Annotated in this window: 42 protein-coding genes, 1 rRNA gene and 1 riboswitch (1 of these 44 only partly in view); of the genes, 23 read left to right on the top strand and 20 right to left on the bottom strand. The window is 69.6% G+C overall.

From position 1 onward, the window contains the following. Positions 1-278 precede the first annotated feature (278 nt). From rrf to RF637_RS09285, 3 genes are all read left to right on the top strand, one after another. A 5S ribosomal RNA gene (gene rrf, locus RF637_RS09295) occupies positions 279-395 on the top strand. 95 nt (positions 396-490) lie between these two features. Then, on the top strand, positions 491-1,699 hold the full coding sequence (locus RF637_RS09290) for an FAD/NAD(P)-binding oxidoreductase (RefSeq protein ID WP_368844683.1): 1,209 nt from the start codon (positions 491-493) through the stop codon (positions 1,697-1,699). A 52-nt stretch (positions 1,700-1,751) separates the two neighbouring features. Beyond that, a complete protein-coding gene (locus tag RF637_RS09285) occupies positions 1,752-1,991 on the top strand; it encodes a VOC family protein (protein WP_368844682.1) in 240 nt (79 codons plus the stop codon). A 236-nt stretch (positions 1,992-2,227) separates the two neighbouring features. Here RF637_RS09285 and RF637_RS09280 read toward each other — a convergent pair whose 3' ends face one another. The 4 genes from RF637_RS09280 to RF637_RS09265 form a co-directional block, all read right to left on the bottom strand. Then, a complete protein-coding gene (locus RF637_RS09280; RefSeq protein ID WP_144931685.1) occupies positions 2,228-3,418 on the bottom strand; it encodes a cystathionine gamma-synthase in 1,191 nt (396 codons plus the stop codon). 31 nt (positions 3,419-3,449) lie between these two features. Continuing rightward, the gene (locus tag RF637_RS09275; protein ID WP_144998587.1) at positions 3,450-4,757 is read right to left on the bottom strand and encodes an aminotransferase class I/II-fold pyridoxal phosphate-dependent enzyme; all 1,308 of its coding nucleotides are present in this window, start codon (positions 4,755-4,757) and stop codon (positions 3,450-3,452) included. Positions 4,758-4,831: 74 nt separating this feature from the next. After that, on the bottom strand, positions 4,832-7,321 hold the full coding sequence (metE, locus tag RF637_RS09270) for a 5-methyltetrahydropteroyltriglutamate--homocysteine S-methyltransferase (protein ID WP_368844681.1): 2,490 nt from the start codon (positions 7,319-7,321) through the stop codon (positions 4,832-4,834). A 196-nt stretch (positions 7,322-7,517) separates the two neighbouring features. After that, positions 7,518-8,507, bottom strand: coding sequence for a methylenetetrahydrofolate reductase (locus RF637_RS09265; RefSeq protein WP_144931679.1), 990 nt, complete (start codon positions 8,505-8,507; stop codon positions 7,518-7,520). A gap of 44 nt (positions 8,508-8,551) precedes the next feature. Beyond that, positions 8,552-8,668, bottom strand: a riboswitch (SAM riboswitch). Positions 8,669-8,717: 49 nt separating this feature from the next. Here RF637_RS09265 and RF637_RS09260 point away from each other — a divergent pair. Beyond that, positions 8,718-8,987, top strand: coding sequence for a hypothetical protein (locus RF637_RS09260; RefSeq protein ID WP_121544252.1), 270 nt, complete (start codon positions 8,718-8,720; stop codon positions 8,985-8,987). A 123-nt stretch (positions 8,988-9,110) separates the two neighbouring features. Here the strand turns inward: RF637_RS09260 and RF637_RS09255 are convergent, their stop codons facing one another. Further along, complete coding sequence (locus tag RF637_RS09255) at positions 9,111-9,899, bottom strand: thermonuclease family protein (protein ID WP_206479149.1); 789 nt, start codon at positions 9,897-9,899, stop codon at positions 9,111-9,113. A gap of 48 nt (positions 9,900-9,947) precedes the next feature. Between RF637_RS09255 and RF637_RS09250 the strand changes: the two genes are divergently transcribed. From RF637_RS09250 to RF637_RS09195, 12 genes are all read left to right on the top strand, one after another. Further along, complete coding sequence (locus RF637_RS09250) at positions 9,948-10,817, top strand: fructosamine kinase family protein (RefSeq protein ID WP_085106589.1); 870 nt, start codon at positions 9,948-9,950, stop codon at positions 10,815-10,817. Between the two features lie 172 nt (positions 10,818-10,989). Further along, positions 10,990-11,496 carry a MarR family winged helix-turn-helix transcriptional regulator gene (locus RF637_RS09245; protein ID WP_144998581.1) on the top strand — a complete coding sequence of 169 codons (507 nt, stop codon included), beginning with the start codon at positions 10,990-10,992 and terminating at the stop codon, positions 11,494-11,496. Next, positions 11,493-12,779, top strand: a complete 1,287-nt coding sequence (locus tag RF637_RS09240) for a polyprenyl synthetase family protein (RefSeq protein ID WP_260850650.1) — start codon at positions 11,493-11,495, stop codon at positions 12,777-12,779. The genes RF637_RS09245 and RF637_RS09240 overlap by 4 nt, the downstream gene beginning before the upstream one ends. Positions 12,780-12,790: 11 nt before the next feature. Beyond that, a complete protein-coding gene (locus RF637_RS09235) occupies positions 12,791-13,690 on the top strand; it encodes a phytoene/squalene synthase family protein (RefSeq protein ID WP_098053666.1) in 900 nt (299 codons plus the stop codon). After that, positions 13,687-15,315 carry a phytoene desaturase family protein gene (crtI, locus tag RF637_RS09230; RefSeq protein WP_368844680.1) on the top strand — a complete coding sequence of 543 codons (1,629 nt, stop codon included), beginning with the start codon at positions 13,687-13,689 and terminating at the stop codon, positions 15,313-15,315. Before RF637_RS09235 ends, crtI begins: the two co-directional genes overlap by 4 nt. Beyond that, positions 15,315-15,680 carry a lycopene cyclase domain-containing protein gene (locus RF637_RS09225; RefSeq protein ID WP_085106586.1) on the top strand — a complete coding sequence of 122 codons (366 nt, stop codon included), beginning with the start codon at positions 15,315-15,317 and terminating at the stop codon, positions 15,678-15,680. The genes crtI and RF637_RS09225 overlap by 1 nt, the downstream gene beginning before the upstream one ends. After that, positions 15,677-16,096, top strand: a complete 420-nt coding sequence (locus RF637_RS09220; protein ID WP_085106585.1) for a lycopene cyclase domain-containing protein — start codon at positions 15,677-15,679, stop codon at positions 16,094-16,096. Before RF637_RS09225 ends, RF637_RS09220 begins: the two co-directional genes overlap by 4 nt. Then, positions 16,086-16,961, top strand: a complete 876-nt coding sequence (locus RF637_RS09215; protein WP_085106584.1) for a prenyltransferase — start codon at positions 16,086-16,088, stop codon at positions 16,959-16,961. The genes RF637_RS09220 and RF637_RS09215 overlap by 11 nt, the downstream gene beginning before the upstream one ends. A gap of 149 nt (positions 16,962-17,110) precedes the next feature. Further along, the gene (locus RF637_RS09210) at positions 17,111-17,473 is read left to right on the top strand and encodes a GntR family transcriptional regulator (RefSeq protein ID WP_064845642.1); all 363 of its coding nucleotides are present in this window, start codon (positions 17,111-17,113) and stop codon (positions 17,471-17,473) included. Further along, positions 17,470-18,405 (top strand): ATP-binding cassette domain-containing protein, encoded by a 936-nt coding sequence (locus tag RF637_RS09205; RefSeq protein WP_368844679.1) that lies wholly within the window; start codon positions 17,470-17,472, stop codon positions 18,403-18,405. The genes RF637_RS09210 and RF637_RS09205 overlap by 4 nt, the downstream gene beginning before the upstream one ends. After that, positions 18,405-19,118, top strand: coding sequence for a hypothetical protein (locus tag RF637_RS09200; protein WP_144998578.1), 714 nt, complete (start codon positions 18,405-18,407; stop codon positions 19,116-19,118). Before RF637_RS09205 ends, RF637_RS09200 begins: the two co-directional genes overlap by 1 nt. Before the next feature lie 140 nt (positions 19,119-19,258). Next, positions 19,259-20,074 carry an alpha/beta fold hydrolase gene (locus tag RF637_RS09195; protein ID WP_144931673.1) on the top strand — a complete coding sequence of 272 codons (816 nt, stop codon included), beginning with the start codon at positions 19,259-19,261 and terminating at the stop codon, positions 20,072-20,074. 125 nt (positions 20,075-20,199) lie between these two features. Here RF637_RS09195 and RF637_RS09190 read toward each other — a convergent pair whose 3' ends face one another. Then, a complete protein-coding gene (locus RF637_RS09190) occupies positions 20,200-21,177 on the bottom strand; it encodes an LLM class flavin-dependent oxidoreductase (RefSeq protein ID WP_085106581.1) in 978 nt (325 codons plus the stop codon). 281 nt (positions 21,178-21,458) lie between these two features. On the opposite strand from RF637_RS09190, the gene RF637_RS09185 reads away from it, so the two are divergent. From RF637_RS09185 to RF637_RS09170, 4 genes are all read left to right on the top strand, one after another. Beyond that, a complete protein-coding gene (locus tag RF637_RS09185; protein ID WP_368844678.1) occupies positions 21,459-22,169 on the top strand; it encodes an alpha-ketoglutarate-dependent dioxygenase AlkB in 711 nt (236 codons plus the stop codon). A 141-nt stretch (positions 22,170-22,310) separates the two neighbouring features. Continuing rightward, the gene (locus RF637_RS09180; protein ID WP_368844677.1) at positions 22,311-22,838 is read left to right on the top strand and encodes a flavin reductase family protein; all 528 of its coding nucleotides are present in this window, start codon (positions 22,311-22,313) and stop codon (positions 22,836-22,838) included. 222 nt (positions 22,839-23,060) lie between these two features. Further along, positions 23,061-23,720, top strand: a complete 660-nt coding sequence (locus RF637_RS09175) for a flavin reductase family protein (protein WP_183085804.1) — start codon at positions 23,061-23,063, stop codon at positions 23,718-23,720. A gap of 152 nt (positions 23,721-23,872) precedes the next feature. Then, the gene (locus tag RF637_RS09170; protein WP_144998566.1) at positions 23,873-24,427 is read left to right on the top strand and encodes a YceI family protein; all 555 of its coding nucleotides are present in this window, start codon (positions 23,873-23,875) and stop codon (positions 24,425-24,427) included. A gap of 111 nt (positions 24,428-24,538) precedes the next feature. Here the strand turns inward: RF637_RS09170 and RF637_RS09165 are convergent, their stop codons facing one another. Beyond that, positions 24,539-24,790, bottom strand: coding sequence for a hypothetical protein (locus tag RF637_RS09165; protein ID WP_368844676.1), 252 nt, complete (start codon positions 24,788-24,790; stop codon positions 24,539-24,541). Positions 24,791-24,830: 40 nt separating this feature from the next. After that, positions 24,831-25,586 carry a cell division protein CrgA gene (locus RF637_RS09160; RefSeq protein WP_368835763.1) on the bottom strand — a complete coding sequence of 252 codons (756 nt, stop codon included), beginning with the start codon at positions 25,584-25,586 and terminating at the stop codon, positions 24,831-24,833. A 189-nt stretch (positions 25,587-25,775) separates the two neighbouring features. On the opposite strand from RF637_RS09160, the gene RF637_RS09155 reads away from it, so the two are divergent. Next, positions 25,776-26,417, top strand: coding sequence for an aminodeoxychorismate/anthranilate synthase component II (locus tag RF637_RS09155; RefSeq protein ID WP_368835764.1), 642 nt, complete (start codon positions 25,776-25,778; stop codon positions 26,415-26,417). 91 nt (positions 26,418-26,508) lie between these two features. On the opposite strand, the gene pknB is transcribed toward RF637_RS09155, so the two are convergent. The 7 genes from pknB to RF637_RS09120 are packed head-to-tail and all read right to left on the bottom strand — an operon-like array spanning position 26,509 to position 36,396. Continuing rightward, positions 26,509-28,479, bottom strand: coding sequence for a Stk1 family PASTA domain-containing Ser/Thr kinase (gene pknB / locus RF637_RS09150; RefSeq protein WP_368844675.1), 1,971 nt, complete (start codon positions 28,477-28,479; stop codon positions 26,509-26,511). A 5-nt stretch (positions 28,480-28,484) separates the two neighbouring features. After that, a complete protein-coding gene (locus RF637_RS09145) occupies positions 28,485-30,287 on the bottom strand; it encodes a protein kinase (RefSeq protein WP_368844674.1) in 1,803 nt (600 codons plus the stop codon). Next, positions 30,284-31,726: a penicillin-binding protein 2 gene (locus RF637_RS09140; protein ID WP_085106574.1), complete on the bottom strand. Its 1,443-nt coding sequence runs from the start codon at positions 31,724-31,726 to the stop codon at positions 30,284-30,286. Before RF637_RS09140 ends, RF637_RS09145 begins: the two co-directional genes overlap by 4 nt. Next, on the bottom strand, positions 31,723-33,453 hold the full coding sequence (locus RF637_RS09135; RefSeq protein ID WP_368844673.1) for an FtsW/RodA/SpoVE family cell cycle protein: 1,731 nt from the start codon (positions 33,451-33,453) through the stop codon (positions 31,723-31,725). The genes RF637_RS09140 and RF637_RS09135 overlap by 4 nt, the downstream gene beginning before the upstream one ends. Next, entirely contained in the window at positions 33,450-35,024 is a 1,575-nt protein-coding gene (locus RF637_RS09130) for a PP2C family serine/threonine-protein phosphatase (protein ID WP_368844672.1), read from the bottom strand. Before RF637_RS09130 ends, RF637_RS09135 begins: the two co-directional genes overlap by 4 nt. A gap of 3 nt (positions 35,025-35,027) precedes the next feature. Continuing rightward, positions 35,028-35,549, bottom strand: a complete 522-nt coding sequence (locus tag RF637_RS09125; protein ID WP_131333633.1) for an FHA domain-containing protein — start codon at positions 35,547-35,549, stop codon at positions 35,028-35,030. Between the two features lies 1 nt (position 35,550). Beyond that, the gene (locus tag RF637_RS09120; RefSeq protein WP_167318918.1) at positions 35,551-36,396 is read right to left on the bottom strand and encodes a DUF3662 and FHA domain-containing protein; all 846 of its coding nucleotides are present in this window, start codon (positions 36,394-36,396) and stop codon (positions 35,551-35,553) included. 281 nt (positions 36,397-36,677) lie between these two features. Here RF637_RS09120 and RF637_RS09115 point away from each other — a divergent pair, with 281 nt between their 5' ends. Beyond that, complete coding sequence (locus RF637_RS09115) at positions 36,678-37,409, top strand: hypothetical protein (protein WP_368835770.1); 732 nt, start codon at positions 36,678-36,680, stop codon at positions 37,407-37,409. Positions 37,410-37,576: 167 nt separating this feature from the next. On the opposite strand, the gene RF637_RS09110 is transcribed toward RF637_RS09115, so the two are convergent. Then, a complete protein-coding gene (locus RF637_RS09110; RefSeq protein ID WP_368844671.1) occupies positions 37,577-39,625 on the bottom strand; it encodes an FAD-dependent oxidoreductase in 2,049 nt (682 codons plus the stop codon). Positions 39,626-39,677: 52 nt separating this feature from the next. After that, entirely contained in the window at positions 39,678-39,938 is a 261-nt protein-coding gene (locus tag RF637_RS09105; RefSeq protein WP_121544250.1) for a hypothetical protein, read from the bottom strand. Between the two features lie 501 nt (positions 39,939-40,439). On the opposite strand from RF637_RS09105, the gene RF637_RS09100 reads away from it, so the two are divergent. Further along, positions 40,440-41,024, top strand: coding sequence for a Dps family protein (locus RF637_RS09100; RefSeq protein WP_368844670.1), 585 nt, complete (start codon positions 40,440-40,442; stop codon positions 41,022-41,024). Positions 41,025-41,199: 175 nt separating this feature from the next. On the opposite strand, the gene RF637_RS09095 is transcribed toward RF637_RS09100, so the two are convergent. The 3 genes from RF637_RS09095 to RF637_RS09085 form a co-directional block, all read right to left on the bottom strand. Beyond that, positions 41,200-42,828 (bottom strand): DASS family sodium-coupled anion symporter, encoded by a 1,629-nt coding sequence (locus RF637_RS09095; protein WP_368844669.1) that lies wholly within the window; start codon positions 42,826-42,828, stop codon positions 41,200-41,202. Between the two features lie 58 nt (positions 42,829-42,886). Continuing rightward, the gene (serA, locus tag RF637_RS09090; RefSeq protein ID WP_368835774.1) at positions 42,887-44,083 is read right to left on the bottom strand and encodes a phosphoglycerate dehydrogenase; all 1,197 of its coding nucleotides are present in this window, start codon (positions 44,081-44,083) and stop codon (positions 42,887-42,889) included. Positions 44,084-44,210: 127 nt separating this feature from the next. Further along, a protein-coding gene (locus RF637_RS09085; protein ID WP_167318914.1) for a glycosyltransferase crosses the window boundary here: on the bottom strand, positions 44,211-44,838 show its 3' portion. 488 nt of this gene lie beyond the right edge of the window; the window shows 628 of its 1,116 coding nt (coding positions 489-1,116); its start codon lies off the right edge, out of view — the gene reads right to left on this strand; the stop codon is at positions 44,211-44,213.

The raw sequence follows: 44,838 nt of genomic DNA, 5'->3' as shown, positions 1-44,838 counted from the left end.
GCCAGATGTGGAAGCGTTGCAAGACGTGGAGCTGACTGGTACTAATACACCGAAGACTTCTACACACACAGTTTTCATTCGAAGAATGTGATGTTCGCGTCCACCATGTGGTTGACCACCAACAACCCCCCACCCCCCAGCCTGTGGGCTGATGGGTGGGCTGGGGGTAGTGGTTGGTAATATAATAAAGCTTGGTCCACGAAACACGGGACCCCATGGTTTCATCACCCCACGCATGGTTGCTGGTAGTCACCGTGCACGGGGTTGGTGGCAGGGTTTCCGGTGGTTATAGCGTGGGGGAAACGCCCGGTCCCATCCCGAACCCGGTAGCTAAGACCCACAGCGCTGATGGTACTGCACTCGGAAGGGTGTGGGAGAGTAAGACACCGCCGGGATTAACATGAAAGAAAGAAGTGGTCGAGGCCGCACCCCCTTAGGGGGCGCGGCCTCCCACCATTTAACACACCGGAACGCTGTAGTGTCTGGGGCTATGGCCGTTGAAGCAGCTGTGAAGCCTCCGAACCGAGCGCGCGTCGTCGTGGTGGGCGGTGGCAATGGCGGGATCGCCCTGGCCTCGCGCCTGAATCGCAAGGGCGAGAGCGACGTCGTGATCGTTGAGCCCCGCTCGGAGCATTTCTACCGCCCGCTGTTGTCCTACGTGGGAGCCGGCCTGGCGACCCTGGGCGATGCACGGCGGGAGCAAAGCAAAGTCATGCCGGAGGGATCCACCTGGGTGCGCGACGTCGTGACACGGGTCCATCCCGAACTCTCCACGGTGACCCTGGGCAGCGGCGCGACGATCGGCTACGACCAGCTCGTGCTTGCCGCTGGCTCGCGTCCCGACTGGGACTTCATCCCGGGATCGGCTGAGGCCGTCCTGTCCGAGAACGCGTCCACTAACTATCTGTTCGATCTCGCCCCGAAGACGTGGCGACTCGTGGACGCCGCCACCTCGGGGACCGCTGTGTTCACGATGCCCGACACCACGTGCCCATGTGCGGGGGCCGCCCAGAAGATTCTCTACATGGCGTGCGATCTGTGGCGCAGCCGCGGTGTCCTGGACGACATGCGGGTGGTCCTCACCGTCCCGGAAGACACGATCTTCGGCGTCCCCGTCGTGGACGATGAACTACAACGGGCGATCGACGATTACGGGATCGAGCTACGCACGCGCACCCGTGTCCGGTCGGTGGACTTGAGGACGAGCGCGATCACGATCGAATCCGACGGTGCCACGGAGGACATCTCGTACGACTTCCTGCACCTCACGCCCCCGCACATCGCCCCGGACTGGGTGGTGGATTGCGGCCTTTCCACCGAGGGAGCGCGCGGGTTCGTGGACGTGGATCCCGGGACGCTGCGTCATCGTCAGTACGAGAACGTCTGGGCACTCGGGGACATCGCGGCCACCCCGGGCTCCAGTTCCGGTGGTGCGCTGCGGAAGCAGACACCGGTCGTCGCGCAGAACGTCCTGTCCGCGATGCGCGGGCAGCCCGCCACTGCCCGGTACTCCGGGTACACCGTGAGTCCGTTCACCGTCTCCCGCCGCACGCTGGTGCTGGCGGAGTTCACCGCGGACGGCACCCCCAAGCCCAGCAGCAAGGTGTTCGACCCGCGGAAGGAACGCAGGTCCACGTTCCTCTTCGACCGCTGGGGCCTTCCTTGGATCTACTGGCACCGCATCCTGCGGGGTAAGTGACGCTTCGCGCTCCCCCGCCCGGAGCGACCCCGCACCGATCACCGACCCCGAGGTGGGATCCCATGCAGAAAAGATCATCCCGCATGTGTGGTGCCAGGGCGCCGCGGAGGAAGCAGTCGCGTTCTACCGGAACGCCCTGCCGGACTGCACGCTCGCCGGTTCGTCCCGGCATCCGTCGGAGGGGGTGCCCGATTTCCAGCAGACGTTCGCCGGCGAACTGCTCACCGCGGACCTGCGGATCGGGGACTACCACGTGGTCCTCATCAACGCGGGTAACGCATGCTGGAGATGAAAAAGCTGAGTATCGCGGGGCTGCGCGGGGACTGACTCCGAGGATCCCGCGCGTCTGCCTCTGGGGCGGCCTGCGCAGGTCGTTTCGGTCAGTTGCACCGGGCAGGTGGCCGACGGCTGCATTCTCGGGGGCCACCTGCCCGGGCCAAGATCGACGGTCCCCTGTCCCGTGCCAAGATCGACGGGCACCTGTCCCGGGTCCGGGTCGACGCGTCCCTCTTCCGGGTCAGGACCGGTTCACCTGGCTGCGCCGAGCGCCCGGTCCAGGTCCGCCAGGTGATCCTCGATGTCCTCGATCCCCACAGACAGGCGCACCAGATCCTCGGGAACCTCGTACGGGGTGCCCACCCGGGAACCGTGGGTCATGCTATGGGGCACGCACGCGAGGGACTCTACACCCCCCAGGCTCACCGAGAGGTTGTAGATCTCGGTTTCGCGCACGAACGCGTGGGCGGCCTCGATGCCCCCGGCGGGCCGGAACGAGATGATGCCGCCGAATCCGCCGGTGAGGGTTTGTGCAGCCAGCTCGTGCTGCGGGTGTTCCTCGAGACCGGGGTAGTTGACCTCCAGGACGTCGGAGCGTGAGCGCAGGAAGCGGGCTACCTCCAGCGCATTCGAGCAGTGCCGTTCCATGCGCAGCGGGAGGGTCTTCAACCCCCGGGCCGCGAGGAACGAGTCGAACGGGCCGGCCACCGCGCCCCCGGCGAACTGCTGGAACCCGATGAGCTCGGACAGCGGCTGACCCCGCCACTCGGTGTCACCCACGACCACGGCACCGCCGAGCACGTCCGAGTGCCCGCCGATGTACTTGGTCGTGGAATGCACGACCACGTGGGCGCCGAGGACGAGCGGGTTCTGCAGGGCGGGGGACGCGAAGGTGTTGTCCACGACGAGGAGGGCGTCGGCGTCGTCGGCGACCTGCGCCCACGCGGCGATGTCCGCGACGCGCAACAACGGGTTGGACGGCGTCTCGAGCCACAGGACCTTGGTGCGTCCGGGGAGGACGGTCTCCGCGGCGTCGGACGCGGAGGCGGACGGCACGAAGCCGTGCTCGATACCCCACTTGGACAGCACCTGGTCCACGAGGCGGAACGTGCCGCCGTAGACGTCCGAGGCGAGCACGATGTGATCCCCCGGGGCAAGGACCGCGCGCAACAAGGCGTCCTCCGCGGCCATCCCGGAGGCGAACGCGAAGGCCCGGGTGCCCTGCTCGAGGGAGGCGAGCTGTTCCTCGAAACCGTTGCGTGTGGGATTGGAACCGCGGCTGTATTCGTGGCCCCCGGTGCGGAACTGGTTCACGCCGTCCTGGACGAACGTGGAGGTCTGGTAAATGGGCGGGACCACGGCGCCGGTGGTCGGGTCGGGCTGTTGGCCGTCGTGGATGGCGCGCGTGGCGAGTCCGGGCAGGCGGGTGTCGGTGCGGATCATGGGGTGGTCTCCTTCGGGGGGTGCGGGCAGCTCAGTGGGCCGCGGTGGTCGATGCTGAGCGGGGCTGCGGTGCGTGCGCGGGGGCGATGACCGACAGGGCTTGGAAGAGATCGGCCGTGAGATCGGCTTCGTCCTCGAGCCCCACGCTCACGCGCAGGGTCCGTTCGGTGATCCCGCTCGCGCGGAACTGCTCGGGCGTGAGGCGGCAGTGGGTCATGCTCGCGGGGTGCGCCACGAGGGTGCGGACGTCACCGATGTTGGCCGCGAGTTTGATTAGACGCAACGAGTTCACGGCATGCTCGACCTGTTCCGGGGTTCCCTTGAGGTCGATCGAGAACACGCCGCCCATCCCGCGGTAGCCTCCGGTCTCCCGCAGCTGTTGCTGTCGCGGATCCCCGAAGCGGGGGTGGTGGACACGCTCCACCGCGGGATGCTCGGCCAGGGTGAGGGCGAGTCGCTCCGCCGTGGCGGACTGGCGTTCCACGCGCACACCCAGGGTCGTGATGCCCTGCAGGATCTCGTGGGCCGTGGTCGCGCCCATGCACGGGCCCAGGTCGTTGAGGTACTTGCACCGGGCCACACCCAGCAGCGCACGCCGGGCGCCGAAGACCTCCACGGGGGAACGGTCCCCCCAGCGGTGGTGCTTGCGGGTCAGCCACGGCCACCGTTCGGGGTCCTCGGTGGGGTCGAAGGACCCGGTGTCCACGAGCACACCGCCCAGGGGCCCGCCGTGTCCCGAGAGGTACTTGGTGGCCGAGTGCACCACGAGGTCCGCACCGTGGCGCCCGGGAGTGTAGAGGTGCGGCGTGGCCACGGTGTTGTCCACGATCACGACCACACCGTTGCGGTGCGCGATCTCCGCGATCGCCTCGAGTTCAGGCAGTTCCGTGAGCGGATTGGCCACGGATTCGAGGAAGAACACGCGCGTGCCGGGGCGCAGGGCATCCTCCCACTGCTGCGGTTCGCGGGGATCCGCGAACGTGACCTCCAGGCCCGTGTCCGCGAGGGTGTCCGTGAGCAGGTCCACCGTCCCGCCGTAGATCCGCGAGGAGACGACGACGTGCGCGTCCTTCGCGGGCCCGGTCAGCGTGAGCAAAGCGAGGCTCACCGCGGCTTGTCCCGACGACGTCGCGACCGCGCATTCCCCTCCCTCCAGCCGCGCGACCTCGGCCTCGAGCGCCGCGACGTTCGGATTACCCGTGCGGGCGTACGTGAAACCGCTCGCGCGCTGGGCGAAGACCTCGCGGGCGTCGGCCAGGGTCTCGAACGCGTACGCGGCACTGTGGTGGATGGGCCGGACGATGGGCGTGCCCAGCGGAGCGGGGGTGGCTGCGGTCATGGTCTTCTTCCTTCCTCGGTCCACCCGGTGGCCGCGCGGCGGCGGCCACCGGGTGGACGTTTCCTACGGGTGAATCAGCGCTGCGCCGGAGTATCCGCGGCAGGGGTCGACGACGCGGCGACAGTGACGCTCCCGGACACGGTCGTCGCGTCGTTCGGGTCCACGTTCGCCGGTGCACCTGCGGGCGCGCTGGCCGTCCGAGCGGCGTCGTCGGCGGAGAGTTCCGCGCGCACGGTGACCGTCGCGGCGACCAGCCGGTCCAGTGCGGCCTCGGTCTCGGGCCAGCCGCGGGTCTTCAACCCGCAGTCGGGGTTAACCCACACGCGCTCGGCGCCGATCTCGTGCGCCGCGTGGCGGATGCGCCCCGCGAGCTCCTCGAACGTGGGGACCCGGGGCGAGTGGATGTCCCACACGCCGGGACCCACGTCCCGAGGGAAGTCGGATGCCGCGAGCCCGGTCACGATGCCCGAACCGGAGCGGGACGCCTCGAGCGTGGTGACGTCCGCGTCCAGGGCGTCGATCGCGTCCAGGACGGTCTCGAACTCCGAATAGCACAGGTGGGTGTGGATCTGGGTGTCCGTGGCCGCCCCGCCCGTGGCCAGGCGGAACGCCCCCACGGACCACTCGAGGTACGCCGGGCGCTCGGCCGCCCGCAGCGGCAGCAGCTCGCGCAGCGCGGGCTCGTCCACCTGGATCACGGGCGTTCCCGCGCGCTCGAGATCCGCGATCTCGTCCCGCAGGGCGAGTGCGACCTGGTCGGCGACCTCGGCGGCCGGAGCGTCGTCGCGCACGAAGGACCACGCGAGGATCGTGACCGGCCCGGTCAACATGCCCTTGACGGGGCGCTCGGTCAGGGACGCCGCGTACGAGGTCCAGTCCACCGTGATCGGCGCGGGGCGCGAGACGTCCCCGAACAGGATCGACGGGCGCGTGCAGCGCGATCCATAGGACTGCACCCAGCCGTGCTGCGTGGTCACGAAACCGTCCAGGCCCTCCGCGAAGTACTGCACCATGTCGTTGCGCTCGGGTTCGCCGTGCACCAGGACGTCGAGCCCCAGTTCCTCCTGGACGCGCACCGTGTGGGCGATCTCCGCGCGGATCGCGTCCGTGTACTCGGCCTCCGTGATCCGCCCCGCGCGGTGGTCCGCCCGGGTCTTGCGGATCTGCGGCGTCTGCGGGAAGGATCCGATGGTCGTGGTGGGCAGCACGGGCAAGCGCAGACGTTCGCGCTGGGCAGCGCGGCGCTGTTCGGCGTCCGCGCGCTGGCGGTCCGCGTCCTGCACCGCGGCGGTGCGCTCGCGGATCTCGGCCTTGTGAGTTGCCGGGTGCTCGGCGCGGGCCGCGCGGATCGTGGCGTCCTCGTCCAGGGTGTCCCGGATGGCATCCCAGCCGTGCTCGACGCCGCGCGCGAGCCCGACCACCTCGGTCACCTTCTGGTCCGCGAACGCGACCCAGCTGGTGACGTCCGGATCCAGTGCGGTCTCGCGGGCGACGTCGTGCGGGACGTGCAGCAGCGGCGTCGCGGTGCCCACGGCCACCGGCCCGCGGGCCGCGGCGCGCAGCCGGTCCAGGGTCTCGACGGCGCGCGCGAGGTCGGTGCGCCACACGGTGCGTCCGCCCACGACGCCGCCCACGACGGGGCGTTCGCCCCATGCCTCGAGTGCCTTCTTGCCGGGGACGTCCCCGCGGTCGAGGTCGATGGCCAGGGCGTCGACGTTCGTGTGGGCCAGGGCGAGCTGGGCGTCCTCGCCAGCATCGCCGTAGCCCACGGTCACGAGGATCGCGGGGCGCTGTTGCTCGTTCGAAAGTTGGGTGTAGGCGCTCTCGAGGGCGGCCACGAGTTCGGTGCGTTCCACGCTCCACCCGTCCGCGGCGAGGGCCGGCTCGTCGAGTTGCACCCATTCGACGCCGGCCTCAGCCAGGGCTCGCAGGATCGCGGCGTATTCGGCCACGACGTCGTCGAGGCGCTGCAGGGGGTGACTTGCGACGGCATCGGTGGTCTCGGGGCGTGAGAGCAAGAGCAGGCTCACGGGGCCCACGAGGACCGGGCGGGTGGTGATCCCGGTGGTCCCGAGGGTCGTCCGGTAGCGGGACACGAGGCTCTCGGGGTTCGCACGCAACGGGGTGTCCGGGCCGATCTCGGGTACGTAGTAGTGGTAGTTGGTGTCGAACCACTTGGTCATCTCGAGCGGCTCCAACCGATCGGTGCCGCGGGACAACGCCGTGATCAGCTCGATCCCGCGGGGCGTGTCCGGGGCGGCGGGCTCGTAGCCGTCCGCGATAAACCGCGCGGGAACCGCGCCCAGCGCCAGGGACGTGTCCAGGACGTGGTCCACCGCGAACCCCTCGGACGGCACCGCGTGATCCGTGGTGAGGCCGAGTTCGGACAATCGCGTGGCGGTGCGCTCACGCAACCGGGCGAGGGTGTCCAGCACGGTGGTGGCGGGGTGCTGTTGCGGGTCCTTCCAGTAGGACTCGAGTGCGCGCTTGAGCTCGCGGTCGGGGCCGATGCGGGGGTAGCCCAGGATCGTGGCGGCGGGGAACGGGACGGGCTGGGTGCTCATGGGAACTCCTCGGAGCTGGTGTGGGGTATGGCGGTTAGGGGTGTGATGAACCGCGGCAACGGGTGTGCTCCGGCGCGGCGGGGTAAGGGGAACGTCACCGTGGGTGGTGCCGCTACGAACGGTTTTCGGCCTGCCCGGATGTGGCGGTCGAAGCCAACACGAGCGGTTCACGGGTCGGTCGGGGCTGGTGCGGCGGTCAGGCCGCGGGGCTGCGGCCTCGGTATTCACGAGCGGCATCCCGGACCCGCAGGTGCTCCAGGATGGTCAGCGCCGCCTCGGGGCGGTTGAACGTGTAGAGGTGGAAACCGGCGCAGCCCAGATCCATGAGATCGTCGATCAGGGACAGGGTGGCCGCGACCCCGCGGTGGCGCAGTTCTTCGGGAGTGTCGGCGCGCAGGAACCGGGTGAGGCGTTCCGGGACCCGGACCCCGGTGATCTCGGTCATGCGCTGCAACCGTTGCGGGTTGCTCAGCGGCATGAGCCCGGCGACCACGGGGATGTGGATGCCCTCCGAGCGCGCGCGTTCCAGGAACGTGGCGTAGTCCTCGGGTTCGTAGAGCACCTGCGTGATCGCGTAGTCCGCGCCGGCCTCCTGCTTGTCCCACAGGGACGCGAGATCCGCCTCGAAGTCGCGGCCTCGCGCGGGGGACGGGTAACACGCCACCGACACGGACAGCGGCCGCTGACCCGGGCGGAACCCGGTGCCGAAGCGACGTCGTTCGACGTCCCGGATCAGCTCCACCAGTTGGGAGGCCCGGCCCAGGCCACCCGCGGGGGTCCGCCATTCCCCGGTACCCAGGGGCGGGTCGCCGCGCAGCGCGAGGAGGTCGCGAACGCCGTCGTCCAGCAACTGGTCCACGGCGCGCTCGAGACCCGCGCGGTCCGTGCCACCGCACGTGAAGTGCGCCATGACCGGGGTCTTGGTCGCGCGGCGCAGGTGGCGCAGCGCCTCGCGGGAGACACCGTGATGGCCGGCGTGACCGTGGGTGACGGAGAAGAAATCCGGCCCGGCCTGGGCCATGGCGTCGATGTTGCGCCACACAGTGTCCGGGTCCGCGGTGGGCCGCGGCGGGAACACTTCGAACGAGACGAGCGTGGAGCGGCGCGGGCGCCGGACCAGCCAGGACGTCCCCGTGGGCGGGCCAGTCACGGGCGCGGGTTCTGACGCTGCGAGGGGTGCGGGCATATAAAAAATCCTCCGGCGTTAGGACGCCGGAGGATGAGCTCCGAGCGCCGTACTTGCCGACCACGCGGTTGCGCGGCGGCCGGATCCTCATCTGGGGCACCCCACTACAGCTGGAGGGTTGCCGCCCGGTTAGCCAGAGCTTCGCACCGGGACTCATGATCCTTTGTTACGAGCGAGCGTAGCACAGCCTCGTGACGAGGCCCACGAACGATGACGGAACCGCCGGCCTCCCGCCGCGCTCGTCTTCCCAAGCGGGCTGAATGGACCGCACGGGGGCACCTGGGCCCTGCCGTGGTCATCCTGCCCCACGACGTGCAGGACATGAAGATGCCCGAGTTGGGACCCGAGAACTGGGTCTCGCGCTCGATAGCCGCGGCGCCGGCCGCGGGCGGGTCCGCGTCCTCTCAGGCACCCGCTCCGACGACGACGCCGTCCCCCTTGCGCAGCGCGACCGCCAACCCCGGTCGTCACGAACCCTGAGTTCGGGCCGCCGTGCATCCGGCGGCTCGCCGGTGCACCCGCGTGACGAAAGCGCGGCGAAAAGCAGGGACGCCCACCCGGTCAACCGACCGGGTGGGCGTGCCTTGGCGTGTCATCAGCAACTCAGCATGGGTGCCAGACCTTTCCTCCCGGTTCGTAGCACCGGGGGCCGGTGTAACCGGGATAACCGCCATCACTCTCGGGAGCCGGGGGCACGTGGGGTGCCGCCGGCAGCTGCGGGGCAGCAGGTACCCGGGGCGCGGCCGGTAGCTGAGGTGCCGCGGGCTGCGCGGGGGCGGGGTTGTAGTTGTAGTTCGGTTGCGGAGCGGGATTGGGTTGGGGTGCCGGATCGCCCACGGCGACCTCGTCCTCCACGACCGCGGGAGGCGCCTCGAGCGTCGGCGTGGGAGTGGGCGTGGAGGACGAGGTGGGACTCGGCGTCGCGCTCGGGCTCGCGGTGCTCGGAGTTGTGGTGCCGGGGGATGCGGATTCCCCCGGCGGCGCGCAGTCCTGCTTCGGGTCGAAGAAACCGACCTGCATGGCCTGGGCCACGTTGTACGCGCTGTCCATCTCTCGCCGGTACGTGCTGTTGGCGCCCACGGTCATGGGCGTTGCCAGGCCCGCCTTGACGAGTGCCTGGTTGACGTTCAACCCGTCGTCGTCGCGGGTCACTCGGGCGAGGGTGCGGCCGTAGCGGTCCGTGCGTTCCACGTCGTAGTCCAGGTGGATCGTGGATCCCTTGGGCAGTAGGTCCTCAAGCTTGGCCGTGGCCTCGTCCGCGAGGCACTCGCCGGGCTGACCGTCCCGCGCGACCTCCGGGGTATTGATGTTCAGCAGCCGCACCCGTGTGGACTTTCCCGCGATCGTGGCGTCCAGGGTGTCCCCGTCCACCACGCGTTCCACTGTGGCCACTGAGTCGTCCGGGGTGGTGCGCAGTGCGGCATGGTGTAGACAAGACGCATGGCCACCATCGATGAGCTTCCCGGTGAGATTGTCGCGGACCTGCGCGTGAGCGATGCCCGTCCCCTGAGCGGCGGGGACACCGCCCGCGCCTACTGGCTCGAGACCCCGGACGGGCCCCTGTTCGCCAAGACCATGCCGGGTGCCCCGGCGGGTGTGTTGGCGTTGGAGGCGGCGGGACTCGAGGCGCTGCGCGCCGTCGCCCCCGCCGAGGTGCGGGTGCCCAGGGTGCATCACGTGGGCGATGAGGCCCTGGTGCTCGAGTGGATCGACGAGGGTCCCGGACGGCAGGACCGTGCCACGGAACGCAGCATGGGTGCTGGTCTCGCGGCCATCCACCGCGCGCGAGCCCCGCACGTCGGGTGGCTCTCGGCGGAGCTGCCGGAACGCATCGGCTCGTTCCCGGTGGATCTCACGCCCACGGACGACTGGGCCGACTTCCTGTTACACCGCCGCATCGAGCCGTTGCTGCGCGCGGCGATCGACGCGGGACACCTGGACCCCGCGGCGTCGGACCTGCTGGCGCGCTTGGCGCCGCGAGCGGACGAACTCGCGGGCCCTCCCGAACCCCCGAGCCTGCTGCACGGTGACCTGTGGGCAGGCAACCGCGTGGTGGATCGCAACGGGACGAACTGGCTCATCGATCCGTCCTCGTTCTACGGACACCGCGAGTACGACCTGGCCATGATGCAGCTCTTCGGCGGTTTCGGGCGGGAATGCTTCGCGGCGTACGACGACGCCTACCCCCTCGCGGACGGCTGGCACGACCGGGTGCCGTGGTACCAGTTGCCGCCGCTGCTGGTGCATGCGATCAGGTTCGACGGTGGTTACGGCGGGGCGGTCCTACGGGCCCTGCGCAGTCTGATGTGACACTACGGGGCGCGTCCATCACCCGCTGAGGACAGGGCGTTCTCGGCCGATGACTGCTACAAGGCAGGTGCGGACAACGTTTTCCACCCGCGTGACATGGTTGGACACGTCCCCCGCACGTGCAGCATGATGTTTACTAGATTGTCTAGTTATCCACAACGCGAGGGACGCGATGGAGAGCAGTGCAACGTGGTACGGGCCGGTGAGCCCGCAGTCGCGTGCGCTGCGCCGGGTGGTCGTGCTCAACGCGGAGATCGCGTACGAGATCCGCCGCATCTTGGGGCTCAAGGGAACCGATTACGCGGCCATGGTCATGCTCATAGTCCATTCCATGGGGCCCACGGAACTGGCTCACGCGCTGCACATCACGACGGCCTCCGCGACCGCGGTGGTGGACCGACTGGTGCGCGCGGGTCACGTGGTCCGGGAGCCCGTGGAGGGGGATCGACGCCGGATGACTGTGCGCGCGGTGACCTCGTCCAGGGAGCGGACCCGGGAGCACGTCGTGCCGGTAATCGGGATGGTCGAGGACGAGCTCGACGCCCTGGACGAGCCCGGGCGTGAGGCCGTCCTCCGGTTCCTGAGAGGTACCGAGTCCCGTCTGGAGGAGTACTTGGAAGACTTGCGCGGGCGCGCGGACCAGGCGTCCCAGGACGATCCCGGGGCGGGTGGGTCATGACCGAACGCGTACGCACCGCCCGGTCCCGTGAATCCCACCGAGCGGCTCCCGGGATCCCGTCCGTTACCGATCCTGGGGCCTCCCCGAGTGTCGCCCCCGCCGACGACGCCGCCTGGCGCCGTTTCCGCACCGCCGTGGGGGAAGAGCTGGACGCGTTCTTCGCGGCCCCCGCGAATCGAGTTCCCACGAGCCCGGGTTTCGGGGTGCTGTGGGAGCGGGTGCGCGAGCACATGGTGGGCGGCAAGCTCATCCGGCCGCGACTGACGTGGATCGCGTGGTCCTCCTTCGCCGGGGGCGCGGGGGATGGATCGAGCGCGCCTGACCCGCTCGTCGCGCCGGACGCCGGGGATGCCGAGGAGACGCCGGGTGTGCGCGATGCGGCCGGAGACGGGAACCACACGGCGGGCGACCGGGAGACAGAGGTGCCGGACCCCGAGTGCGTGCGCCTGGCGGCGTCGTTCGAGATGCTGCACGCGGCCCTGCTGGTCCACGACGACGTGGTGGACCGCGACTGGCTGCGCCGGGGCATGCCCACGGTGGGAGAGCTGTTCCGCCGTGACGCGGCCCGCGCCGGCGCACCCGAGCACGAAGCGGAACACGCGGGGGCCTCGGCGGCGATCCTCGCGGGGGACCTGTTGTTGGCGGGGGCACTGCGGCTCGCGACCACGTGCGCATCGGACCTCGCGCGGTGTCGCGCCGTGGCGGACGTGGTGTTCGACGCCGTGACCGCCTCCGCGGCCGGGGAGCTGGATGACGTGCTGTTGTCCCTGCATCGCTTCGGCGCCGAGCACCCCGGGGTGCAGGACATCCTGGACATGGAGCGGCTCAAGACCGCCACGTATTCGTTCGAGGCCCCGCTGCGGGCCGGCGCACTGCTCGCGGGTGCTCCCGCGGACGTCGCGGAGCGGCTGGCCCAGGCCGGCGCCATGCTGGGCGTGGGGTACCAGGTGGTGGACGACGTCCTGGGGACGTTCGGTGACCCGGGACTGACCGGCAAATCGGTGGACGCGGATCTACGTTCGGGCAAGGCCACCGTGCTCACCGCCCACGGGATGGGGGTACCCACGGTCCGCCGGGTCCTCAGGGACCTCGCGGCGGAACGCACCACGGTGCATCACGCGCGGGAAGCGCTCACGGCCTCCGGCGCCAAGGACGTGGCCGTGGAACTGGCCACGGATCTCGTGGACCGCGCCCGGACCACCCTGGACGAACTGCCCCTGCCCGCGGCGCAGCGCGATCAGCTCGTCGCGCTGTGCCACCACGTCCTGAACAGACACTCGTAGTGAGGACCCCCATGCCGGATTCGGACGCGCCGCCCCTCTCGTCGCTTCGCCTGTATACCGCCACGGCCCTCGCGGCCTCCGGGTCGGTCATCGGCCGGTACTCTACATCCTTCTCGCTGGCGTGCCGCACTCTGCCGCCCGCCGTGCGCCGGGACATCGCGGGGATCTACGCGCTTGTACGCGTCGCGGATGAGGTCGTGGACGGCACCGCGGGCGCCGCGGGCCTCGAAGCCGCCCGCGTGCGCACCGCCCTGGACGGGTACGAAGCGGCTGTGAACTCGGCCCTGGCCACGGGATTCGCCACGGACCTGGTGATCCACGGCTTCGCGGACGTCGCCCGCCGTCACGGTTTCGGGCGGGAGCTGACCGAACCGTTCTTCGCGTCCATGCGCGCCGACCTGGACGTGGCCGAGCACGACGGCGCGTCGCTCGAGTCGTACATCTACGGTTCCGCGGAGGTCGTGGGACTCATGTGCCTCGAGGTGTTCATGGACATGCCCGGCACACGGGCGGACACCCCTGAGCAGCGGGACATGCTGCGGGCCACGGCCCGTCGGCTGGGAGCGGCCTTCCAGAAGGTGAATTTCCTGCGTGACCTCGGGGCGGACCACGACCAGCTCGGTCGCACGTATTTCCCGGGCGCGGACCCCGCCCACTTGGACGAGACCCAGAAGGCGCAGCTGCTCGCGGACCTCAATGCGGATCTCGACGCCGCGATGCCCGGGATCCTGGCCCTGGACCGGCGCGCTCGCCGGGCAGTCCTGATTGCGCACGGACTGTTCGCGGAACTGTCCCGGCGGATCGAACGCGTCCCCGCGCGGGAACTGACCAGACAACGCATCAGCGTGCCCACCGCGGTGAAACTGCGGATCGCGGCGCGCTCCCTCTCGGATTCGGTGGTGACACGATGACACGGACGGTGGTGATCGGCGGCGGTTTCGCGGGCCTGGCCACGGCGGGGCTGCTCGCCCAGGACGGGCACCGCGTGACCCTTCTGGAACAACAGGACATCCTGGGTGGGCGCTCCGGGCGGTGGTCCGCGGAGGGCTTCTCGTTCGACACCGGCCCCAGCTGGTACCTCATGCCGGAGGTCATCGACCGGTGGTTCCGGCTCATGGGCTCCAGCGCCGCAGCAGAACTGGACCTGCGCACCCTGAGCCCGGGCTACCGCACGTTCTTCGAGGAGCACCTGGACGAGCCACCGACGGACGTGGTCAGCGGGCACGCGGAGGAACTGTTCGAGCAACTGGACCCGGGATCCTCCCGTGCGCTGCGCATGTACCTGGACTCCGGCGCGGAGGTCTACGAGCTCGCCAAGAAGTACTTTCTCTACACGGATTTCGCGCACCCCCGTGAGCTCATGACCCCGCAGGTGCTCAAGAACCTCCCGCGGCTCGGCACACTGCTGACCCGGTCCATGAAGGGCTACATCGACCAGCGGTTCACCGATCCGCGGGAACGCCAGATCCTGGGGTACCCCGCGGTGTTCCTGGGCGCCTCGCCCTCGAGTGCTCCGGCCATGTACCACCTCATGAGTCACCTCGATCTCACGGACGGAGTGCAGTACCCCGTGGGTGGGTTCAGCGCGCTCGTGGACGCGATGGCCGAGCTGGTGCGCGCGGCCGGGGTCGAGATCGTGACCGGGGCGACCGTCACGGGGATCGACGTCGAGCGGGCACCGCGCTCCGTGCGTTCCCAGGTGGCTGCCGCCCGTTCACGACGTCGCTCGGCCGGCTCCGTGCGCGGCGTACGTTACCGTGCGACGTCATCGGCCTCGAATGCGCCGCGGACGGCGGCCGACGGTGCGGAGACCACCGTGCCCGCCGATCTCGTGGTGGGTGCCACGGACCTGCACCACATCCAGACCAGGTTGCTGCCCGAACGGTACCGGGCCCCGGAATCGCGGTGGAAGCGCCGGGACCCGGGGCCGTCCGGGGTGCTCGTGTGCCTGGGCGTGCGGGGGAAATTGCCGCAATTGGCCCACCACAACCTGCTGTTCACGGCGGACTGGGACGACAACTTCGCGCGCATCGGTACCGGGCGGGAGCTCGCGGAGAAGACCTCGATCTACGTGTCCATGACGTCGGCCACGGACCCCGCCACTGCGCCCGAGGGGGACGAGAACCTCTTCATCCTGGTGCCCGCACCGGCCGTCCCCGAGTGGGGTCGCGGCGGGATCAGCACGCCGGAACGCCACGAACCGGGTTCGGAACAGGTCGAGCGGGTCGCGGACGCGGCCGTGGCGCAACTGGCCCGCTGGGCGAAGATCCCGGATCTCGAGTCCCGGGTCGTGGTGCGGCGCACGTACGGGCCGGGGGACTTCGTCGCCCAGTTCAACGCGTGGCGCGGTTCCCTCCTGGGCCCCGGTCACACGCTCGGCCAGTCCGCGATGCTGCGCCCCGGTGTGACCGATCCCGGGATCCGGGGCCTGTTCTACGCGGGGTCCTCGGTGCGCCCGGGGATCGGCGTGCCCATGTGCTTGATCTCATCCCAGGTGGTGTGGGACGCCATCCGCGAGGACAGCGGGGTGTCCTGATGTATTTGCTCATGCTGCTCGTGTTCCTGGGGTGCTACGCGCTGATCGACCGGCGGTGGAACCTCTACTTCTGGTCGGGGCACAAACTGCGGGCGTGGCTCGTGCTCGTCGTGGGGGTCCTGTTCTTCCTCGCGTGGGACGTTGTGGGGATCGTCAACGGGCTGTTCTGGCACGGCGAGAACTCGCTGACCCTGGGGATCTTGGTGGCCCCCGAACTGCCCCTCGAAGAGGTCTTCTTCCTGGCATTCCTGTGCTACCAGACCATGATCTACGTGCTCGGGGCACCCGTGCTGTGGCGGTGGCTGCGCGACCGGCGGGGCACCGCGGCGGCGTCGTCCGAACTGCGAGGAGGTCACGGAGCGTGACGTACTGGAGCGTGAACTTCATCTTCTTGGGCATCTCGGCGGTGGTGCTGCTCGTGGCCGTGCTCGTGCGGCGGCCGCGGGGGCTGTTCTGGGGATCCCTGGTGGCGTCCTTCGTGCTGCTCGGGGTGCTCACCGCGATCTTCGACAACCTCATGATCGCCGCCGGGATCATGACCTACACGGAGCACAACATCTCCGGCGTGCAGATCGGACTGGCCCCGCTCGAGGACTTCGCGTACCCGTTCGCGGGGGTGCTCCTGCTGCCGGCGCTGTGGTTGTTGCTCGGTGGTGCCCGCCAAGAACGCGGTGCCCGTGAAGAACGTCGTGCCGGCGACGGACGCGGGTCGCACGACGGACGCGGCGCTCGCGGTGCCCGAACGCCGGAGGCTGAGGAAAGGGGAGTCCGTGCTGAGTAAGCTCTTCTGGGCCTCGCGCCCCCTGAGCTGGGTGAACACCGCGTACCCGTTCACCGCGGCGGTGCTGCTGACCAGGGGCATCCCGTGGTGGCTCGTGGTGCTCGGCACGGTGTTCTTCCTGGTGCCCTACAACCTGGCCATGTACGGCATCAACGACGTCTTCGACTACGAGTCCGATCTGCGCAATCCCCGCAAGGGCGGCGTGGAGGGTGCCGTGGTGGACCGTGCCGCGCAACGCCCCGTGTTGCTGGCCTCGTGCCTGGTCCCGGTGCCCTTCGTCCTGGTGCTCCTGGGCTACGCGGTGGCCACGGGCAACTGGGTGTCCATCGCGGTACTCGCGGTCTCGCTGTTCGCCGTGGTGGCGTACTCGTGGGCCGGGCTGCGGTTCAAGGAACGCCCGTTCGTGGACGCGATGACGAGTGCCACCCACTTCGTCTCGCCCGCGGTCTACGGCCTGACGCTGGCGGGCGCCACGTTCACACCGGGACTGTGGGCGCTGCTCATCGGGTTCTTCCTGTGGGGCATGGCCTCCCAGATGTTCGGCGCGGTCCAGGACGTGGTCCCGGACCGGGAGGGCGGACTCGCGTCCGTGGCCACGGTGCTCGGGGCCCGGCCCACCGTATGGGTGGCCGCGCTGCTGTACGCCCTGGCGGGTGGGCTCATGATGTTCACCGAGTGGCCAGGCCAGCTCGCCGCACTGCTCGCGGTGCCGTACCTGCTCAACGTGCTGCGCTTCAGCGGTGTCACGGACACCGATTCCGGGCGGGCCAACGCGGGATGGAAGACCTTCCTGTGGTTGAACTACCTCACCGGTTTCCTGGTGACCATGCTGCTCATCTGGTGGGCCGCGGTGCGCCCGGTGTGACCCCGGCCGGTCGCTCGACGCCGCTCGTCCCCTCGCGGGGGCGGGCGGCGTCGTCGTTCTCGTCCTGATCCGATCCGTGAACCCTTGACCGCCTCGCCGGTTATGTGGTTCATTAGTAGAGTAATGAACCAAGGAGCTGGAAGTTCTCCATGACACCCAAACAAGACGGTCGCCCGATCTTCATGGTCCTGGCCGACCAGATCGCGGACGACATCCTCCAGGGCAACTACCCGGTGGATTCCGCGGTGCCATCCACCAACGAACTCGCCGCGTTCTACCGCATCAACCCCGCGACGGCGGGGAAAGCTCTGGGACGCTTGGTGGATCAGGGAGTCGTGGAGCGGCGTCGTGGGATCGGGACGTTCGTGGCCGCGGATGGCCCGGACATCCTGCGAGCGCAGCGCCGGGAGGCGTTCCATGAAGACTTCATCCAACCCGCCGTGGCCGAGGCCCGGAGGCTCGGACTCACACTCGACGACATGGTCGCACTCATCAGAAAGGTCTCGCCATGAGTTCTCCCGTACGACACACGGATCACCGTGAGAGCGCGCTGGGGCAGGGGATCCGGATCAGGAACCTGAACAAGTCCTTCGGCAAGAAACACGTGCTGCGGGACATCACCGTGGATTTCGCGCCCGATCGGGTGCACGGGCTGCTCGGGGCCAACGGCGTGGGCAAGACCACGCTGATGTCCGTGATCCTCAATCACACGTTCCGCAGCTCCGGTGAGGTGCTGATCGACGGTGAGGATCCGCGGGAGAACGCGCGGTTGCTCGAACGCACGTGCTTCGTCCACGAGGACCAGAAGTTCCACGACGACGACACCCCGGCCTCCCTGCTGCGCATCCTGCCCACGTTCTACCCCACGTGGGACACCGACCTGGCCGAGCGCCTGGCGCCCCGGTTCAAGCTGCCGATGAGCACGCGCACCACCAAGCTCTCCCGCGGGCAGCGCAGCGCGCTGGCGATCGTCATCTCGCTGGCCGCGCGGGCGCCGTACACCTTCATGGACGAGCCGTACCTGGGGCTCGACCCCGGGCACCGCGCCCTGTTCTACGAGGAGTTCGCCCGCGCCATGGCCGAACACCCGCGCACCGTGATCCTCTCCACGCACCTGATCGACGAGGTGTCCGACCTGCTCGAGAACGTGGTCATGATCGAGGACGGCCGGGTCACGGTGGACGCGGACATCGACGACGCCCGGGACAGCGCGTTCGTGCTGCGCGGACTCGAACCCGTGGTCCGGGACGTCGTGGGCGCTCGCAGGGTCCTGCGCGAGTACCGACTCGGCAACATCCTCTCCGTCACCGTGGACGGCACCGCGACCGCTGAGGACCGGCGCCGCGCGGACGCCGCCAATGTCTCGTTGGAACCCGTCACCTTGCAGGAACTCGTGGCCGCGCGGGGCATGCGCGGCACCGACGACGCAGAAATGAGTGTGTGATGCAGTACGCCCGCCGGAACCTCGCGCTGTACCTGACCAACCGACTCAACTCCTTCGTGGTGGCCCCGGCCATCCTGGTCCTGGTCGCGATCCTCACGGTCGTGATCGGGCTGATCATCGGCATCCGCACCGGTCTGCCCCTACCGCAGCCGGTCCAGGACGGATTCCAAGCCAACCTGGCCGTGTTCTGGGCCCTCCCGGGCTTCCTGATCTCCCACGGCGCGCTGACCGCCAACCGGGGTTTCGCCGGCGCGCTCGCGTTCGGCAGCACCCGCCGGAACTTCTGGGCGGGCACGGCCATGGGTTTCGTGATCACGTCCCTGGTGGTCGCGGCCGCGGGTCTCGTGATTCTGGCCGCGGAGGCCGCGACCGGGTTCGGGCTGGGGATCAGTTTCCTCACCATTCACGCCCTGGGTGACGGCAACCCCCTGATCGTGGCCGTGACATTGTTCCTGCTGAGTCTCATGAGCCTCTTTGCGGGCATGAGTTTCGGCGGGATCTACCGCGCGGCCGGGGTGATCTGGACCGTGATCTCGATCGTGGCCGTGGTGCTCGTGGCACTGGGTCTGCTCGCCGCGATCGTGGCCTGGCCGGACTTGTGGTTGAACCTCGCGAGCGAGCTCGGACGGTGGGGCATCCCGCTCGGCCTCGTGGTCGTCACACTGATCGCCGGTATCGCGAGCCGCGCGGTGGTGCGGTACGCGGAGATCTGAGCTCCCGGTACGACGCCGCTCGCTCCCTTCCCGGGGGTGGGCGACGTCCTCGTGTGCGGGCCGTGTCGTGCGGGCGGTGCGTGGACTGCATCCCTGACATCACCCGCTCCCGGGCCCACCCCACCTGACATCATGGCCCCATGAGCCGATCGACATTCACCACGCACACCGCTCACGTCAACGACACCGAGCTGGCCTACACGGACGAGGGCCGGGGCGAGTCCGTCGTGCTGCTGCACGGCCACGCGTACGACCGCTCCATGTGGGACGGGCAGATCACGACTCTCGCGGAGCAGGGTTGGCGCGTGATCGCCCCGGACCTGCGCGGGTTCGGCGAGTCCCGGGTCACCGAGGGGATCGTGTACACCGAGGAGTTCGCCGCGGACATCGTCGCGCTGCTGGACGAGCTCGGCCTAGAGACCGTGATCCTGTTGGGCTTCTCGATGTCCGGGCAGGTGGCCATGCAGATCGCCGCGTCGTACCCCGAACGGGTGAGCGCGCTGATCATCAACGACACGGTGCCCACGTCCGAGGACGCGGCGGGGCGGCGTCGTCGTCATGTGGCGGCGGACGGGATCGTGCGGGACGGCATGGAGACCTACGCGCAGAACGTGCTGTCCAAGATGATCGCGGAGGAGAACGTGGAGCGGCTGCCGGAGGTCGCCGAGCGCGTGCGCGAGATGATCCGGGCCGCCCCGCTCGAGGGCTCCACCGCGGCCATGCGCGGGCGCGCCGAACGCAACGACTTCACCGAGACGCTGCGCGCGTGGGAGAAGCCCGCGCTCGTGATCGTGGGGGACTCGGACGCGTTCGACAACGGCGCGGGCCAGGCCATGAGCGAGCTGCTACGCCACGGTGAGCTCGCGGTGGTCCCCGCGAGCGGGCACACGCCCAACATGGAGAACCCCTCGGAGTACGACGCCGCTCTGGGTGCCTTCCTCTCGCGTCTCGTCTGATCGGGCGGCTCGCGGGTGCCGCTCACGGGCGGAATGGCGGGCGAACATCTGAGTCCCGATAATGCCTCGGAATCGCGATCCGGGCGCTTTATCGGGGCATGGATGTACCCGGGGATGCCCGGCGCTCAGTTCCAGTTGTCGGCGAGCAACTCCATGGCTGTGAGGACGTCCGGTTGGCGCGTAGCGGTGGGGGAGATCATCAGCTCGTCCGCATCAGCGTGTTCTGCGAACCGGTGCAGGTAGTCCACCACGGTGTCCGGGGTGCCCGCGCCGGTGTAACTGAGCATGTGCAGGATCTGGGCGGCAGCGGGGGAGGCCATGACCATGTCCATCTCCTCGTCCGTGAACTCCCGGCCGCGGCCCACCATGGCCCTAACCCGGGAGCGCTGGGTCGCTTCCAACTGGCGGGCGGCGTCCTGCGCGTCCTCGGAAATGATCACGTTCACCGCGGCGATCACGAACGGCTCCGCGAGCTGTTCGGACGGCTGGAACTGGGACCGGTACGCGGCCACGGCGTCCACGAGGGCGTCCGGCGCGAAGTGCGATGCGAACGCATAGGGCAGCCCGTAGGCCGCGGCCAGCTGGGCCCCGAACAGGGACGAGCCCAGGATGGTCAGCGGCACGTCGGTCCCCGCACCCGGCATCGCCTGCACGCCCGGGATGAGTGAGTTGCCGGTCAGGTAGCCCCGCAGTTCCTTGACGTCCTGGGGGAAGCTCTCGGCGGATTCGGGGGAACGACGCAGTGCGCGCAGCGTGCGCGGATCCGTCCCCGGGGCACGGCCGAGCCCCAGGTCGATCCGGCCGGGATGCAGCTCCGCGAGGGTGCCGAACTGTTCCGCGATCGTGAGCGGGGAGTGATTGGGCAGCATGACGCCGCCCGAACCGAGCCGGATGCGTTCCGTGTGCGCGGCCACGTGGGCGATCAACACTGCCGGTGCGGAGGACGCGATCGTGGGCATGTTGTGGTGCTCCGCGTACCAGACCCGCGTGTATCCCAACCGCTCCGCGTGCCGGGCAAGGGTCACGGAATCCGCGAAACTCTCACCCACCGATTGGTTCTCGCGCACGGTGGCGAAGTCGATGACCGATAGGGGCAGTGCCATGAATGAAACCCTTTCCAGAGAAAACTTGCTGTAGGAATAACGGGCTCACGGGGCCCGATATTCCGCGGGCCGCTGCTCTCCCGGGTGTGCTGAACGGGTTGCCCGGGGTGGGAGGGGATGAGCGGGGGAGCGGGATGAGGGAGCGCCTACCGGCAGACTCGGGGCCACCACCGGACCCGGACTTGCCGGTTCAGTTCTCGGGGCGCCCTGCTCGGATCGCCCCAGCCGGCGCCTGGCGGCGCGAGTTGTGGGTGTCGGGGGTCGGTCATAGGCTCACGGGCATGGCCGAGTACGAGGTCACCGAGCTGTTCACCGTCCCCCGCGAGTCCACCGTGCTCGCGCCCGGGGCCGTGCACGTTCCCGATTGGCTCCCCGTCGCCCGGCAGCACGATTTCGTGGCCGCGTGCCGTGACTGGGTGCGCTCGGCCCCCATGCGTCACCAGGTGATGCCGGGCGGCGGTCGGATGTCCGTGCAGTCGGTCATGCTCGGCGCGAATCGGACCCCCTACCGCTACGGGGCCACCGGGGGAGCGGAGGTCGCGGCCCTGCCGGACTGGCTCGTGGACCTGGGTGCGCGGGCCGTGGCGGATGCGTACGGGGTGGTGGACGCGGGAGATGCGCGCGTCCCCGGAGTCGAGGACGTCGTCCGCGGTTTCGTCCCCGACTCCGCGCTGGTCAACTACTACGACGGCGCCGCGCACATGGGGATGCACCAGGACAAGGACGAGTTCTCGGCGGCGCCCATCGTGTCCCTGTCCCTGGGGGACACGTGCACGTTCCGCTTCGGCAACACCGAGACCCGCACGGCTCCGTACTGGGACGTGGAACTGCGCTCGGGGGACCTGTTCGTGTTCGGCGGACCCTCCCGGTACGCGTTTCACGGCGTGCCCAAAGTGTTCCCCGGCACGGGGGGCCTGCACCTGGGGTTGAAGAACGGCGGGCGATTGAACATCACGCTACGCATGACGGGTGGACACCGGCGAGCGCGCTGACGCGCTGAGAGCGACCCCGTCTGTCGGCACACGAGGGCGGGCGCCCCGCTCGAACGCGAGGGTCTGCGCGCCGCTCGGCCACGAGAACCGGTGCCCCGCTCGGACCCGGGGCCGCGACGGGCGCGATGACACACTGGGGTCATGCAGAACGAGACCCTGGATCCCCGCCCCACGGACGTGCAGGTGGAGCGCTACCGCACCCTGGCCGCCGATCACGCGGTGGGGGTGGGCGTGGTGTGCTCGCGCTACCGGGGCAAGGACCACGCGATCACCGTCACGGCGTTCGCGGACGTCTCCTACGATCCGCCCACCATGCTCGTGTGCCTGTACGACATGGGGCGCATGTGCGAGGCCGTGGAGGGCGCCGGGTCCTGGGCCCTGTCCCTGCTGAACGCGGATCAGCGCTCTGTGGCGAATTGGCTCGCGAGTCCGGGCAACCCCGTGGACGGACTGCTGGACACCGTCCCGTTCCACCGCACCGAGCGCACGGGGACGCCTGTGATCGACGGGTGCCTGAGCTGGTTCGAGCTGGACACCGTGTCCACCCACACCGCGGCAACCCACCTGGTGGTCGTGGGGCGTGTCACGGCCATGGGCCGAGGGGTGGACGCGGGTGCCGCGGACCGTCCCCTGATCCATTTCGCGAGGGAGTACAAGAGCATCGGGTGATCCCGGCCGCGGGTGGGCGTACGGTGAGAAGTGGGGGATCGCTCGTCGCACGGTGCGCAGCGGTGGTGTCCCCCCAATGTGACGTCTCATTGCGCCGTGTGGCCCAGAATGTGGACTACGAAATCATGTGTTGGACATGAGATGCCTGGCAGGATTTAGCCTGTCCGGATAACGGCGGCCGGACCGCCGATCCGGGAACACAGCCGTGTGAGAGGACCCACCATGCCGGACCGCGTCAGCCAGAACACCTCAGCAGATCCCGAGACCCCCGACCCCGGCCAGGGGTTGGACGGTGTCCCGGCATCCGGGGGTGAGGCAGAACGGGTCGCCGCACATGCCGTGGACCTCGTGGCCCCCACGGAGGCGCTGCACAGCGATCCGCGCCTGACGGAAGGGTTCAAGTCCGCGTTCGGTCAGCATCCCGCGGGCATCGCGATCATCACGGTCGCCGGGCCGGAAGGCCCCGTGGGCCTCACGGCGTCCTCCGTCTCCTCCATCTCCGCCGACCCCCCGATCCTCGGCTTCTCACTGCAGGCCAAGCGCGGTTCAGCGGCCGTCGTGGCAACGGCCGATTCCTTCGTGGTGCATTTCCTGGATTCGGACAACGTGGAACTCGCACGATCCTTCGCCATTTCGGGTGCACCCCGTTTCGGGGACGACATGGAGTGGACCACGCTGTCCACAGGCGAGCCCCGCTTGCTCGGGGTGCGCCGCGTGCTGAGGGCCATCCCGCTCGCGCGGATCAAGGCCGGGCCGGCGCTCGTGTTCAATGCCGCCGTCGTGGAGGTCCTGGGTGAAGAGGGCTCGGGCAGCCCGCTTGTGTACCACCAGCGGCAGTTCCACGGCCTCAGCAACAGCTCGGTGCTGGACCTGCACCTCTGACGGGCGGGCCTTCGCCGTGCCGTGTGTGACGCTGTTCACCCAAAGTTTTCTCCAGAATAGGTTGACGCATCAAACAGCGGGTCGTAAATTAGTTTCCGAAGCAACCAATTGGGCCGTCCGACGACGGCCCGCCCGATGCCAAGGAGAAACGAATGACCACGCTCGAAGGTATGACCCCCGGAACCTGGACCCTGGACCCCGCCCACACGGAGGTCGCGTTCTCCGTCCGCCACGCCGGTATCTCCAAGGTGCGCGGTGTGTTCAGCGACGTCTCCGGTGAACTCAACGTGGCCGAGGACGCTTCCCAGTCCAACGGCCAGGTGGCCGTGGGGATGAACTCCGTGGACACCAAGAACGAGACCCGCGACAACCACGTGCGCTCGGCCGAGTTCTTCGACGTGGAGAACCACCCGCAGATGACCTACAAGATCACCGGCCTGGAGCTCAACGACGGTGAGGGCACCGTGACCGGCGAGCTCACCCTGCGTGGCGTGACCAAGCCCGTGAAGCTGGACGCCGAGTTCAACGGCGTGGCCGTGGACGCCTTCGGCACCACCCGCGCGGGCTTCACCGCCTCCACCTCGATCTCCCGCAAGGAGTTCAACGTGACCTGGAACGCCGCCCTCGAGGCCGGCGGGGTCATGGTCTCCGACAAGGTGCGCATCGACCTGGACGTGGAGTTCACCGCTCCGGAGTCCGCCAACTGAACGACTCGCACCTGAGCATCTCGCGCCCGAGCGACTCGCTCCCCACGTGAACAGTGCCCCACCGGTTGTCCGACCGATGGGGCACTTGCGTTCCGCGGGGCAGGAGCGCGGCTAGCGCAACGACTGCACGATGAAGTAGATCAGCGGCACGAGCACGAGTCCCAGGAGCGCGATGCGCCGCACCCGCACCTCCATACGCGCGGGGTTGATCCGGTACCCCTCGCGGCGGGTTCCGTTCGCGCCTCGGCGCGACGACGCCTCGGACAGGGGCCCCGGAGCGGCGTCGTCGTCCGGGAAGTTCCGATCGGGGGGCCCGCCGCCCCGCCCGTCATCGGGTGACGAGGGGTGAGGGGAAGTGTTCACGAGGCCTCCTGCGGGGCGCGAGTGCGGATCGGTGGCAGGGTCAACGCCATCTGGTGGTCATGATGAGCCCCGCCAGCATGAACCCGAGCCCGATCACCAGATTCCACACGCTGATCCCGGGGATGGGCACCATGCCCTGGAACAGGTAGTAGGTGATGATCCACAACAGCCCCAGGATCATCAACCCGATCATGACCACCTTGTACCACAGCGGCGTGGGCTGGTAGTCGGTGGACCGGCGCTCGCGCTTCTCCGCCTTGGCGGCCTTCGCCGCACGACGTCGCTCGTCCCGCTGCAGCTTCTTGCGCGCCGCGGGCGTCTCCGCGTCCTCGCTCGTATCGGACGTGCCGACGCCCGGCTCGTCGGTGGACCCGGCCTCGCCGGACGCGTCCGCTCCGGACGTACCGGCCCGGGCCCCTTTCATGCCGGATTCGTTCGCTACAGCGGTCCCGGAAGCGGACACGGATGCCGCGGCCGCCCGCTTCTTCCCTGCCCGGCCCTTACCGACGGACGTCGTCTTGCCAGCGGGCACAGCCGGGTCACCGGACGCATCCCCGGTACCGGGCGCAGCGGCGTCGTCGGCGAGACCGTGGTCGGTCGCCGCATCCTTGGTGGAGACGGCCGAGGACCCGGATTTGCGCGCGGCAGAACGCTCGAAGGACGCGGCGGCGCTGTTGCGGGGAAGGATCTCCGCCGCGAGGGCGGCGAGTTCGCGGTCCCGTTCCGTGAGGGCGAAGTCCTGTGTGTCGTCCTGCGACTTACGGGATCGACCGAAGCGCTTCTTGGGCTCAGACACTGGCGTTCTTTCCTCCTGCTGCGTGGGCACCACGTCCGGGCGTGACCCGGGGGTGGGTGCGCGGCCGTGGCGGCCCGCGGGTGCGGCGGGGACCGGTTCCTGCCGCGAGATCGGCGTTCAGTCTATCCGCCCGAGCGGGCGTAGACTGGCGCGAGTTCTGTCAATTGGTGAACGCGCAGGAGTTCTTGAGTGTCTGTGAAGATTCTCGTCGTGGATAACTACGACAGCTTTGTCTATACCTTGGTGGGGTATCTGCAGCAATTGGGGGCCCAGACGACCGTGGTGCGCAACGACGACCTGGACGTCGCCGCGGCCACCGCTCTCGCCGGTGAACACCAGGGTGTCCTGCTGTCCCCCGGCCCCGGTGCCCCCGCGGACGCCGGCGTGTGCGCGGACCTGATCCGCTGGGCGGAGCACACCAGGACACCGTTGCTCGGCGTGTGCCTGGGCCACCAGGCGCTCGGTGAGGTCTACGGCGCTCACGTGGGCCACGCCCAACAGCTCATGCACGGCAAGACGTCCCAGTTGGTGCACCACGGGGACAGCGTCTTCGCCTCGGTCCCGTCGCCGTTCACCGCGACCCGGTACCACTCGCTCGCCGTGGCCGCGGACACCGTCCCGGACTGCCTCAAGGTCACCGCGACCACCGACGACGGGCAGGTGGTCATGGGTCTCAAGCACCGCTCCGCCCCGCTGCACGGTGTGCAGTTCCACCCCGAGTCCGTGCTCACGGAGGGTGGCTACCTCATGCTCGGCAACTGGCTCGAGGAAGTGGGCCAGCACGGTGCCGCCGCGGCGGCCGCGGGGTTGTCCCCGCTCATGACCGCCTGAGAACCAGTTCCGTCAGAGGCACCCGGACCGCACACTCCGTCGGAGCGAGGTCCGTCGAAACAAGGCCCCGCACAGTAAGGCCCGGCCGATCTCAGCCGTCGCCCCCGCGGGATGCGGTGGGGCGACTCGTGGGCTGGGGCTGCGTGGGTTGCGGTGCGGCATCCGTGGGTTCGGCGGGAGTCGTGGGTTCCGCCGTGGGCTCGTCCTCGTTCGTCGGGGACGGGGTGGGGCTCGGCGTGGGCGTCACCTTCCGGGCCACCGTGAGCGTGATCGTGGACCCCTGGCTCACGGAGGACCCCGCGGGAGCGGACTGCCGCAGCACCGTGCCAGCCTCAGCATCCTCGGTCTCGCGGATCTCCACGTCGTAGTTGAGTCGCACGTCGTCCGCCCGCAAGGCCTGTTCGGCCTCCGCGCGGCTGCGGCCGACGACGTCCGGGACCGTGACCTTGCCCGTGGACACCTGCAGTTTGACCGCGCTGTCCCGGGCCACCGAGGCGCCCTGTCCGGGATCGGTCGAGAGCACCACGTTGTGGGGCGCGGTGGCGCTGTTGACCGTGCTGACCGGGCCCGCCGTGAGGCCGGCCTGCTGCAGGGACTGGCGGGCGTAGTCCAAGGATTGGCCCACGAGATCGTTGGGCACGGTCACGTTCTCGGGCCCCTCGGAGACCACGACGGCCACCGAGGACCCCTGGTCCACCTGGGTCCCCGCGGCGGGGCTCATGCTGATCACGTGCTTGTCCGGCACGCTGTCACTGTGCTGCGTGGTGAACGTGGGGTTCAGCCCCGCGTCCCGCAGGGTGTTCTCCGCCGTGGTGCTGTCCATCCCCGTGACCTGGGGGACGCTCACCTGCGCGACCTGTTCGACCTGCTGGTCCTGCCACCACCGCACGCCCAGCACGGTTCCGCCGACCAGCAGCGCGAGCACGAGCAGCAGCACCACGGGCACGACCCACAGGGGCCTGCGACGGCGCTGTTCGTACGGCGCGGAGGCGGACGCGGGGGCGGCGACGGGCGCTGGGTCGTCGGCCGCGGCGTCGTCGTCGAACCCGCCGTACTGTGCGGAGACGGTGGGCTCGGCATCCTCGCTGCGCCCCGCGGCGGTCACGGCGGCGGCCGGGGCACCGGCACCCACCGCGGGCAGGGTCTTGGTGTGGGAATCGACGGTGTGGGTGACGTCGATGGGCTGTGTGGCCCCGAGATTGCCGGGCAGTTGCCCGCCCAGTTCACGCAGGGCCCGGCGCATCTGTCCGGCGTCCGCGAACCGGTCCCGCGGGTCCTTGGCGAGGGCGCGCTCCATGAACCGGTCCACGGCGGGCGGCAACTGCGGGTTCACCGCCGACGGCGCGGGCGGCGCGTCCCGCACGTGCTGCGCGGCGATCGCCACGGAGGATTCCCCCACGAACGGCGCGCGCCCGGTCAGCAACTCGAAGAGCACGCACGCGGCGGAGTACAGGTCCGAACGGGGATCCACCGCGGCCCCGCTGGCCTGTTCGGGGGAAAGGTACTGTGCGGTGCCGAGCACGGCCTGGGACTGGGTCAGCGCGGCCTGCGTGTCCTCCACGGCACGCGCGATCCCGAAGTCCATGACCTTGACGCTGCCGTCCGGGGTGACCTTGACGTTGGCGGGTTTGATGTCCCGGTGCACGATCCCCGCGCGGTGGCTGAAGGACAGGGCGTCCATGATGCCGAGCATGTACTCGATGGCCTGTTCCGGAGTGACCCCCGGCCCGTGCATGAGTTCCCGCAGTGTGCGCCCGGGGACGTATTCCATGACGATGTAGGGGCGCAGGACACCGTCCGGGCCCTGGGGGCGGATTTCCCCGGTGTCGTAGATGGCCACGATCGAGTGGTGGTTGAGGGACGCCACGGCGTGGGCCTCGCGCTGGAACCGCTCGTGGAACGTCTCATCCGCAGCCAGTTCCGGACGCAGGATCTTGATGGCCACGCGGCGGCCCAGGCGAACGTCCTGTCCCACGTGCACCGTGGCCATGCCACCGCGGCCGATGACCTCACCGACCTCGTACCGGTCGTTGATCAGATCCGGCAGTCCCGACGTCCCCATGCGTGTCAGCCGCCCGCGCCGCTGCCGGGAGCGCTCGGAGCCGCGAGCGCCCCGTCACCGGTGCCCTGCACGGGGTTGGACTGCCCGGATCCTGCCTCGGAGCGGGCGCTCTGATCCGTGGTCCCCTGGGCACCGGTGTCCGCCTGGGTGTTCGCCCCGTTCTGGCCGGTCTCCCCGGCGCCGTTGGTGGCTCCGTTACCGGCCCCGCCGTTGTCCGCGCCGCCGCCATTACCGGCGCCGTTGCCCCCGCCGTTGGTGGGAGCGGTCTGTTGCGGTGCCTGGGTGTTCTGGTTCTGCTCGGGCTGTTGCTGCGGTGACTGCGTGGCACCGGTGCCCCCGGTCCCGGCCCCCGGGGTCGTCTGGGCACCCGGGGTCCACGCGACGTACATCACCACGGTGGAACCGACTTTCACCCGCGAACCGGCCGCGGGTTCCACGGAGACCACGGTGTTCTCCGCCTGACCCGTGCCCTGCTGCAGCCGCTTGTCCACGTTCACGCCCATGGCGGTGATCTCGGAGGCGACCTGGTCCGCGTCGCGGCCCACCATGTTGGCGGGCAACACCACGGTGTTCGCGGTGGGGCTCACGGTGGAGGACGTGACGGTGCCCGGTGCGGGGGAGCCGGAATCGTCCCGCGAGGAGAAGAAGTACACCCCGGCCACGGCCAGGGCCACCAGAAGTGCGAGCAGCGGCAACAACCACGCCCACACGGACGTCTTGCGCCGCTCACCCTGCGGGGTGGAACCGCGCTGCGAGCTCGGTGGCCGGTTCACGGCGTCGAACTGTGCGGTAGAGGGGTGGGCGCTGTACTTGGGGTCCGGCTGGGCCGCGGCCGCGGCCGAACCGGTCACTCCCGCGGCGGCCGTCCCGGACATGGGCCGGGTGCTCGGTCCCGAGACCGGTGCGATGGCCTCGGTGGGTTGCTCGTCGGAGAAGTCCTGGGACAGGAATGGCTGCATCCCCGGGACCATCGTGACCGCGGCCGTGACGTCCCCGCGGCGCAGCGCATCCACGGCGTTGGCGAGCTTGCCCGCGTTCTCCGGGCGTTCCTCCGGGTCCTTGGCGAGCATGGACATGATGAGGGCGCGCACCGGGTCCGGGATGGAGTCCGGCAGCGCGGGAGGGTTGTCGTTGACCTGGGCCAGGGCGATCGCGATCTGGGATTCCCCCGTGAAGGGGCGCCGGCCGGCGAGCAGTTCGTAGCCGATGATCCCCAGGGAGTAGATGTCCGAGGAGCCCGTGGCGGTCTGACCGGTGGCCTGCTCGGGGGCCAGGTACTGGGCCGTGCCCATGACCTGGCCGGTGGCCGTGAGCGGCACCTGGTCCGCCAGCCGGGCGATGCCGAAGTCGGTGACCTTGACGCGGTTGTCCGGGGTGATGATCAGGTTGCCGGGCTTCACGTCCCGGTGCACGAGCCCTTGCGCGTGCGCGGCGGCCAGGGCGCGGGCGGTCTGGCCGATGTAGTTCAAGACCGTGTCCGGGTCCAACGACTTCTGCCGGTCGATGATGTTGGACAGCGGTTCGCCGGGCACGAGTTCCATGACCAGGAACGCGGAGCCCTCGTCCTCGCCGTAGTCGAAGACGTTGGCCACACCCGGGTGGTTGAGCAGGGCGGTGTGACGGGCCTCCGCCCGGAAACGCTGCAGGAACGTGGGATCCCCGTTGTACTCGTCCTTGAGGATCTTCACCGCGACGATCCGACCCAGGACCTGATCCTTGGCCTTCCACACCTCGCCCATGCCGCCGATGGCAATTCGTTCCGTCAGGGCGTAACGACCGCCCAGGGTGGTGTTCGACGATGGTCTCACTTGTTCAACACCGCCTCGAAGAGTTGCCGGGCACTGGGGCTGGTCAGGGAAGACCCTGTGGTGACGTCCACGTCCTCGACCACCACGGCCACCGCCAACTGGGGGTCGTCGGCGGGCGCGAATCCAGTGAACCACGAATCGTTCAATCCGTCCCTGCCGATCTCCGCCGTGCCGGTCTTCCCGGCCACCTGCACGCCGGGCACGGCCGCGCCGGACGCGATGCCGTTACTGACCACGGAGGTCATCAGGTCCTTGACGGTGCCCGCGGTCTCCGCGTCCGTGGAGCGGCGCAGCTGCTCGGCCTGGAACTGGTCGATCACGGACAGGTCCGAGGAGCGCACGGTCTTGATGAGGCTGGGACGCATCATCACACCGTCGTTGGCTATAGCCGCGGAGGCCATGGCCACCTGCAGCGGGGTGGTGCGGACGTCGTACTGTCCGATCGAGGACAGGGCGAGCTGGGCCTGATTCATGTCCTCGGGGAACACGGACGGGGTGACCTGCAGCGGGATGTCCAGGTTCTGGCCGTAGCCGAAGTTCTGCGCGGTCTGGCGGATCTTGTCCTGGCCCAGGTCCATGGCGATGTGCGCGAACGGGGTGTTGCAGGACTGCTCGAGCGCGAAGCGCAGGTCCACCTGGGAGCGCGCGGCACACCCGCCCTGGCGGTAGTTGGGCAGGCTAACTGTCGTGTCCGGGAGCGGGAGCTCGTTGGGGTTCGGCAGCGTGGTGTCGGTCGTGTACTTCCCGGACTCCAGCGCGGCCACGGTGTCGATGATCTTGAACGTGGAACCGGGGGAGTACAGGTCCCCGCTGATCGCGCGGTTCACGAGCGGCTTGTCCGGGTCCGCGTTCAGGGACTGGGCTGCGGCGACCACCTGGTTCGTGTCGTGCGAGGACAGGGCGTTCGCGTCGTAGCTCTTGCGGGAGACCATGGCCTTGATCTCGCCGGTCTTGGGGTCCACGGCCACGATGGAGCCGTTGTGACCCTCCAGTGCGTTGTACGCGATGCGCTGCAGCTCGGGGTCCAGGGTCAGCTCCACCGAGGCGCCCTTGGGTTGGTTCCCGGAGAACAGGGACACCACGCGGTCGTAGAACTGGTCGTCGGACGCGCCCGAGAGCTGGTCACCCATGGCGGATTCGAGTCCCGTGGCCCCGTAGACCAGGGAGAAGTACCCGGTGAGGTTCGCGTACAGGGGGGAGTCCGAGTAGACGCGCTGGTGCGCGAAGTCGCCGTCCGCGGGCACGGAGCGAGCGATCTCCTTCCCGCCCACGAGGATCGAGCCGCGGTCCCGGCCGAACTGTTCGTACAGCGTGCGGTTGTTCCACGGGTTGGCCTGGAGGGCGTTGGCCGCGAAGAACTGCACGTACGTCAGTGTCAGTAGTAGCACCACCATGATGGCCACGGCCATGAGCCACATGCGCCGGATCGCCTTGTTCACCGGGTCCCCCCTTCCTGATCGTGCGCGTTGCCGCCGGATGCGCCGCGTTCACCGGACGACGACGCCGCGTCACCTTCGGTGCGGTCGCTCCGGGAGGCGCGCGTGGCGCCGTAGCCGGCGGAACCGCTCGAGCGATGCGTGATCCGCGAGATCGCCTCGGTCGCGGATGCCGATTCCGCCGCGCCCGGGGACGCCGCGGCGTCGTGGGATACGGACGTGGTCCGCGACAGCGACGGGGTGGGCTCCGTGGCCGGCTCCCGGCCCGGGGCGGCATCGGCGCCGTCGGTGCGGGTGCGCTCATCGTCGCGGCGTTCCTCGCGGGCGCGGAGGCGGCGCTCGAAGGTCGCGAGGTCCTCGTCCGTGGCGGGACCGGTGACCACGGGGCGCCGCGCGCTGTGGGAGATGGCCAGCAGGATCGCCACGATGATCCAGTTGGACAGCAGGGACGACCCACCGGCGGACATGAACGGGGTGGTCAGACCGGTCAGCGGCAGCAACCGCGTGACACCGCCGATCACCACGAGCAACTGCAGCACCATGAGCGAGGACAGGCCCGCGGCCAACAGCTTGCCGAACGCATCACGGGTACCCAGGGCCGCGCGCAACCCGCGGGTCGCGAAGAGCAGGAACATCACCAGGATCGCGCCGAGCCCGATCAGCCCGAGCTCCTCACCGAACGCCGTGATGATCATGTCCGAATTGGAATAGGAGACCAGGTCCGGGCGCCCCTGGCCCAGGCCCTGACCGAACAGTCCGCCGGAGGCCAGACCGAACAGTCCCTGCACGATCTGCGCCGAGCCACCGGGGGAGCGGTTGTAGACGTCCGGGTTGAAGGCGTCCAGCCACGCGTCCAGGCGCAGGGCCACGTGGGAGAACATGCGGCTCGCGGCGAAACCTCCCACGGCCATGAGCAGCACGCCCAACACGATCCAGCCCAGGCGTCCCGTGGCCAGGTAGACCATGGCCAGGAACAGGCCGAAGAACATGATGGCGGTACCCATGTCCTTCTGCAGCACCAGCACGCCGATCGCGATCACCCACGCCGCGAGCATGGGGGCGATGTCCCGGAACCGCGGCAGGCGCACGGGGCCGATCTTGCGCCCAGCCAGCAGGATCAGGTCCCGGTTGGTCGAGAGGTAGCCCGCGAAGAAGATGGCCAGCGTGATCTTGGCGATCTCACCGGGCTGGAACGTTCGCCCGGCCACCGAGATCCACAGTCGGGCGCCGTTGATCTCCACGCCGAGGCCCGGGATCATGGGCAGCAGCAGGAGCACGGCGGAGAGCAGCAACATGATGTACGTGACGTTGCGCAGTCGCCGGTGGTCCTTGAGCAACCACAGCACCACGCAGCACGCGAGCATGGCCACGCCGGTCCACACCACCTGGGTGTTGGCGGCACTCTGGTTGGTGGACAGGTCGATGCGGTGGATCATCGCCAGCCCGAGCCCGTTGAGCGCCACGGCCAGCGGGAGCAGGTAGGGGTCCGCGTAGCGCGCCCGGATCCACAGCACCACGTGCACCAGCAGGGCGCCCACGCCCAGCACGGTGCCGCTCATGATGATGTGGCGGGGATCCGCTTGGGCGCGTTCGGGATCCACCAGGATGTTGGCGCCCACGCCGATCGCCAGGGCCACGAGCAGCAACAGCAACTCGGTGATCCGCCGCGGCCTGGGGCGCACGGGAGCCTCTGTGCCGCGCTCGTGTGCGGCGTTCACGGTCGAACTCATCGGTTCTCACCCCCGGGGGACGTGCGCGGGGTGGCCGAGCCACTCGGCGACGCGCTCGCGGACGGGTTCGGTGTGGGAGTCGTGACCGTCACCCGGCCCGTGGGGCGGGGTTCGGGTCCGCGCGAGGACTCCAGGTCCGCGACGATCTGTTCGGCCTCCTCGCGGCTGCCCGCGGGGATCGTGGCGCGCACGCGGTCCTGCGCGTACTGGGACAGGGAGTCCACGGGGATCTCGGTGGTCGCGCTCAACTCGCTCAGCGAAATGGGACCCAGGGACTGCGAGACACCCTGGAACACGGCCACGTGACCCCGGTCCTCACCCACGTAGTACTGGGACGAGGTCCACGCGCGCGCACCCCACCCGCCGAGCAGCAGGGCGAGGGCGAGCACGACGACGCCCACGATCCACGCCGCACGACGGCGTTTGGTCCCGCGCGCGGGGTCGTCACCCTTGCGACGCAACAGGCTGCGTACCTCGGCGGGATCGGTGGTCACGTCCAGCGTGGAGGTCGCGAGCATCGTGGCGCGGCGCTGGATCGCCGAGTCCGAGACGGTAGGGATGCGCCCCGTCTGGGTCGCGTTCGCCGCGGCACCCACGAGCAGGTGGGGACGCTCGGCCAGGTCCCGGCGCAGCACGGAGGCCGAGGACTGGGTGGGCTGCGATGTGGTGTGGGGGTAGCCGGGTTCGCGGTAGTCGGTGCCGCCGCCGGCCACGGGGGAGTCCATGGGTCCGTCCCAGTGCTCCACCTCGGACTCGCTCATGAGTTGCTCGTCCGACGTGCGGGACTGATCCGGTACGGCCCCCTGGCTCTCCCCGGTCATGGGGTGGGCCTCGCTGCCCTGGGGGATCTCGTCCACCTGCACCACAACCACGGTCACGTTGTCCGGGGCCCCGCGGTCCAGGGTCAGTTCCACGAGGGAGTTCACGATCTGGTTCAGATCCCCCGTGGAGCGCATCACGTTCTCGATGGTCTGAGCGTTCACTACCGCGTTGAGGCCGTCGGAGCACAGCAACCAGCGCTCACCCACGGCCGGGCGCACGGTGCGCACCTCGAGTTCGGGGGAGGCGTCCACGTCACCGAGCACCCGCATGAGCACGTTCTTGTGGGGGTGGGTCTCGGCCTCCTCGGGCTGCAACCGGCCCTCGTCGATCAGCCGCTGGACGAACGTGTGGTCGGTAGTGACCTGCTCGAAACCCTCGGCCTCGGACAACCGGTACGCGCGGGAGTCCCCGATGTGCGCCACGCAGATCACGTCCCCGTCGATCAGCAGGGACGTCACGGTGGTGCCCATCCCGCCCAACCGTGGATTGGACTGTACGAGTTTCGCGAGGTTCTGGTTGGCGTTCTGGATCTCGTCCGCGAGCACGGTCTCGGCGTCGCCGTCGTAGCCGCCGTGGTCCAGGTGGGTCAGGTCGATCACCGCGGAGGCCGAGGCGACGTCACCCCCCACGTGACCACCCATCCCGTCCGCGACGACGGCCAGGTAGCGGCCGGCGTAGGCGGAGTCGTCGTTCTTGGAACGGGCCCGGCCCACGTCGGAGCGAGCAGCATATCGGAAAGCAATGGGCATGGGCTACGGCCTCAGTTCCATTACGGTGCGCCCCACCCGGAACCGGGCACCCGGGTCCACCACGGTGGCGCGGGACAGTCGCTGGTCCTGTAGGTAGGTGCCGTTCGTGGACCCGAGGTCCTCCAGGAACCACTTGGATCCCTGCGCGAACAGGCGGGCGTGGCGCCCCGAGGCGTAGTCGTCCTCGAGCGGGATGGTGGCCTCTGCGGAACGGCCCAGCATCACGGGGGCCGATCCCAGTTGGAAGCTACGCCCGGCGAGCGGGCCGTCCACGACCACGAGCTGTTGCGCGCGCGTACGCGCACCCCCGGTGGTGGGGGCGGCGGGGCGGGGGTTCTGGGGTGCCTCCTGGCGGGGTTCCCGTGCGCGGGCGTCACGCAGTTTCTCGCGGCCACCGCGCACGGCCGCGCGGGCCTTGCCGCCCACGGTCAGGTCACGCGCCTGGGAGAAGACCACGGCGGCGATGAAGATCCACAGCAGCGCCAGGAATCCGTAGCGCAGCAGGGTCACGGTCAGTTCGGACACGTCAGCGCCTCTCCCTCGGGAGCATCAGTCGGAAGGTCAACCTGGTGCGCCCCACGGTGATCACGGAACCGTCCACGAGCTGGGCCCTACCCTGGATCCGCTGGCCGTCTACATAGGAACCGTTCGTGGAACCGAGGTCCACAGCCAGGAAATGGTCCCCTTGGCGCCGGATTTCGAGGTGCTCGCGGGAGACCCCCGTGTCCTCCACGGTCACGTCCGCCTGCGCGGAGCGGCCCACGCTCACGCGGTCCGCGTTGAGCGTGAAACGTTCGGCGCCCACCTGGATCACGGGCACCGGTTGCAACCCGGCCTGGTCGTCGACCGGGTCGTGATAGCCGCCGGGAACGTGGCCCGCAGCGTTGTCGTCGGCCGAATGAGCGGCTTGGTCATCGCGCGGGCGGGCGTGCGGGGCGGGCGCCGGGGGTTGGGGTGCGCGCGCGGAGGTCCCGGCGTCCGCGGGAACCTCCGGTGTGCTCGTGCGCTCGAACGAGGACAGGATGTCGAAGTGGCCGGCCTCGAGTTCGGACTGGCGCGTGAAGCTCACGCGCACCGCGCCCTGCAGGGTATAGGCCTGCGAGCGCGCGTGGCGGATGACGACGTCGCACAGTTCCTCGGCCAGTTGGACGCCCCATTCCTGGGCCCGGGGGAAGTCGTCGTCGGAGAACTCCACGGTGAAGACGTTGGGTGCCATGGTGCGGCCCGCGGGAACGGTGAAGGACTCCTGGTCCAGTTCACGGCGCAGGGCGCTTGCGATCTCCACGGCCTCGACCCGCTTGCGAGAACCCGCGGTGAAGGCGGTGCGGACCACCTTCTCGATCCCGTTCTCCAGCCCGGTCCAGAAACCCATCCCGCCTCCTTCCTCGGTCAGCCAGTGGCGCTGCGCGGCGTGCGACCGCAGGGGGCGGCGGTACACACGGTCATGGACAGTGTTCAGAATAGTAGCCGGACAGGCTGAGTGGGCGGTGACAGCGCGCGTGATCCCGCTGGGAGCGCGCCCGGCCGGGCAGGACGCGGTGGCCGGCCCGGCGCGTCGCGGCGTACCGCGGTGCAGCGCGGGTGGTCAACACACTGCGACTTCTACCGACGGACCCTCGACCCGGTCCCCCGGGGCGGGCGATACTCGGGACCATGAAGCGACCCCAGAAGATCCTGACCCTCGGTTCCGCCGCACTGCTGAGCGCCTCGTTGCTCGTGGGCTGCGGGAACACCACCCAGAACCAGGCCCCCGCGCAGAACGACGCGACCCAGGGCGCCGGGGACGCCACCGCGGCGGCCACCGGCACCACGCAGGACGCGGCCACGCCCGACGCGACCGGTGCATCCCCGTCCGACACCGCGTCCGCCACGGACAGCGCCTCGCCGTCCGAGAGCGCCTCGCCCATGAGCAGCGCGTCCGGCAGCGCGAGCCCGAGCGGTTCGGCGTCCGGCCCGGCCGTCAACGGCGGGCAGGCGGCCGCGCTGGCCGCCGTTGACTCCGCGCTGGCCCAGCACCAGGGTGGTGACGTGGTGGAGATCGACTACGACCGCCGCGCGGACAAGTTTGAGGTGGACCTGATCGCGGACGGTAACGCCCACCAGGTCACGGTGGACGGCACGGGCAAGAACGTCCAGGAGGACCGTGCGGACGGCCGCGCGGATGAGGACGACGTGGCCGAGCTGCGTGCCGCGTCCGTGGGCGCGAAGGACGCGATCAAGCGGGTCTTCGAGTCCGCCGAGTCCGAGTCGGGCACCAAGGTGCTGGACGAGGCCTCCCTGGACGAGGACGACGACGTCGTGCGCTGGGAAGTCGAGCTCGACATCGACAACCGGGACAAGGAGTACACGGTCAACGTGCAGAACGGCAGCGTCACCGCGCGCTGACGTCCCGGGGCGCCGCTTACATACCGTCTTGCCACCCACGCCTGTCGCTTCGTGGGGAGGAGGCGGGGGCGGATCACCGGGGACGCCCCTATGAGCCGCTGACCGAGCGCCCCGCTGCACACTGACAGCGGGGCGCTCGGTGATCGCGTCGTGACTGCGACGCCGTATCAGGGCAGCGACGCGGCCAGTTCCACGGCCTCACGGATCGCGCGTTTCGCGTCCAGTTCCGCCGCCACGTGCGCGCCGCCCACCACGTGCACGGGGCGCTCCCCGTTCTCTCCCGCGAGTTCCCGGGCGAGCTCGGCGCGGGGTTCCTGGCCCGCGCACAGCACCACGGTGTCCGCGGGGATGATCCGTTCGATCCGGTCCTCGGTGTCCGGGTGGCCGGTCTGCGACGCATCCCGCTGCGCGGGCGCCAGGACGTGCACGCCCTGTTCGTCGATCCGCACGTACTGCACCCCGGTTACGAACTCCACGTCCGCCATGCGCAGTTCGGCGCGGTGGATCCACCCCGTGGTGGTGCCCAGTCGCGCTCCGGGCTTACCGGCGCTGCGCTGCAGCAGGGTCACGTGCCGTCTCGGTTTCGACGGCGCCGGGGCGAGCAACCCGCCCCGCGCTTCCAGCGAGCGGTCCACTCCCCACTCGGTGTAGAAGTCGGAGTGCGGGTCGTGCGTGAGGAAGTGCGCGACGTCGAAACCGATCCCGCCGCCGCCGACGACCGCCACGCGCTCACCCACGGGGGCGCCGGCCAAGACGTCCTTGTACCCGAGCACCGTGGGGCCGTCCTCCCCGGGGATGCCGGGGACGCGCGGGGTCACGCCGGTGGCGACGACCACGCGGTCCGCGAAGGCCACGTCCTGCGCGGTGGCGGTGTGCCCCGTGCGCACGGTGACCCCCAGCTCGGCCAGGCGCGTGCTGAAGTAGCGCACGGTGTGGGCGTAGTCCTCCTTGCCCGGGATGCGCAGCGCCAACTGGAACTGGCCGCCCAACTCCGGTTGCTCCTCGAACAGGGTCACCCGGTGACCCCGCTGCGCCGCAGCCTCCGCGAAGGCCAGCCCGGCCGGTCCGGCACCCACCACCGCGATCCGCTCCGCGGTGCGCGTGGGGCCCAGCACCAGCTCGTCCTCGCGCATCGCGCGCGGGTTCACGAGGCATGACATGCGGCGGCCCGAGAAGGTGTGGTCCAGGCACGCCTGGTTGCATGCGATGCACGTGTTGATCTCCGCGGGGCGCTGCGCGCGGGCCTTGGCCACGAATTGCGGGTCCGCCAGGAACGGGCGGGCCAGGCACACGAGGTCTGCGTCCCCGCGTTCGATCACCGCTTCCCCGATTTCCGGGGTGTTGATCCGGTTGACCGCGGCCACGGGTAAGCTCAGGTGCTCGCGCAGTGCCCTGCTGACCCATGTGAACCCCGCGGGCGGCACGCTCGTGGCGATCGTGGGGATCCGGGCCTCGTGCCACCCGATCCCCGTGTTGATGATCGACGCCCCCGCGGCCTCGATCTCCCGGCCGAGCTCCAGGACCTGCGCGAACTGCTGGGCGTCCGGCACGAGGTCCAGCGCGGAGAGCCGGTACATGATGAGGAAGTCCGGGCCCGTGGCCTCGCGCACGCGCCGGACGATCTCGGTGGCGAACCGGCGGCGAGCGGCGTCGGACCCGCCGTACCGGTCGGTGCGCTCGTTCGTGTGGGCCACGAGGAACTCGTTGATCAGGTATCCCTCGGAGCCCATGATCTCCACGCCGTCGTAACCCGCGCGCTGCGCGAGGTGCGCGGCGTTCGCGAAGTCCTCGACCGTGCGCTCGACCTCCGCCGTACTCAGCTCGCGCGGCGTGACCTTGTTGATGGGAGCGCGGATGGCCGACGGCGCCACGGCATCTTCGTGCATCGCGTACCGTCCGCTGTGCATCAGCTGCAGTGCGATCAGCCCGCCCTCGCCATGTACCGCGTCCGTGACCGTGCGGTGGGGGCCCAGTTGGTCCTCGCGGCTGAGGTGCGCCCCGCCGCGGCGAGCGGCGCCCTCCGGGTTGGGGGAGATCCCGCCCGTGACGATCAGCCCGGCGCCGCCGCGCACGCGTTCCACGTAGAACCGCGCGAGCTCGTGCTCACCGCCCGGGACCTCCTCGAGGCCGGTATGCATGGACCCCATGATCACGCGGTGGGGCAGGGTCAGCGACCCCACGCGCAGCGGGGACAGAAGATGGGGATAGGAACTCATCCGATACTCCAGGTCTCAGGTATTTCTTCCACCCTAGAGCCCGTGAGCTGGATCACCAATCCGACCGGGCCGTGGCAGCCACAACTGGACCACGGACCACGCCACCGCCGTGAGGGGGTACCGCCAGGGCGGCGCCCACGACGCCGTCCACGAGCGTGCCGAGCGCGATGCTCAGCAGCACCACGAGCGCGGCCCACGGTCCCGTGGTCACGAGGGCCACGAGAGCGGCCAGCGCTGCGGCGACAATCGGGCCCACGATGGGGATGAACGCTCCCAGGGACACGAGCATGGTCAGCGGGGCCGCGAGCGGCACACCGAGCAACCACAGCCGACCGCGATCGCGAGCATCTCGATCACCGCCACCGCAGCGGTGCCCCGTACGTAACCACCCAGGGTGCGCACGGTGTCCCGGTCGGTCCGGCGTAACTTCTCGGTGTGGCGCGGCGGGAACCAGTTCAGCAGGAAACCCCCGATCCGTTCGGCGTCCGCAGCGGGATGGGTCGAGGGGTCGGTTCAGGCGGAGTTCACAACCCGCATCCGGGCCGCTCGCGGATTCCCGCTCGCGTTCCGTCAGCGGGGTGTCGTGCCGCCGTACCGTAGAGGCGCTCCGGAGCCAGAGTACCGTGGAGGCGCTTCGGGCCCAGAGCGCCGTCGGGCCGATCTTCCGGGCACCCCGAGGCCACGAGCGCCCCAGGGCGGTGGCTCCCGAGTGACCCCTGGTGCAATGCTCGCGTCCTTGTTATTCTGAATACATCAAAATAAGACGGCATGGTGTGGTTCCACCCCGGGACCACCGCCCCACGAGGAGGTTGTCATGGCCAAGAAATCCACGAAGAACGCCAACTACACCGTTCCGGGTCTCACCACGGAGCGGGGCCACGGTGTGGCCGAGATCCTGCAGCAGCGGCTGCACGCGCTCAACGACCTGCAACTGACCCTCAAGCACGCCCACTGGAACGTGGTGGGTCCCAACTTCATCTCCGTCCACGAGATGCTGGACCCGCAGATCGAGGAGGTCCGCGGGTACGTGGACGAGCTCGCCGAGCGCATGGCCACCCTGGGTGTCTCGCCGAACGGTCTGCCCGGCGCCATCGTGGCCGAGCGCACGTGGGACGACTACGACGTCCAGCGCGCCTCCGGCGTGGAGCACCTCGCGGCACTGGACCTCGTCTACGACGGCGTCATCACCGACCATCGGGATGCCCTGGCCCGCATCAGCGACGTGGATCCCATCACCGAGGACATGCTGATCGCCCAGGTCCGCGGGCTCGAGCTCTTCCAGTGGTTCATGCGCTCGCACATCGAGTCCGATTCCGGCGTGCTGGAGAACTCCGCCGCCCGCACGGAGAAGGACGCCGCCAAGGCCGTCAAGCGCGGCCGGGTCGCCAAGAAGAAGTAACCACACATGTAGTAGAAGGACCCCCGGATCCGCATCATGCGGGTCCGGGGGTCCTTCCTCTGCGGTCGGGTGCCGCCGCACGCTGTCGTATGCCTTGGAGAACGACGACGCCGCCGCTTGCGGTCACCCGGCCAAGGCGGTGCCGCGCCGTCGTCGCCGGATGGGTGACCGCGGGTCAGAACGCCAGGTTGAACACCCACACGCCCAGGGTCATGGTCGTGGCGGTGATCAGGACCAGGGCGATCAGGTTGAGCCCGATCCCGCCCTTGATCATCTGCCCGATGGTCACGTACCCGGAACCGAACGCGATGGCGTTGGGCGGGGTGGCCACCGGCAGCATGAACGCGCACGTGGCGGCGAGCGCCACAGGGATCGCCAGGAGCATGGGGTCCACGCCGATCCCCATGGCCACACCGCCGGCCACGGGCAGGAACGTGGCCGCGGTAGCCGTGTTGGACGTGAGCTCGGTGAGCAGCAGGATGCCGCCGGCCATGATGAGCACGAGCAACACCACGGGCAGTCCGCCGAGACCCTGGGCGCGCTCGCCGATCCACTCGGTGAGCCCGGAGGTGGAGAACTGCGCGGACAGGGCCAGGCCACCGCCGAACAGCAACAGCACGCCCCACGGCAATTTGACCGCGGAGTCCCAGTCCAGCAGGCGCACGCCCGGTGCCGCACCGGCCGGGCACAGGAACAGCAGCAGCCCCACGGCCATGGCGATGCCGGCGTCGGAGATGATGGGATCCGCGAAGAGCACCGGCACGAAGACCCAGGACAGCGCGGCGAGCACGAAGATGGTCAGCACACGCTTCTCACCCGGGGACATAGGGCCGAGCTTGGCGAGTTCGTCGTTGATGAGTTCCTTGCCGCCGGGGATCTCGGTGATCTCGGGCTTGAACAACACCTTGGTCAGCAGCACCCAGCACAGTGCGAGCAGCACCACGGCCAGGGGCACGCCCACGAGCATCCACTGACCGAAACCGATCGTGATGTCGTGCGCGTCCGAGAGATAGCCGGCCATCAGGGTGTTGGGCGGGGTGCCGATGATGGTCCCCAGCGAACCGATCGACGCCGCGTACGCGATCCCGAGCATCAGCGCGGTGCCGAAGTTGGACTTGACGATCTCCCCCTTGACCTCGCTGTCCTGGGGGTCGATCTCCTCCCGTGCGGGCGCGGCGGAGGTGCCCTGGGCGGCGTCGGCACCGGAACCGATCTTGGTCACGAGCAGCAGCACGGACACGCCGATCGGCAGCATCATCACGGCGGTCGCGGTGTTGGACACCCACATGGACAGGAAGCCCGTGGCCACCATGAACCCCGCGATCATCTGTGTGGGCTTGGTACCGATCACCTTGACGGTGAGCAGGGCGATCCGCCGGTGCAGGTTCCAGCGCTGCATCGCGAGCGCGAGCAGGAACCCGCCCATGAACAGGAAGATGACGTTGTTGCCGTAGGACGCCCCGACGGCGTCGAACTTCACGTCCGTGCCGAGCGTGGGGAACACCACCAGGGGGACCAGGGCGGTCGCGGGCAACGGCAGGGCCTCGGTCATCCACCACACGCCCATGAGCACGGCCGTGGCGGCCGTGAGCCGGGCGGCGTGGGGGACGTCCTGCGGCATCAGGGTGTAGATGAGCACCGCGAGCAACAGACCGCCCGCCAGGCCGATCCAGCGCACGGTGCGGGTGCGGGGTTTCTCCGCCTCCGCCCGCTCGCCCGGGGACTGGAAGTCCACCTCCTCACCGCGGTGAGGGTCGGGATCCATATTCTGCAGGTGCGCGCCGGGTACGGCCGGGTGACTCATGATGTCTCCACATCGTTGTGGGGAAAAGGTCGGTCATCCCAGCGTACGGCAGCGCGGCTCAGCTGACCGTGGCCACCCGGATGGTTTCGGGCAGGGCCTTGATGGCCGCCACGACGTCCTCCGTGACACCGTTGCCGCAGTCCGTGACCAGGTAACCCATCTGCCCCTTGGTCACGAGCTGCTGGCGGTCCACGTTGATCCCGTGCTCGCCGAGCACCGCGTTCACGCGAGCCAGCACGCCGGGCAGGTTGCTGTGGATGTGCAGCAACCGGGTGCCGTGGATGTGGGGGTCCAGCTGCACCTCGGGGAAGTTCACGGACAGGCTCGTGGTGCCGTAGCGGCAGTAGTCGATGAGCTTGCCGGAGACGAAACCGCCGATGTTCTCCTGGGCCTCCGCCGTGGAACCACCCACGTGCGGGGTGAGGATCACATTGGGCAGCCCCTGCAGCGGGGACTCGAACGCCTCGCCGGCGACCTTGGGTTCGGACGGGTAGACGTCCAGGCCCGCCCCGGCCAGGTGGCCGGAGACGAGGGCCTCGCGCAGGGCCTCGATGTCCACCACGTGACCGCGGGACAGGTTGAGGAACAGGGAACGGGGGCGCATCTGGCGGAACTGCTCCCGGCCGAACATGTTGGTGTTGCTCTCGCGCCCGTCCACGTGCAGGGTCACGGTCTCCACCGTGTTCAGCAGTTGCTCCAGGGAATCGCACTTGGTCGCGTTGCCCATGGCCAGGCGGTCCACGATGTCGTAGAAGTAGACGTTCATCCCGAAGGCCTCCGCCACGACCGACAACTGCTTGCCGATGTTGCCGTAGCCCACAATCCCCAGGGTGCGGCCCCGCACCTCGTGGGAGCCCTTGGCGGACTTGTCCCACACGCCCTGGTGCATCCCGGAGTTCTTGTCCGTGAGGTGACGCGCCAGCGCGATGATCTCACCCAGCGCGAGCTCCACCACGGAACGCGTGTTGGAGTACGGCGCGTTGAACACGGCCGTGGCGGTGTCCGTGGCGGCGGTGAGATCGATCTGGTTGGTCCCGATGCAGAACGCACCCACGGCCTTGAGGGTGGGGTGCGCCTCGAACACTTCGCGGGTCACGCGCGTCTTGGAGCGGATCCCCAGCAGGTCCACGCCGTCCAGCGCGGCCATCAGTTCCTGCGGGTCCAGGGCACCCTTGCGGGTCTCTACCTCGAAGCCGCGGCTGCGCAGCGAGTCGACGGCGTCGGTATGAATGTTCTCGAGCAGTAAGGCCTTCACCCGTCCATCCTATGGGGTGGGGCGCGGGCGCCCCGTTTCACGACGTAGCATTCCGGGTCACCCCCGAGCGCGGCGCTCGCGCGCGGGGTGACCCGGCGGCGTCGTCCTCCGGGACCGCGCCGTCCGCTCAGTCCCGGTACGCGCCCAGCAGCTTCTCGACGACGGCGCGCATCCCGTACTCGCGCGCGATCGTGTCCGCGGCCGCCCGACCCGCTCGCCGTCGCCGCTCGGGATCGGCGATCAGCTGCGCGAGGGCATCTTCGAGGGGTGGCTGGGTGTCGTCCACGACCGCGCCGGACCCCGTTCGCGCGACCGTGGGCGCGAGCCCGCACGTGTCCGTCACGACCACGGGCAGTCCCGCGGACATGGCCTCGAGAACCGACATGGGGTACGGCTCGTGGACGGAGGGTAGGACGTACACGTCCGATTCCGCCATCCACCGCGCCGCGCCCGCGGAGTCCACCGGGCCGGCCCACGAGAGGCGCTCGCCGAGGCCCGCGGCCGCGATCGCCGCGCGCACCGCGTCCCCCTGGCCCTCATCCGGGCCCACGAGCGTGAACGTGGCGCGCGGGAACCGCTCGGCCAGGGATCGCGCGGCGGCCACGAACGCGAGCGGACGCTTGCGATCCTGCAGACGCGCGAGGAACAGCACGCGACACTCGTCGTCTTCCCGCGGCACGCGGGGGCGCGAGGATACGGGCATCCCATTGTGCAGTTCCATGAGGTTCACGGGCCCGCGGGCGACCTCGGTGAGG

Source organism: Kocuria sp. CPCC 204721, from assembly GCF_040980945.1.
GTDB lineage: Bacteria > Actinomycetota > Actinomycetes > Actinomycetales > Micrococcaceae > Kocuria > Kocuria marina.
Note: the sequence above shows the minus strand (reverse complement) of the source record. Positions and strands in the feature narration are given on the sequence as shown.

Bases quoted from the DNA above. Each gene is read 5' to 3' on its own strand.
- RF637_RS09290 (WP_368844683.1), top strand. From the start codon at position 491: ATGGCCGTTGAAGCAGCTGTGAAGCCTCCGAACCGAGCGCGCGTCGTC.
- RF637_RS09280 (WP_144931685.1), bottom strand. From the start codon at position 3,418: ATGATCCGCACCGACACCCGCCTGCCCGGACTCGCCACGCGCGCCATC.
- RF637_RS09275 (WP_144998587.1), bottom strand. From the start codon at position 4,757: ATGACCGCAGCCACCCCCGCTCCGCTGGGCACGCCCATCGTCCGGCCC.
- metE (WP_368844681.1), bottom strand. From the start codon at position 7,321: ATGAGCACCCAGCCCGTCCCGTTCCCCGCCGCCACGATCCTGGGCTAC.
- RF637_RS09265 (WP_144931679.1), bottom strand. From the start codon at position 8,507: ATGCCCGCACCCCTCGCAGCGTCAGAACCCGCGCCCGTGACTGGCCCG.
- RF637_RS09260 (WP_121544252.1), top strand. From the start codon at position 8,718: ATGACGGAACCGCCGGCCTCCCGCCGCGCTCGTCTTCCCAAGCGGGCT.
- RF637_RS09250 (WP_085106589.1), top strand. From the start codon at position 9,948: ATGGCCACCATCGATGAGCTTCCCGGTGAGATTGTCGCGGACCTGCGC.
- RF637_RS09245 (WP_144998581.1), top strand. From the start codon at position 10,990: ATGGAGAGCAGTGCAACGTGGTACGGGCCGGTGAGCCCGCAGTCGCGT.
- RF637_RS09240 (WP_260850650.1), top strand. From the start codon at position 11,493: ATGACCGAACGCGTACGCACCGCCCGGTCCCGTGAATCCCACCGAGCG.
- RF637_RS09235 (WP_098053666.1), top strand. From the start codon at position 12,791: ATGCCGGATTCGGACGCGCCGCCCCTCTCGTCGCTTCGCCTGTATACC.
- crtI (WP_368844680.1), top strand. From the start codon at position 13,687: ATGACACGGACGGTGGTGATCGGCGGCGGTTTCGCGGGCCTGGCCACG.
- RF637_RS09225 (WP_085106586.1), top strand. From the start codon at position 15,315: ATGTATTTGCTCATGCTGCTCGTGTTCCTGGGGTGCTACGCGCTGATC.
- RF637_RS09210 (WP_064845642.1), top strand. From the start codon at position 17,111: ATGACACCCAAACAAGACGGTCGCCCGATCTTCATGGTCCTGGCCGAC.
- RF637_RS09205 (WP_368844679.1), top strand. From the start codon at position 17,470: ATGAGTTCTCCCGTACGACACACGGATCACCGTGAGAGCGCGCTGGGG.
- RF637_RS09200 (WP_144998578.1), top strand. From the start codon at position 18,405: ATGCAGTACGCCCGCCGGAACCTCGCGCTGTACCTGACCAACCGACTC.
- RF637_RS09195 (WP_144931673.1), top strand. From the start codon at position 19,259: ATGAGCCGATCGACATTCACCACGCACACCGCTCACGTCAACGACACC.
- RF637_RS09190 (WP_085106581.1), bottom strand. From the start codon at position 21,177: ATGGCACTGCCCCTATCGGTCATCGACTTCGCCACCGTGCGCGAGAAC.
- RF637_RS09185 (WP_368844678.1), top strand. From the start codon at position 21,459: ATGGCCGAGTACGAGGTCACCGAGCTGTTCACCGTCCCCCGCGAGTCC.
- RF637_RS09180 (WP_368844677.1), top strand. From the start codon at position 22,311: ATGCAGAACGAGACCCTGGATCCCCGCCCCACGGACGTGCAGGTGGAG.
- RF637_RS09175 (WP_183085804.1), top strand. From the start codon at position 23,061: ATGCCGGACCGCGTCAGCCAGAACACCTCAGCAGATCCCGAGACCCCC.
- RF637_RS09170 (WP_144998566.1), top strand. From the start codon at position 23,873: ATGACCACGCTCGAAGGTATGACCCCCGGAACCTGGACCCTGGACCCC.
- pknB (WP_368844675.1), bottom strand. From the start codon at position 28,479: ATGGGGACGTCGGGACTGCCGGATCTGATCAACGACCGGTACGAGGTC.
- RF637_RS09135 (WP_368844673.1), bottom strand. From the start codon at position 33,453: ATGAGTTCGACCGTGAACGCCGCACACGAGCGCGGCACAGAGGCTCCC.
- RF637_RS09130 (WP_368844672.1), bottom strand. From the start codon at position 35,024: ATGCCCATTGCTTTCCGATATGCTGCTCGCTCCGACGTGGGCCGGGCC.
- RF637_RS09120 (WP_167318918.1), bottom strand. From the start codon at position 36,396: ATGGGTTTCTGGACCGGGCTGGAGAACGGGATCGAGAAGGTGGTCCGC.
- RF637_RS09115 (WP_368835770.1), top strand. From the start codon at position 36,678: ATGAAGCGACCCCAGAAGATCCTGACCCTCGGTTCCGCCGCACTGCTG.
- RF637_RS09110 (WP_368844671.1), bottom strand. From the start codon at position 39,625: ATGAGTTCCTATCCCCATCTTCTGTCCCCGCTGCGCGTGGGGTCGCTG.
- RF637_RS09100 (WP_368844670.1), top strand. From the start codon at position 40,440: ATGGCCAAGAAATCCACGAAGAACGCCAACTACACCGTTCCGGGTCTC.
- RF637_RS09095 (WP_368844669.1), bottom strand. From the start codon at position 42,828: ATGAGTCACCCGGCCGTACCCGGCGCGCACCTGCAGAATATGGATCCC.